The 56,254-nt window shown below is 68.1% G+C and carries 56 protein-coding genes and 2 pseudogenes (1 of these 58 cut by a window edge); 32 read left to right on the top strand and 26 right to left on the bottom strand.

Annotated features, from left to right (window positions below):
* Window positions 1–232 carry the end of a 4'-phosphopantetheinyl transferase gene (locus tag MSZK_RS21610; RefSeq protein WP_099250648.1) on the top strand. It extends 437 nt beyond the left edge of the window, so 232 of the gene's 669 nt are visible here — the last part of the coding sequence; its start codon lies off the left edge, out of view; the stop codon is at window positions 230–232.
* A complete protein-coding gene (truB, locus tag MSZK_RS21605) occupies window positions 229–1,122 on the top strand; it encodes a tRNA pseudouridine(55) synthase TruB (RefSeq protein WP_255414243.1) in 894 nt (297 codons plus the stop codon). Before MSZK_RS21610 ends, truB begins: the two co-directional genes overlap by 4 nt.
* Here truB and MSZK_RS21600 read toward each other — a convergent pair.
* Window positions 1,078–2,130, bottom strand: a complete 1,053-nt coding sequence (locus tag MSZK_RS21600; RefSeq protein ID WP_158230615.1) for an AraC family transcriptional regulator — start codon at window positions 2,128–2,130, stop codon at window positions 1,078–1,080. The genes truB and MSZK_RS21600 overlap by 45 nt on opposite strands.
* A 73-nt stretch (window positions 2,131–2,203) precedes the next feature.
* On the opposite strand from MSZK_RS21600, the gene MSZK_RS21595 reads away from it, so the two are divergent.
* Window positions 2,204–3,520, top strand: a complete 1,317-nt coding sequence (locus tag MSZK_RS21595) for a cytochrome P450 (RefSeq protein WP_099250646.1) — start codon at window positions 2,204–2,206, stop codon at window positions 3,518–3,520.
* Here the strand turns inward: MSZK_RS21595 and MSZK_RS21590 are convergent, their stop codons facing one another.
* From MSZK_RS21590 to mntR, 3 genes are all read right to left on the bottom strand, one after another.
* Entirely contained in the window at window positions 3,521–9,235 is a 5,715-nt protein-coding gene (locus MSZK_RS21590; RefSeq protein ID WP_099250645.1) for an AAA family ATPase, read from the bottom strand. It abuts the gene before it with no gap.
* Window positions 9,236–10,300 (bottom strand): phosphotransferase, encoded by a 1,065-nt coding sequence (locus tag MSZK_RS21585; protein ID WP_099250644.1) that lies wholly within the window; start codon window positions 10,298–10,300, stop codon window positions 9,236–9,238. It abuts the gene before it with no gap.
* Window positions 10,301–10,400: 100 nt separating this feature from the next.
* Complete coding sequence (gene mntR, locus MSZK_RS21580; protein ID WP_099250643.1) at window positions 10,401–11,123, bottom strand: manganese-binding transcriptional regulator MntR; 723 nt, start codon at window positions 11,121–11,123, stop codon at window positions 10,401–10,403.
* A gap of 62 nt (window positions 11,124–11,185) precedes the next feature.
* Here mntR and MSZK_RS21575 point away from each other — a divergent pair, with 62 nt between their 5' ends.
* Complete coding sequence (locus MSZK_RS21575; RefSeq protein ID WP_099250642.1) at window positions 11,186–12,163, top strand: bifunctional riboflavin kinase/FAD synthetase; 978 nt, start codon at window positions 11,186–11,188, stop codon at window positions 12,161–12,163.
* 3 nt (window positions 12,164–12,166) lie between these two features.
* On the opposite strand, the gene MSZK_RS21570 is transcribed toward MSZK_RS21575, so the two are convergent.
* Both MSZK_RS21570 and MSZK_RS21565 read right to left on the bottom strand, forming a co-directional pair.
* A complete protein-coding gene (locus tag MSZK_RS21570) occupies window positions 12,167–12,652 on the bottom strand; it encodes an SRPBCC domain-containing protein (protein WP_099250641.1) in 486 nt (161 codons plus the stop codon).
* A gap of 3 nt (window positions 12,653–12,655) precedes the next feature.
* Window positions 12,656–13,006, bottom strand: a complete 351-nt coding sequence (locus tag MSZK_RS21565) for a helix-turn-helix transcriptional regulator (RefSeq protein ID WP_099250640.1) — start codon at window positions 13,004–13,006, stop codon at window positions 12,656–12,658.
* Window positions 13,007–13,168: 162 nt separating this feature from the next.
* On the opposite strand from MSZK_RS21565, the gene rpsO reads away from it, so the two are divergent.
* From rpsO to MSZK_RS21535, 6 genes are all read left to right on the top strand, one after another.
* Window positions 13,169–13,438 (top strand): 30S ribosomal protein S15, encoded by a 270-nt coding sequence (rpsO, locus tag MSZK_RS21560; RefSeq protein WP_099250639.1) that lies wholly within the window; start codon window positions 13,169–13,171, stop codon window positions 13,436–13,438.
* A 297-nt stretch (window positions 13,439–13,735) separates the two neighbouring features.
* Window positions 13,736–16,003 (top strand): polyribonucleotide nucleotidyltransferase, encoded by a 2,268-nt coding sequence (locus MSZK_RS21555; RefSeq protein ID WP_099250638.1) that lies wholly within the window; start codon window positions 13,736–13,738, stop codon window positions 16,001–16,003.
* Entirely contained in the window at window positions 15,981–17,330 is a 1,350-nt protein-coding gene (locus MSZK_RS21550) for a pitrilysin family protein (RefSeq protein WP_099250637.1), read from the top strand. Before MSZK_RS21555 ends, MSZK_RS21550 begins: the two co-directional genes overlap by 23 nt.
* 3 nt (window positions 17,331–17,333) lie before the next feature.
* The gene (locus MSZK_RS21545; protein ID WP_099250636.1) at window positions 17,334–18,359 is read left to right on the top strand and encodes a nitronate monooxygenase; all 1,026 of its coding nucleotides are present in this window, start codon (window positions 17,334–17,336) and stop codon (window positions 18,357–18,359) included.
* Window positions 18,356–19,270 carry a class A beta-lactamase gene (gene bla / locus MSZK_RS21540; RefSeq protein ID WP_099250635.1) on the top strand — a complete coding sequence of 305 codons (915 nt, stop codon included), beginning with the start codon at window positions 18,356–18,358 and terminating at the stop codon, window positions 19,268–19,270. The genes MSZK_RS21545 and bla overlap by 4 nt, the downstream gene beginning before the upstream one ends.
* A gap of 60 nt (window positions 19,271–19,330) precedes the next feature.
* Window positions 19,331–20,134, top strand: a complete 804-nt coding sequence (locus tag MSZK_RS21535) for a VOC family protein (protein WP_099250634.1) — start codon at window positions 19,331–19,333, stop codon at window positions 20,132–20,134.
* An 81-nt stretch (window positions 20,135–20,215) separates the two neighbouring features.
* Here the strand turns inward: MSZK_RS21535 and ald are convergent, their stop codons facing one another.
* Window positions 20,216–21,331, bottom strand: coding sequence for an alanine dehydrogenase (gene ald, locus MSZK_RS21530; RefSeq protein ID WP_099250633.1), 1,116 nt, complete (start codon window positions 21,329–21,331; stop codon window positions 20,216–20,218).
* A gap of 94 nt (window positions 21,332–21,425) precedes the next feature.
* Here ald and MSZK_RS21525 point away from each other — a divergent pair, with 94 nt between their 5' ends.
* Window positions 21,426–21,941 carry an Lrp/AsnC family transcriptional regulator gene (locus tag MSZK_RS21525; protein ID WP_099250632.1) on the top strand — a complete coding sequence of 172 codons (516 nt, stop codon included), beginning with the start codon at window positions 21,426–21,428 and terminating at the stop codon, window positions 21,939–21,941.
* Window positions 21,942–21,996: 55 nt separating this feature from the next.
* Here the strand turns inward: MSZK_RS21525 and MSZK_RS21520 are convergent, their stop codons facing one another.
* Window positions 21,997–22,941, bottom strand: coding sequence for a PE-PPE domain-containing protein (locus MSZK_RS21520; RefSeq protein ID WP_099250631.1), 945 nt, complete (start codon window positions 22,939–22,941; stop codon window positions 21,997–21,999).
* 103 nt (window positions 22,942–23,044) lie between these two features.
* Between MSZK_RS21520 and dapB the strand changes: the two genes are divergently transcribed.
* From dapB to MSZK_RS21500, 4 genes and pseudogenes are all read left to right on the top strand, one after another.
* Window positions 23,045–23,779 carry a 4-hydroxy-tetrahydrodipicolinate reductase gene (gene dapB, locus MSZK_RS21515; protein WP_099250630.1) on the top strand — a complete coding sequence of 245 codons (735 nt, stop codon included), beginning with the start codon at window positions 23,045–23,047 and terminating at the stop codon, window positions 23,777–23,779.
* A gap of 35 nt (window positions 23,780–23,814) precedes the next feature.
* The gene (locus MSZK_RS21510) at window positions 23,815–24,237 is read left to right on the top strand and encodes a hypothetical protein (protein ID WP_099250667.1); all 423 of its coding nucleotides are present in this window, start codon (window positions 23,815–23,817) and stop codon (window positions 24,235–24,237) included.
* Window positions 24,234–24,722: a nitroreductase family deazaflavin-dependent oxidoreductase gene (locus MSZK_RS21505; RefSeq protein ID WP_099250629.1), complete on the top strand. Its 489-nt coding sequence runs from the start codon at window positions 24,234–24,236 to the stop codon at window positions 24,720–24,722. The genes MSZK_RS21510 and MSZK_RS21505 overlap by 4 nt, the downstream gene beginning before the upstream one ends.
* Window positions 24,719–24,835 (top strand): annotated as a pseudogene (locus MSZK_RS21500) (flavodoxin family protein); the annotation flags it as partial. The gene MSZK_RS21505 and the pseudogene MSZK_RS21500, both read left to right, overlap by 4 nt.
* A gap of 76 nt (window positions 24,836–24,911) precedes the next feature.
* Here MSZK_RS21500 and MSZK_RS21495 read toward each other — a convergent pair.
* Window positions 24,912–25,631, bottom strand: a complete 720-nt coding sequence (locus MSZK_RS21495; protein ID WP_142389977.1) for a hypothetical protein — start codon at window positions 25,629–25,631, stop codon at window positions 24,912–24,914.
* A 130-nt stretch (window positions 25,632–25,761) separates the two neighbouring features.
* On the opposite strand from MSZK_RS21495, the gene MSZK_RS21490 reads away from it, so the two are divergent.
* Both MSZK_RS21490 and MSZK_RS21485 read left to right on the top strand, forming a co-directional pair.
* Entirely contained in the window at window positions 25,762–26,682 is a 921-nt protein-coding gene (locus tag MSZK_RS21490) for a restriction endonuclease (RefSeq protein WP_099250627.1), read from the top strand.
* Between the two features lie 9 nt (window positions 26,683–26,691).
* Window positions 26,692–27,144: a flavodoxin family protein gene (locus MSZK_RS21485; RefSeq protein WP_099250626.1), complete on the top strand. Its 453-nt coding sequence runs from the start codon at window positions 26,692–26,694 to the stop codon at window positions 27,142–27,144.
* A gap of 12 nt (window positions 27,145–27,156) precedes the next feature.
* Here MSZK_RS21485 and MSZK_RS21480 read toward each other — a convergent pair whose 3' ends face one another.
* Complete coding sequence (locus MSZK_RS21480; protein ID WP_099250666.1) at window positions 27,157–28,536, bottom strand: hypothetical protein; 1,380 nt, start codon at window positions 28,534–28,536, stop codon at window positions 27,157–27,159.
* Window positions 28,537–28,733: 197 nt separating this feature from the next.
* Window positions 28,734–29,480: a hypothetical protein gene (locus MSZK_RS21475; RefSeq protein ID WP_199203430.1), complete on the bottom strand. Its 747-nt coding sequence runs from the start codon at window positions 29,478–29,480 to the stop codon at window positions 28,734–28,736.
* A gap of 43 nt (window positions 29,481–29,523) precedes the next feature.
* Between MSZK_RS21475 and MSZK_RS21470 the strand changes: the two are divergent.
* Window positions 29,524–29,766: pseudogene (locus MSZK_RS21470) on the top strand (flavodoxin family protein); the annotation flags it as partial.
* A gap of 58 nt (window positions 29,767–29,824) precedes the next feature.
* A complete protein-coding gene (locus MSZK_RS21465; protein ID WP_099250625.1) occupies window positions 29,825–30,292 on the top strand; it encodes a hypothetical protein in 468 nt (155 codons plus the stop codon).
* Here MSZK_RS21465 and MSZK_RS21460 read toward each other — a convergent pair.
* Complete coding sequence (locus tag MSZK_RS21460) at window positions 30,281–31,021, bottom strand: dienelactone hydrolase family protein (protein WP_099250624.1); 741 nt, start codon at window positions 31,019–31,021, stop codon at window positions 30,281–30,283. The two genes, MSZK_RS21465 and MSZK_RS21460, sit on opposite strands and share 12 nt — an antisense overlap.
* A gap of 43 nt (window positions 31,022–31,064) precedes the next feature.
* On the opposite strand from MSZK_RS21460, the gene MSZK_RS21455 reads away from it, so the two are divergent.
* From MSZK_RS21455 to MSZK_RS21445, 3 genes are read left to right on the top strand one after another with little or no spacing between them, the layout of a single operon-like run.
* Window positions 31,065–31,865, top strand: coding sequence for a thymidylate synthase (locus MSZK_RS21455; protein WP_099250623.1), 801 nt, complete (start codon window positions 31,065–31,067; stop codon window positions 31,863–31,865).
* Window positions 31,862–32,341, top strand: coding sequence for a dihydrofolate reductase (locus tag MSZK_RS21450; RefSeq protein WP_099250622.1), 480 nt, complete (start codon window positions 31,862–31,864; stop codon window positions 32,339–32,341). The genes MSZK_RS21455 and MSZK_RS21450 overlap by 4 nt, the downstream gene beginning before the upstream one ends.
* The gene (locus tag MSZK_RS21445) at window positions 32,338–33,549 is read left to right on the top strand and encodes a winged helix-turn-helix domain-containing protein (protein WP_099250621.1); all 1,212 of its coding nucleotides are present in this window, start codon (window positions 32,338–32,340) and stop codon (window positions 33,547–33,549) included. The genes MSZK_RS21450 and MSZK_RS21445 overlap by 4 nt, the downstream gene beginning before the upstream one ends.
* Here the strand turns inward: MSZK_RS21445 and MSZK_RS21440 are convergent.
* Together MSZK_RS21440 and MSZK_RS21435 are read right to left on the bottom strand one after the other, a co-directional pair.
* Window positions 33,494–34,903, bottom strand: a complete 1,410-nt coding sequence (locus MSZK_RS21440; protein ID WP_099250620.1) for an APC family permease — start codon at window positions 34,901–34,903, stop codon at window positions 33,494–33,496. The genes MSZK_RS21445 and MSZK_RS21440 overlap by 56 nt on opposite strands.
* Window positions 34,904–34,926: 23 nt before the next feature.
* Window positions 34,927–35,826, bottom strand: coding sequence for a proline iminopeptidase-family hydrolase (locus tag MSZK_RS21435; RefSeq protein WP_199203429.1), 900 nt, complete (start codon window positions 35,824–35,826; stop codon window positions 34,927–34,929).
* Between the two features lie 84 nt (window positions 35,827–35,910).
* Between MSZK_RS21435 and MSZK_RS21430 the strand changes: the two genes are divergently transcribed.
* Window positions 35,911–36,678 carry a FadR/GntR family transcriptional regulator gene (locus tag MSZK_RS21430; protein ID WP_099250618.1) on the top strand — a complete coding sequence of 256 codons (768 nt, stop codon included), beginning with the start codon at window positions 35,911–35,913 and terminating at the stop codon, window positions 36,676–36,678.
* A 38-nt stretch (window positions 36,679–36,716) separates the two neighbouring features.
* Here MSZK_RS21430 and MSZK_RS21425 read toward each other — a convergent pair whose 3' ends face one another.
* From MSZK_RS21425 to MSZK_RS21405, 5 genes are read right to left on the bottom strand one after another with little or no spacing between them, the layout of a single operon-like run.
* The gene (locus MSZK_RS21425) at window positions 36,717–37,952 is read right to left on the bottom strand and encodes an acyl-CoA reductase (protein WP_142389976.1); all 1,236 of its coding nucleotides are present in this window, start codon (window positions 37,950–37,952) and stop codon (window positions 36,717–36,719) included.
* Window positions 37,925–39,001 (bottom strand): hypothetical protein, encoded by a 1,077-nt coding sequence (locus MSZK_RS21420; RefSeq protein WP_233211438.1) that lies wholly within the window; start codon window positions 38,999–39,001, stop codon window positions 37,925–37,927. The genes MSZK_RS21425 and MSZK_RS21420 overlap by 28 nt, the downstream gene beginning before the upstream one ends.
* A complete protein-coding gene (locus MSZK_RS21415) occupies window positions 38,998–40,362 on the bottom strand; it encodes an AMP-binding protein (protein ID WP_099250616.1) in 1,365 nt (454 codons plus the stop codon). The genes MSZK_RS21420 and MSZK_RS21415 overlap by 4 nt, the downstream gene beginning before the upstream one ends.
* 1 nt (window position 40,363) lies before the next feature.
* Window positions 40,364–41,122 (bottom strand): SDR family NAD(P)-dependent oxidoreductase, encoded by a 759-nt coding sequence (locus MSZK_RS21410; protein WP_099250615.1) that lies wholly within the window; start codon window positions 41,120–41,122, stop codon window positions 40,364–40,366.
* Window positions 41,115–41,339 (bottom strand): acyl carrier protein, encoded by a 225-nt coding sequence (locus tag MSZK_RS21405; RefSeq protein ID WP_199203428.1) that lies wholly within the window; start codon window positions 41,337–41,339, stop codon window positions 41,115–41,117. The genes MSZK_RS21410 and MSZK_RS21405 overlap by 8 nt, the downstream gene beginning before the upstream one ends.
* Before the next feature lie 190 nt (window positions 41,340–41,529).
* On the opposite strand from MSZK_RS21405, the gene thyX reads away from it, so the two are divergent.
* The 3 genes from thyX to MSZK_RS21390 all read left to right on the top strand — a co-directional run bounded on the left by thyX (window position 41,530) and on the right by MSZK_RS21390 (window position 44,966).
* Window positions 41,530–42,279, top strand: a complete 750-nt coding sequence (gene thyX, locus MSZK_RS21400; RefSeq protein WP_099250614.1) for an FAD-dependent thymidylate synthase — start codon at window positions 41,530–41,532, stop codon at window positions 42,277–42,279.
* Between the two features lie 82 nt (window positions 42,280–42,361).
* The gene (gene dapA / locus MSZK_RS21395) at window positions 42,362–43,264 is read left to right on the top strand and encodes a 4-hydroxy-tetrahydrodipicolinate synthase (protein WP_099250663.1); all 903 of its coding nucleotides are present in this window, start codon (window positions 42,362–42,364) and stop codon (window positions 43,262–43,264) included.
* A 22-nt stretch (window positions 43,265–43,286) separates the two neighbouring features.
* Window positions 43,287–44,966 (top strand): ribonuclease J, encoded by a 1,680-nt coding sequence (locus MSZK_RS21390; RefSeq protein ID WP_099250661.1) that lies wholly within the window; start codon window positions 43,287–43,289, stop codon window positions 44,964–44,966.
* Here MSZK_RS21390 and MSZK_RS21385 read toward each other — a convergent pair.
* The 5 genes from MSZK_RS21385 to MSZK_RS21365 are packed head-to-tail and all read right to left on the bottom strand — an operon-like array spanning window position 44,963 to window position 48,585.
* The gene (locus MSZK_RS21385) at window positions 44,963–45,946 is read right to left on the bottom strand and encodes a DUF3445 domain-containing protein (protein ID WP_099250662.1); all 984 of its coding nucleotides are present in this window, start codon (window positions 45,944–45,946) and stop codon (window positions 44,963–44,965) included. The two genes, MSZK_RS21390 and MSZK_RS21385, sit on opposite strands and share 4 nt — an antisense overlap.
* A 5-nt stretch (window positions 45,947–45,951) precedes the next feature.
* Window positions 45,952–46,875, bottom strand: coding sequence for a PDR/VanB family oxidoreductase (locus tag MSZK_RS21380; RefSeq protein ID WP_099250613.1), 924 nt, complete (start codon window positions 46,873–46,875; stop codon window positions 45,952–45,954).
* Entirely contained in the window at window positions 46,872–47,402 is a 531-nt protein-coding gene (locus MSZK_RS21375; protein WP_099250660.1) for a dimethylamine monooxygenase subunit DmmA family protein, read from the bottom strand. Before MSZK_RS21375 ends, MSZK_RS21380 begins: the two co-directional genes overlap by 4 nt.
* 19 nt (window positions 47,403–47,421) lie before the next feature.
* On the bottom strand, window positions 47,422–48,237 hold the full coding sequence (locus tag MSZK_RS21370; RefSeq protein ID WP_099250612.1) for a mycofactocin-coupled SDR family oxidoreductase: 816 nt from the start codon (window positions 48,235–48,237) through the stop codon (window positions 47,422–47,424).
* A gap of 33 nt (window positions 48,238–48,270) precedes the next feature.
* Window positions 48,271–48,585 carry a putative quinol monooxygenase gene (locus MSZK_RS21365; protein WP_099250611.1) on the bottom strand — a complete coding sequence of 105 codons (315 nt, stop codon included), beginning with the start codon at window positions 48,583–48,585 and terminating at the stop codon, window positions 48,271–48,273.
* 193 nt (window positions 48,586–48,778) lie between these two features.
* On the opposite strand from MSZK_RS21365, the gene MSZK_RS21360 reads away from it, so the two are divergent.
* Window positions 48,779–51,292, top strand: a complete 2,514-nt coding sequence (locus MSZK_RS21360; RefSeq protein WP_099250610.1) for a DNA translocase FtsK — start codon at window positions 48,779–48,781, stop codon at window positions 51,290–51,292.
* Between the two features lie 47 nt (window positions 51,293–51,339).
* Here the strand turns inward: MSZK_RS21360 and MSZK_RS21355 are convergent, their stop codons facing one another.
* Window positions 51,340–52,191, bottom strand: coding sequence for an endonuclease domain-containing protein (locus MSZK_RS21355; protein ID WP_099250659.1), 852 nt, complete (start codon window positions 52,189–52,191; stop codon window positions 51,340–51,342).
* Between the two features lie 119 nt (window positions 52,192–52,310).
* The gene (locus MSZK_RS21350; RefSeq protein ID WP_099250609.1) at window positions 52,311–52,811 is read right to left on the bottom strand and encodes an amino-acid N-acetyltransferase; all 501 of its coding nucleotides are present in this window, start codon (window positions 52,809–52,811) and stop codon (window positions 52,311–52,313) included.
* A gap of 54 nt (window positions 52,812–52,865) precedes the next feature.
* On the opposite strand from MSZK_RS21350, the gene pgsA reads away from it, so the two are divergent.
* The 5 genes from pgsA (at window position 52,866) to MSZK_RS21325 (ending at window position 56,131) form a co-directional block, all read left to right on the top strand.
* On the top strand, window positions 52,866–53,471 hold the full coding sequence (gene pgsA / locus MSZK_RS21345) for a CDP-diacylglycerol--glycerol-3-phosphate 3-phosphatidyltransferase (protein ID WP_099250608.1): 606 nt from the start codon (window positions 52,866–52,868) through the stop codon (window positions 53,469–53,471).
* The gene (locus tag MSZK_RS21340; RefSeq protein ID WP_099250607.1) at window positions 53,449–53,937 is read left to right on the top strand and encodes a CinA family protein; all 489 of its coding nucleotides are present in this window, start codon (window positions 53,449–53,451) and stop codon (window positions 53,935–53,937) included. Before pgsA ends, MSZK_RS21340 begins: the two co-directional genes overlap by 23 nt.
* A gap of 73 nt (window positions 53,938–54,010) precedes the next feature.
* Complete coding sequence (gene clgR, locus MSZK_RS21335; protein WP_099250606.1) at window positions 54,011–54,346, top strand: transcriptional regulator ClgR; 336 nt, start codon at window positions 54,011–54,013, stop codon at window positions 54,344–54,346.
* Between the two features lie 118 nt (window positions 54,347–54,464).
* A complete protein-coding gene (gene pspA / locus MSZK_RS21330; RefSeq protein ID WP_099250605.1) occupies window positions 54,465–55,286 on the top strand; it encodes a phage shock protein PspA in 822 nt (273 codons plus the stop codon).
* A gap of 14 nt (window positions 55,287–55,300) precedes the next feature.
* Window positions 55,301–56,131, top strand: a complete 831-nt coding sequence (locus MSZK_RS21325; RefSeq protein ID WP_099250604.1) for a hypothetical protein — start codon at window positions 55,301–55,303, stop codon at window positions 56,129–56,131.
* The last annotated feature ends 123 nt before the right edge of the window (window positions 56,132–56,254 follow it).

The raw sequence follows: 56,254 nt of genomic DNA, 5'->3' as shown, positions 1-56,254 counted from the left end.
CCTGTTCTGCGCCAAGGAGGCAACGTACAAGGCGTGGTTCCCGCTCACCGAGCGCTGGCTGGGTTTCGAGGACGCCCACATCACCTTCGACGTCGACGCGACCGGTGTCGCGGGCGGCTTCGTGTCGCGGATCCTGATCGATCCGGCCGCCCGCTCGGGTCCGCCGCTGACTGAGCTCGAGGGTCGCTGGTCGGTAGGCGGCGGGCTGGCGTTGACGGCGATCGTGTTGTGAGCAAGCCGAGTCCCGCGCCCGGCATCGTCATTGTGGACAAACCGGCGGGTATGACCAGCCATGACGTGGTGGGCCGCTGTCGTCGGCTGTTCGGCACCCGCAAGGTCGGGCATGCGGGCACCTTGGACCCGATGGCCACCGGTGTGCTGGTGATCGGGATCGAGCGGGCCACCAAGATCCTGGGTCTGCTGACGGCCACCTCCAAGACCTACACCGCCACCATCCGGCTGGGCCGGTCCACCACCACCGACGACGCCGAAGGTGAGGTGGTGCAGGACGTGTGCGCCGACCACGTCACCGACGAGCAGATCGAGGCGGGTATCGCGGCGTTGCGCGGCGACATCTTGCAGCGGCCGTCGTCGGTGAGCGCGATCAAGATCGGCGGCAAGCGTGCGTATCAATTGGCCCGCGAGGGTCAGGCGGTGGAACTGGCGGCACGGCCCGTGCGCATCGACCGGTTCGCGATCCTGGACACCCGCCGCGACGGCCCGTTCGTCGATCTCGACGTCGAGGTGGATTGCTCCTCGGGCACGTACATCCGGGCCCTGGCACGCGATCTCGGTACCGGGCTCGGCGTCGGGGGACACCTGACCGCACTACGGCGCACCCGGGTCGGGGGATACGGACTCGATCACGCGCGCACCTTGGATGCCCTGGCCGACGATCCACAACTGAGTTACTCCCTGGACGAGGCGTGCCTGCTGGCGTTCGTGCGTCGCGACATCACCGAGGCCGAGGCGGCCGACGCCGGCCACGGCAGGCCGCTCGCGGCGGCGGGCATCGACGGGGTCTATGCCGCAACCGATCCCGACGGACGGGTGATCGCGTTGCTCGAGGACAAGGGTTCACGGACGAGGTCCGTCGTGGTGATCCGGCCCGCGACCCTGTGACCGCCGGCTCGGCGGGTGTCCGGTCCACCGCACGTGGGCGCGGGTGAACGCGGCCGCCTCGGCATAGCCCAGCCGCCGGGCCGTCTCCTCGACGGTCAAACCGGAGTCCAACAGTTCGGCGGCCAGGGTGGCGCGGACCTCGTCGAGGAGCGCGCGGAAGCTGGTGCCTTCCGCGGTGAGCCTGCGATGCAAGGTGCGTTCGGTGATCGACATCTCCCTGGCCACGTCGGCCATCGACGGCATCTGCGCCGAATTCGAAATGATGCGGGTCCGCACGGTGGCGGCCACGCCACGACGCGCCCTGCGCCGGTCGAGCAGTTGCTCGCATTCCCGTATGCAGATCGCCGCGGTCTGCGGGTCGGCCGCCGGCATCGGCTGGTCGATCAGGTCCGCGGGGAACACCAGGGCGTTACGGGGGCCGTTGCGCACGGTGATCGTCACGTTGTCGAGCTCGACGGTCTCGACGGGCAGGGTCAGCTGGGCCAGTTCGATGCGAAACGACATCGGGGGATGATCGGAGCCGACCAGCATCGGTAGCAAGCGCAGCACCATGCCGAAGTCTCGCTCGATCAGGAATTGTCTGAGATCGGAGGGGATTTGGGTGTCGTCAATGGCGACAACGGCTTCCGTTCCGGTAACTACGGGTGCTGACAGACTCAGGTAGGAGGCGGACAACGCGATGTAGCGCCACGCCACGTCGATGGCATCCCCGAACGTCGGACTCGACATCAGCGCGTAGCCGAGGATGCCGGTATCGGCGAAGCTGTACCGCGATCCCGCCTCCATCCCCAACCCGGTCCGGTGTCCCAGATGGGCGATCACGTTGCGGACGATGGCCATCTCCTGGGCGGAAGTGATCTCCGCGCCGGGCGCCAGGAGGTCGGCGGGTGTCAGCCCGGTGCCGTAAAGGCATGTCGCGGAGTCCAGTCCGTGCTGGGCAGCGGCTTCGACGACATGACGACCCGTCGCCGACGGCCGGGCCACGTCGAGTCCGGAGATGGCGGGCATATGTCCGAAAATATCAAGTCGATGTCCGAAACGGACATTCATTCCGGCGTCGCGCGTCCTTAATGTCGTCCCCATGCCCGCTGATCTGCGTAAGCCTGCTCCGCGGGCGGTGGCCTCGGTCGCCCGCGCGTCCGTCACCGACCTGTGGCGTCCCGTCGCCACGGGGGCTTACCGGGATCTGCGTCGCCCGCGACCCGGGACGCTGCGGTGTGACCTGCCCCGATCCACGTTCGATCCGACGTTGCCTGCCAACATCGTCGATCCCTATCCCGCGTTGGAGCGGCTCCGTGAACATCCGGTGGTGGTCAACGAGCGTCTCGGCGTCTGGATGTTGGCGCGCTACGAAGATGTCCACGCCGCCGCCCGCAACGGCGAGGTGCTCTCGTCGCGCGACGGCATCATGTTGCGCAGCGTCGCGGCGAGTGCGGTTCTCACCGTCGATCCGCCCGATCACACGCGGTTGCGCCACATCGCCGCGCCGGTCTTCACCAAACGTGCGGTGAAAGAGTGGACGTCGGACATCGAACGACTGGCCGACGAGTCGATCTCGGCGCTGCGCGACGGTAAGACCGTCGACCTGGTGTCCACCCTGACGGTGCCGATGCCGATCAACGTGATCGCCACGATCCTGGGCGTCCCGCGCGCGCAGTGGCCGGCGTTCCGGGCCGTGTCGGAGCGGATCGCGCAGGCTTTCGCGCCCAGGACACTACCCGAAGTGATGCGGATGGTCGCGAGCCTTCTGCAGTCCTATGTGCAGCTGCGCAGTTTCGTCACCGTCGAAATGGCCCGGCGCGCAACCGCACCCGCCGACGATCTGCTGACCCGGCTGCACACCGCCCGTAGCGCCGGTGAGCTCACCGACACCGAGGCGTTCTTCTATTCGACGATCCTGCTGGTGGCCGGCAACGAGACCACGACGAATCTGCTGGGCATGCTGTTGATGCGGCTGGCTCAAGACCCAGAACTGTTCGACGCGCTCAAGGCGGACCGCGCCCTGGTGCCCAACGCGGTGGAGGAGACCGCGCGGTGGGGCTCACCGGTGCAGTGGGTCACCCGGGTGGCCACCGCGCCCTACGAGGTCGGCGGCACGGTGATCCCGGCGGGCGGCAAGGTGGTGCTGTTCTACGCCTCGGCCAACCGAGACCCGGCCAAGTTCGCCGAACCCGACCGCCTGGACATCACCCGCGACACCACCGGGCACCTGTCCTTCGGCCACGGCCTGCATTTCTGTCTCGGTGCGCACCTGGCCAGGCTGGAGACGATCACCGCCGTCAACCACCTGCTCGACCAGATCGACGGCCTGGAACTGGCCGGACCGGTGCGGTGGGGGACGACGCCGTCACTGCAGGGCCCGGCGTCGTTGCCGGTGCGGATCAGAAGCCGGGGTTGATCAGGCCGAGCCGGACTCTGCGGCGACGGAGTGCGCGTAAGCGAATGCGGCGTCCTCGTCGTCGGCGTCGAAGTCGCACAGCCTGGCCAGTCGGCCGTCGCGGTACACCCCGACCAGGATCCGTGCCCATACGTACCGCTCGCCGTCGCCGCCCACCCCTTCTCGGTCCATCCGCCCGACGACCAACTTCGGCGTCAGCCAGCGGATGGCCGAGAACCACGACCGGGCCGATGCCAGCATGCCGTGCAGTTCCGTGAGGCTGGCCCGTAGCTCTGCGGCCGAGCGATCGGGAAATCCTGAGCGCGAGCGGTTTTCGACGCGAAGATCGGGCCAGCTGAGATCGGAGAACATCGCGTCGAAGTCACCCCGGTTCATGGCGGCGACGTAATCGGCGTTGTTGCCCCCCGAAGTGGCCGCCGCCGACCCTTCGGCGGCGTAAAAGCGCTGTTCGAGTTCGCGATAGGCGCTGTCGAAATCGTCGCCGTCGAAGCGGATGTCGTGGGTGATCGCCCCGTCGTCGCCGACATCGAAGACATGCAAGTGGTTGCTCTCGTTGCCAGTGTCGTCACGCCACCGGCTGGCGACGAGCACCAGGGCTTGGCCCCGCACCGCCAGCACCCGGGCTTCGAACGTGCTGAACTGCTCCAGGAGCCGCTCGGTGGCGACGCGCAGAGCCTCCTTGCCCCGAATTGGATCGCCACTGTAGTGCCGCCTGTCCTCCCGAGCGAAGTGGTCGCTGTAGCAGGCGAGAGTTGTTGCCACATCGGCGGTCTGGATGGCATGCGCGAGCCGGCCGGCTGTCACGCTGGCACGGTTGGTGAGCGCGAGCCCGGATCCGCCGATCTGGGCGATCTCCTCGGCGTAGGCGAACGCGGCGTCCTCGTCGTCGGCGTCGAACTCGCACAGCGCGGTGAACAGGCCGTCCTGGGCTCTCGTCACATACAGCCGCGACCACGCGTATCGGGCACCGTTGCGGCCGATGGCCTCGCGTTCGTGACGACTCACGGTGACCGTGTCGGACACCCAGAAGATGGCTGCCACCCAGACGCGATAGGAATCGACCATGGCGCCGAGTTCCTCGAGGCTGCGGCGTAACTCGTCGGCGCTGCGGCGGGGGAATACCGAACGGGACCGGCTCTCGATCGCCAGCCCCGGTGTGGCGAACATGTCGAACGCCCGGTCGAGGTCGCCGCGGTTCTCGGCGACCATCAGTTCGATGAACGGTGCACCGGCGGCCGCATACGGCGCACCGGCACCGGCGTAGTACCGCTCTTCGAGTTCTCGGTAGGCGCCGGCCAGGTCGTCGTCGTCAAAGGTGCCCTGATACACGACACGGCCGTCGTCGTCGATCTCGCCGACCATCAGCGAGCTGGACTGATTGCCCGCCACATCCGACCAGCTGGCCTGCGCCAGGCTGAGGTTGTCGCCGCGAACGGCCAACGTCCGCAACGAGAATTGGCTGTACTGCGCGCGCAGCCGCTCGCAGGCGGCCCGGACCCCCGCCGAACCGACGATCGGGTCGCCGCGCAGGCGCCGGCGGTCGTCGTAGTGGATTTCTTCGGAGTACAGCGCGACCAGGGTGTCGATGTCGCCGGCCTGCACCGCCGCGGTCACCCGCTGACCGACCTCGCTCGCCGTGTTGGTGGTCGGCAGCCTCGTCGTCCGCGCCGTGACGATCTGCTGGGCGTAGGCGAAGGCGGCGTCTTCGTCGTCAACCCCGAACTCGTGCGCAGTCTTGAGCACGCCGTCCCCGCATTCGGTGACGAACAGGAAGTTCCACCGATAGTTCTCGCCGTCGGCGCCGGACGCTTCGATCTCGCCGAGGCCCACGCTGCAGGTGGGTGACAACCACTGCAGGGCCGGAACCCAGTGGCGCTGAGAGGACACCTGTCGTCCGCGTTCCTGCATCCAGTCGAACATGTCGTCGACCGAACGCTCTCGTTCCTTCAACGCCGATGGCGGAGCGAACCAACGGAATTCGGGGTCGGAGACGCGACGGACGGTGTCTAGGTCACCCTGGCTGATGCCGATCACCCATTGGGCCGACGGCAGGCCGTTGACGGCGAATCGGGCACCCTCTCCGGCGTAGTAGCGGGCTTCCATCACCTGGTAGGCGGACCAGAAGTCGGTCTCGTCGAACCGGCCGTGGTAGACGATCAGCCCGGCCTCGTCGATCTCGAAGACACCGAGGTAGCCGACCTCGTTTCCGGCATCGTCAGACCACCGGCTCCACCCCAGGTACACCCGCTCTCCGCGAACGGCCAGATTTCGCGCCTGGACGTGGTTGTACTGCTGGAATATTCGGGCGACCGCCGGGCGCAGATCGCCTGCGTTGTCGATCCGGTCGCCGGACAGGCGACGTCGATCCTCGTAGACGAATCGATCCGACCAGTGGCTCATCACCCCGTCCACGTCATGTGCAGCCATCGCGGCGATCAAGCGGTCGCCCAGCGCGCTGACGCGGTTGGCAAGCCTCAGTCGGCTCTCCCGCCGGCTGAGCACCCCATCGGCCTCGCGTTCGTTCGCGGCCGCCGGTGCGGGTGTGGACCCACCGACCAGGAAGACCGCGTCTTTCGCGGTGTACAGCGTCTCGGCGGCCTGGCGGGCGGCGGCCGAGCCGGGCCCGTCGCCGGCGGCAGCCAGCACCCGGCTCAACGCCAGGCACGCCTCGGCATGGTCGAGCACCAGATCGGTTCCCGCGGCGACGGCCACCCCGTCGCGGGCCATGGCCGCGGCGGCAGCGTGCTCGCCGCGTGCCGAGAGAATCTCGGCCCGAACCGACCGCCAGGCGATGGCGGTCTTCAGGTTGTGTCCCGCGATGCGCTCGCTCTCCCCGGCGTAGCGCTCGGCCTCCTCGATGCGGCCCTGCGCCAGAACCGATCTGGCCAGCAGTGCCGCGGCCTGGCCGGCGTCCGCGCCGACTCCCATGGCGTCGAGTCCGACGAGGGCGACCCGGAAATGCGGTTCGGCGGCCGCCGGGTCGCCCACCATCAGCTCGATGATCCCGGCGAACAACTCCGTCTCCATCAGGCCGTGCCGAAGTCCCAGATCGGCGACCACGGCCCGGGCGTCGGCCAGCATCGCGCGCGCCTTGTCCGGACGTCCGCGCAGCAGTTCGAGCACGGCCATGCAGCGCAGCGAGGTGGCCTCCAACGACGGCGCCGCGGTGGTCATGCGTTGCATCCGAACCACATCCAGGCACCGGCCGCCCGCCTTGGGGGCCGGACTCGGCCCCCACAGCGCGGCGTTGGGGGCTGCACCCAGAGCTGCGGTGATCTGCCGGTGGTCCCCGCTCTGGCGCGCGGCGATCAGCGCATCGAAGAGGTCGGCTTCACAGTCGCCGATCCGGCCAAGGCGGGCCCTCGCGCCGGCCCGGACCCGGTGGGCCTTGGCCAGGCCCGCGGGATCATGCCGCCGACCGAACTCGTCGATGGCCTCCCGCAGGCGGGCGTCGACCTCCAGCAACCGCGTCGGGTCGGTGTACGCGACGAGCTGACATCGATAACAGGCCGCCCACGGTGCCAACTCCGGCCCGGCAAGATCGTCCAGATCGTCGACCAGGGGTGCCGCGCCGGCCACGTCACCGGCGGACAGGAACGCTTCGGACCCGACCAGCAGCAGCTCGGCGCGCAGCGCGGTGTCGGCCGCCGCCAGCGCCGCGCCCCGGGCGGCCTGACTGCCCGCCGAGCCGAGCTCGTCGCGGTCGAGCGCGCGCCGGGCCGAGGCCAGATAGTTACGCGCCGAGCGCAGAGCCAATTCATTGGTGTAGCCGTCGCGCAACCCGAGGTCGCACCGGTAACCGTGCGCGGCTTCGAGATTGCGCGCGATGACTTCGTCGGATTCGAATGCCACGCTGGCTCCGCCGGCGTGCACCCAGTTCGCCAGGCGCTCGTGGAGTTCGGCGCGTTGGGACTTCAACAGCCTGCGGTAGGCGACATCGCGGATCAGGACGTGATGAAACCGCCAGACCGGTTCGTCGCCGGCGTAGGCCCCACTCGGCTGGGCGAGGTCGAGGCGGCGCAGCCGGTTCAGGGCGGACATGATCTCAGCGACCCCGGCGCCGGCCAGTGCGCCGACCGCGCTGGGGGAGAAGTCCGTGCCGATCACCGAAGCGACCTCCAGGACCCGCCGGTCGACCGCACTCAACCGCTCGAGGCGGGATGCCAGCAGGGCCTGGATCGTCGGCGGCACCGAGATCGCATCGGCGTCGACGGTCAGACGCCAGCCATCGGGCGCGGCGATCAACACTCCGTCGTGCACCATCATGCCGATCAATTCCCGTACGAACAGCGGGTTCCCGCCGGTCGAGGCGGGCAGGCGGTCGAGCAACTCGGCGGGAAGCCGGCCGCTGCCGAGCACGCGGGCGGCAAGCTCGGTGGTGGCGTGCGCTTCCAGGCCTCGCAGCTGCAGCGCGTCGGTGACCCATCCGCCCACCGCGACCAGATCGGGCCGCGCCTGCCGCAATTCGGGTCGAGCCAGGGCAAGCAGCAGCACCGGGACGGTGCGCACCCACTCGACCAGGTGCTCGACGAAGTCGACCAGCAGGGTGTCCGCCCAGTGGATGTCGTCGACAACGACGACCAGGGGACGGTCTGCGGCGAGCACTTCGAGATAGCGGCGAAGTGCCCAGAACGCCTCTTCGACAGAACCCGCCACGCCGGTCGTCATGCCGGTGAGGGCGCGCAGGACCCGATCCCGCTCGCCGGTTCCGGTGGGAATGTCAGCCTCCAGATCGCGGGCGCGCAGCACGTCGACCAGCGGTGCCATCGCCGGGCTGCCCTCGATTGCGCAGTGCGCCCGAAGCACGCTGACGTCGTCGCCGAGTGTGGTGATGAACTCGGCCGCCAGGCGGGTCTTGCCCACACCAGGATCGCCGACGACAGTGACCAGGCGGACGGACGCGGTGGCCACCGCGTCGTCGAAAACCGCGCGCAGACGCCCCAATTCGGCCGGTCTGCCGACGAACGGCACCGAATCGGCGGTGTCGGCACGGCCGATCCATTGATAGACGGGGACGGCCGCGCTGCGGCCCTTGACCGGCACGGCGCCGCGGGCGGCATAACGATGCTGGCCCCGGGTCGAACGCCAGGTTTCCGCGCCGACGACCACCTGCCCGTGCGGGCATTCGGATTCCAGCCGGGCACCGACGTTCAGCGCGTCACCGACGAGGTCGGCGTCGTCGCTGCCGACCACCACCTCGCCGGTGTTCACCGCGACACGCAGCGCCAGTGCAATGCCGTGCGCCTCTGCAAGTCGGCCCGCCAACTCGACGAATCGTTCCTGGAGTTCGATGGCCGCGTCGACGCCGTGCCCGGCGTCGCCCGCCCCCACTTCGGGCACACCCCACACCGCCATGAACCCGTCACCGATGTACTTGGTCACCCCGGCGCGATGGCGCGCCGCGGTGGACCGCAACAGCTCGTGGTACTCGCCGATGACCTCGCGGGCCGTCTCGGGATCCACCGCCTCCTCGAACGCCGTCGACCCGGCGAGGTCGGCGAACAGCACCGTCACCGTCTTGCGGGCCGGGCCGACGACCGGTCGGCGGCCTTGGTCGTCGAGCGGGGTGCCGCAGGCGCGACAGAACCGCGCCGTCGCACTGGCCGCGATCCCGCACGCGCCACACGATCGCTGCAGTGCAGCCCCGCAGCTCTCACAGAAGCGGGCGTCGGCTTCATTGACTGTGCCGCAGGATGCGCAGGTGTGGGCACTCATCTAGTCCGGCCCCAGGGCCAAGGCATCGTTGTCGTCGATGGCGGTCGCGGCGCGGTGCAGCATCGTGGACAGCAGTTGTCGCTGGCGGTCGTTGATGATGTCGACCTGACCCGCGCCGATCACCGGATAGCCGAAACACCACGCGGTCGTCAGCCGGTAGTCGCGGCGCAGTTCGGCTGCAGGGTAATTGATTCCGTGTTCGGCGAGTCGGTGGGCGTATCGCTCGACCAGTCCTGATTCGCAGGTGCGCCGGGTCTCGGTGTCCAGGCTCTGGCTCAAGAAGTAGGCGATGTCGTAGGCCCCGCGGCCCGCGCCGGTGACCTGCCAGTCCAGTGCGGTCACCGGCGGGTCACCGGCGTCGACGGCGAAGAACAACTGGTCCAGCCGCAGGTCGCCATGCAGAAAAGTGCGTGGCGGGCGCGAGATCTGGTCCAGGTACCACGGCACGAGCGTCGGGAACCGCTCGCCGAAGGAGCGCAACTCGGCGGACATGCCGACACCCACCCCGGCCAGGAAGCGGGGCCACGCGTCGGCGAAATTGCGGGCCACCGTGGCCGGCATCGGTTCCGCGGTGTAGGACCTCAGCCACCGCAGTTGGGCGAGCCGGTCGCTGTCCCACCAGTGCGCCTGATGACGCGCGATGGCGTCCACCACGGTCTCGGCGTCCGCAACGCTGCAGCCGAGGATCTGGTCGGACACGCGCAGCCGCCCCAGATCCTCCAGCACAAGCACGAAATCATGGGTCCGGTCGTCGAACGCGACGAAGTACGGCCGCGCCGGGCGCAGCGGGTTGTCCAGCCCGATCTCGCGATAGAAGCGGGTCTCCCGCAGGTAGAACTCCATGTCCTCGCACACGCTGGAACGGGCCCGCGAGTCCAGGATCGGGAACTTCATCACCACCGATGCCGGAGCGTCCGGGCCTTCGAGGTGGGCACGGTACAGCCGGCCCAGCAGGCCGACCCCGATGCCGATCTGCTCGAGTCGACACTGGCGGACGTCGGCGTCCAAGATTTCGCTGAGCCAGCCCGCCGTCACCGCTTGCGGGTCGACAGGAAACCATCCCATCCGCCCCGTCCCTCCCCTGGATGACGGAGATTTTACGGAATTACGGCGCTGACCACTGCGTTTCCGCGGGCGTGCGGAGATGTTTGCCGGGGCGGCGCACTCAGCCGACGACCCAGATCGCTTGGGCCGCAGGGTTCCCGAGATCGACGGTGGTGGCCGCGCCGTCGGAGGTCTCTACCGACACCGAGATCATGCCGGCGAAGTCGCGCCGGGCGAGCACCCGTAGGCGGGAGTCCAGGCTGATGCCGACGGTGTCGAAGTAGCGCAGCATCTCCGGGTCGGCGTCGGAAATCCTTGCCACCGTTGTGAGTTCGCCGTCGACACAGGCCGACAGCTGGCGGGCCGGCGGGGTGGGGACCTCGCCGTCGGCGGACGGGATGGGGTCGCCGTGCGGGTCGCGGGTGGGATGGCCCAGCTTGGCGTCGATGCGGTCGAGCATCATGTCGCTGATCGCGTGCTCGAGGATCTCGGCCTCGTCGTGCACCTCGTCCCAGCCGTAGCCCAGTTCGCGCATCAGGAACGTCTCGAGCAGGCGGTGACGGCGGACCACCGCCAGGGCGGCGCGCCGGCCCCGCTCGGTCAGGGTTACTGCGCCGTATTTCGCATGGTCCACCAGCCCCTGGTCGGCGAGCCTGCGGATGGACTCCGAAGCGGTGCTGGCCGACACCCCGATGCGTTCGGCGAGCAGCTTGGTGCTGACCTTCTCGTGCGACCACTCCTGGGCGGTCCAGATGGTTTTCAGATAGTCCTGGGCGACCGTCGTCAGGTCGTGGACCCCCGAGTTGGGGCTACCGTCAGGACTCACACCCGAAAGTTTAGGCATTCATCACCTGATCTGGGGATCTAGCGTGTTCAGCCGTCGCAGCGCGCCGTAGGCTTGCCCACGTGGAGCGGTGGCGCGGACAGGACGAGATCCCCTCGGACTGGGGCCGGTGTGTGGTGACCATCGGCGTGTTCGACGGCGTACACCGCGGGCACGCCGAGCTGATCGCCCGCGCGGTGAAGGCCGGCCGCTCGCGGGGGGTGCCGTCGGTGCTGATGACGTTCGACCCGCATCCGATGGAAGTGGTGTTCCCCGGCAGCCACCCGGCCCAGCTCACGACGCTGGCCCGCCGCGCCGAACTGGCCGAGGAACTGGGCATCGACGTGTTCCTGGTGGTGCCGTTCACCACCGATTTCATGAAGCTCACCCCGGACCGCTACATCCACGAGCTGCTGGTGGAGCGGCTGCACGTGGTCGAGGTGATCGTCGGGGAGAACTTCACCTTCGGCAAGAAGGCGGCCGGCAACGTCGGCACGCTACGCAAGGCCGGCGAGCGGTTCGGGTTCGCCGTCGAGAGCCTGTCGCTGGTCGCCGAGCACCATCAGAGCGAGACCGTGACGTTCTCGTCGACCTACATCCGGTCCTGTGTCGACGCCGGCGATGTGGTGACCGCCGCCGAGGCGCTGGGCCGGCCGCACCGCGTCGAGGGCGTGGTGGTGCGCGGTGACGGCCGGGGCCGGGTGCTGGGCTTCCCGACCGCCAACGTCGCGCCGCCGATGTACTCGGCGATCCCGGCCGACGGCGTCTACGCCGCCTGGTTCACCGTGCTGGGCCATGGGCCGGTCACCGGATCGGTGGTACCGGGGGAGCGGTATCAGGCCGCGGTCTCGGTGGGCACCAACCCGACGTTCTCCGGGCGCACCCGCACGGTGGAGGCCTTCGTGCTGGACACCGCCGCCGACCTGTACGGCCAGCACGTCGCGGTGGATTTCGTCGCCAGGCTGCGCGGTCAGCTCAAGTTCGACTCGGTGCACGATCTGGTCGAGGCGATGGGCAAGGACACCGAGAAGGCCCGCGCGATCCTGTCGGCACAGGACTGACGGTCAGGACGCGATCAGGGCGTCGATCTGGTTGATCGCCGACGAGGCGCCCTCGACCACACCCATCTCCAGTACCTGCGCCAGTCCTTCGGCGGACGCGTAGGTACTGACGTACACCGCGCGGGTGCCGCCGTCGTGCTCGGTGAAGGTGTAGGTGTTCTGCGAGACCGGCAGGTCGGGGTTCGGGTTGAAGTCCGCGTGGGCGAACCCGTCACGGAACGAGAAGCTGCGCGGCTCGTCGACGGCGGTGATCTCCCAGTAGCCGGCGTACTTCTCGCCTTCGGGCCCGGTCATGTAGTACGTCACGCGGCTTCCGGGGGTCAGGCTGTGGTCGACGAAGGTCGCCGGATGCGACGGCGGGCCCCAGATCTTCTCCAGCTGGCGGGGATCGGCGTAGATCTGCCAGATCCGCTGCACCGGCGCGGCGAAGTCGGCGGTGATGGTCAGGGTCAGGTTCTCGAGATCATGCGCGACGTCGGTCACGGGCATGGCTCAGTCCTCCTTGGTTTCCGGTTGGGTTTCCGATGCGATGAGGTCGTCGATGCGGGCGACGCGACCGCGCCAGACCTGCTCGAGTTCGCCGAGCATGGCGGCCACCGAGCGCACGGCGGTCACGTCACCACTGGCCAACTGCTCTCGACCGCTTCGCCGCTTGGTCACCAGACCGGCTTTCTCCAGCACGGCGACGTGTTTTTGCACGGCGGCGAAGCTCATCTCGTACTTGCACGCGAGCGCGGACACCGAGTGCTCGCCGGCCAGCGCGCGGCGCAGGATGTCCCGCCGCGTTCGGTCGGCCAGCGCGTGGAACAGGGCATCGGCCCGGTCCTCGATGTCTACGGTCACCGGTCCAACATACAACCAAATGGTTGTATGTTGTCAAGGGGTGGCCGGTGACGATTTCAGTCCGCGGCGCCGCCGCTGATAAAGTGGCCCTCCGTGTGCTGCAGTCCGCGGCGGCTCACGTGTCACCTTTCCCGCGCGGCACCGATTGATGGAGATGTATTCGTGGCGCTGACCGCCGAGCAGAAGAAGGAAATCCTGGGCCAGTACGGTCTGCACGAGACCGACACCGGTTCGCCGGAGGCGCAGGTGGCCCTGCTGACCAAGCGCATCTCGGACCTCACCGAGCACCTCAAGCAGCACAAGCACGACCACCACTCGCGTCGTGGCCTGCTGTTGCTGGTCGGCCGTCGTCGCCGGCTGCTCAAGTACGTCGCCGAACTGGACATCGCGCGCTACCGCTCGCTGATCGAGCGGCTGGGTCTGCGCCGCTGAGCGGTGCGACCCGCCGTGTAACATAGGGGCGTTGCGAGCCGCTTTCCGGCTCGAACATCGGGTGCGGTGCATGCATATCCGCGTGTCCCGTTCCTGCGCGTCATGGCGAAGCTTCCCTGAGCGGGCGGTCTTCGGTAGTGGCTGCCGGGCCCCAATCAACCGGGGAGCGCCCGGCCGCTTCGATCGACGGCCGTAGCCGCATCCAGGCCCAAGCCTCGTTGTGCCCAGGTTTCCTGGGTTCATCTGTGACGCGTGAAACAGCTGAACAGTGAACTCAGAAAGGCTGAACGGACATCCATGTCTGTAGCTGAAATCGACGAAGGCGTGTTCGAGTCGACCGCCGTCATTGACAACGGGAGCTTCGGCACCCGCACCATTCGTTTCGAGGCCGGCCGGCTGGCCCAGCAGGCCGCCGGCGCCGTCGTCGCCTACCTCGACGACGAGACCATGCTCCTGTCGGCGACCACCGCCAGCAAGGCCCCCAAGGAGCACTTCGACTTCTTCCCGCTGACCATCGACGTCGAGGAGCGGATGTACGCCGCCGGGCGCATCCCCGGCTCGTTCTTCCGTCGCGAGGGCCGCCCCTCCACCGACGCGATCCTGACCTGTCGTCTGATCGACCGGCCGCTGCGCCCGTCGTTCGTCTCGGGTCTGCGCAACGAGATCCAGGTCGTCGTCACCGTCTTGAGCCTTGATCCCAAGGATCTCTACGACGTGCTGGCGATCAACGCCGCCTCGGCGTCCACCCAGATCGCTGGCCTGCCGTTCTCCGGCCCGGTCGGCGGTGTGCGTGTCGCGCTCATCGACGGCCAGTGGGTCGCCTTCCCGACCGTCGAGCAGCTCGAGCGCGCGGTCTTCGACATGGTCGTCGCCGGCCGGGTGGTCGCCGACGGGGACGTCGCGATCATGATGGTCGAGGCCGAGGCCACCGAGAACGTCATCGACCTGGTCGCCGGCGGAGCGCAGGCGCCCACCGAGAGCGTGGTCGCCGAGGGCCTGGAGGCCGCCAAGCCGTTCATCGCCACGCTGTGCGCGGCGCAGAGCGAGCTGGCCGGCCGTGCCGCCAAGGAGACCGCCGACTACCCGGTGTTCCCGGACTACGCCGAGGACGTCTACAACGCCGTCGCGCACGTGGCCAAAGAGCCGCTGTCGCAGGCGCTGACGATCGCCGGCAAGCAGGAGCGCGACGAGCGCACCGACGAGATCAAGAACGAGGTGCTCGGCGAGCTCGGCGAGACCTTCGCCGGCCGTGAGAAGGAGATCGGCGCAGCCTACCGGTCGCTGACCAAAAAGCTTGTGCGCCAGCGCATCCTGACCGATCACTTCCGTATCGACGGCCGCGGTGTCACCGATATCCGCGCCCTGTCGGCCGAGGTCGCGATCATCCCGCGGGCACACGGCAGCGCGCTGTTCGAGCGCGGCGAGACCCAGATCATGGGTGTCACCACGCTGGACATGGTCAAGATGGCCCAGCAGATCGACTCGCTGGGACCCGACACCTCCAAGCGCTACATGCACCACTACAACTTCCCGCCGTATTCGACCGGTGAGACCGGCCGCGTCGGTTCGCCCAAGCGTCGCGAGATCGGCCACGGCGCACTCGCCGAGCGCGCCCTGATGCCGGTGCTGCCGAGCGTCGAGGAGTTCCCGTACGCGATCCGTCAGGTGTCGGAAGCGTTGGGCTCCAACGGTTCTACCTCGATGGGCTCGGTGTGCGCGTCCACCCTGTCGCTGCTGAACGCCGGTGTGCCGCTGCGCGCCCCGGTCGCCGGTATCGCGATGGGTCTGGTGTCCGACGACGTGGAAAACGAAGCCGGTGAGACCGAACGTCGTTTTGTGGCGCTGACCGACATCCTCGGTGCCGAGGATGCGTTCGGCGACATGGACTTCAAGGTCGCGGGCACCAAGGACTTCGTCACCGCGCTGCAGTTGGACACCAAGCTCGACGGCATTCCCTCCCAGGTGCTCGCCGGCGCGCTGTCGCAGGCCAAGGACGCCCGGCTGACGATCCTGGACGTGATGGCCGAGGCCATCGACGAGCCGGACGAGATGAGCCCGTACGCGCCTCGGGTCACGGCGATCAAGGTGCCGATCGACAAGATCGGCGAGATCATCGGCCCCAAGGGCAAGATGATCAACTCGATCACCGAGGAGACCGGCGCCCAGATCTCGATCGAGGACGACGGCACGGTGTTCGTCGGTGCCACCGACGGCCCGTCGGCCCAGGCGGCCATCGACCGGATCAACGCGATCGCCAACCCGCAGCTGCCCAAGGTCGGCGAGCGGTTCCTCGGAACGGTGGTCAAGACCACTGACTTCGGAGCCTTCGTGTCGCTGCTGCCCGGCCGCGACGGCTTGGTGCACATCTCCAAGCTGGGCCGGGGCAAGCGGATCAACAAGGTCGAGGACGTCGTCAAGGTCGGTGACAAGCTCCGGGTGGAGATCGCCGACATCGACAACCGCGGCAAGATCTCGCTGATCCTGGTGGCAGAAGACTCCAACGAGGCTGCCGGAGACGCCGCACCGGCTCCTGTCGATGCCGATGCCGCGACCGCCAGCAGCTAGTCAGCAGGTGTCGCTACGCCGCGGCCGGCGCCTCGATGAGGTGCCGGCCGCGGTGCGGCGGACGGTTCTTCCCGGCGGCTTGAGGGTCGTCACCGAGTACGTGCCGTCGGTGCGGTCGGCCTCGGTGGGAGTGTGGGTCAACGTCGGCTCCCGCGACGAAGGCCCGACCGTCGCCGGTGCCGCGCACTTCCTGGAGCACCTGCTGTTCAAGGCGACGCCCACCCGCACCGCGGTGGACATCGCCCAGTCCGTCGACGCCGTCGGCGGTGAGCTCAACGCGTTCACCGCCAAGGAACACACCTGCTATTACGCCCACGTCCTGGACGAAGACCTGGAGATGGCGGTCGATCTGGTTGCCGACGTGGTGCTCAACGGGGTGTGCGCATCCCACGATGTCGAACTGGAGCGCGACGTCGTCCTCGAGGAGATCGCGATGCGCGACGACGATCCCGAGGACGCGCTCGGTGACGTCTTCCTCACCGCGATGTTCGGCGACCACCCGGTCGGGCGGCCGGTGATCGGCAGCGTCGACTCGGTGTCCGGGATGACCCGCTCGCAGCTGCACTCCTTCCACGTCCGCCGCTACACGCCCGAGCGGATGGTCGTGGCGGTGGCCGGGAACATCGACCACGACCAGGTGGTGAAGCTGGTGCGCACCCATTTCGGGGGGCGCCTGGTCAAGGGCCGCGCACCGCAGCCGCCGCGCAAGGGCACCGGTCGGCTGCCCGGAGCGCCGTGCCTGACGCTGATCAACCGCGATGCCGAGCAGACTCATCTGTCGCTGGGCGTGCGGATCCCCGGGCGGCACTGGCCGCATCGCTGGGCACTGTCGGTGCTCAACACCGCGTTGGGGGGCGGCCTGAGTTCACGGCTTTTCCAACAGATTCGGGAAAGCCGAGGTCTGGCCTATTCGGTGTTCTCCTCGGTTGACACCTTCTCCGACACCGGGGCATTGTCGGTGTATGCGGCTTGCCTTCCCGAGCGCTTCGACGAGGTGGTGCGGTTGACCACCGAGGTTCTCGACGATGTCGCGACCAACGGCATCACCGAGGCCGAATGCCGGATCGCCAAGGGCTCGATCCGCGGCGGCATGGTGCTGGGCCTGGAGGATTCGGCGTCGCGGATGCACCGCCTGGGCCGTAGCGAACTCAACTACGGCGAGTACCGCAGCATCTCCACCACGCTGCAGCACATCGACGCGGTGACTCTCGACGAGGTCAACGCGATCGCCCGCCAGGTGCTGACCAAGCCGTTCGGCGCCGCCGTACTGGGCCCGCACAAGTCCAAACGCTCACTGCCACAGCCACTTCGGACGATCAGGAGCTAGCTCGTGACCTTCAGCCTGCAGGAATTGGCGGTACCCCTACTCGGTGCTCCAATGGCAGGCGGTCCGAGTACGCCCGCCCTGGCCGCAGCGGTGTCGAACGCCGGCGGTCTGGGATTCCTGGCCGCCGGTTATCTGAGCGCGGACGCGTTCGCCGAGGCCATCGCCGGCGCCCGGTCGCTGACCTCGTCGCCGCTCGGGGTGAACCTCTTTGTGCCCCAGCCGTCCGCGGCGACACCGGAAGAGCTGGCGCGCTATCGCGAGCTGCTGATGCCGGTGGCGCAACACTACGGCGCCGAGATACCCCAGCCCCGGCCCGATGACGACGGCTGGCAGGCCAAGCTCGACGTGGTCGCCGACACCGCGCCGGAGGTGGCGTCGTTCACGTTCGGTTGCCCCACCGCGGACGTGCTCGGGCGGCTGCGTGAGCGCGGGGTGCTGACTGCGGTCACCGTGACCACGCTGGACGAGGCGGGTATGGCGGTGGCCGCCGGGGCGGACGCGCTGGTGGTGCAGGGACCGGAGGCGGGTGGGCACCGCGGCACCTTCGATCCGGTCGCCGTGCCGGGCACCGAACCGCTGGACGCGCTGCTGGCCGCGATCGTCGCGCATCGCGACGTGCCGGTGATCGCGGCGGGCGGCCTGGCCGGCGCCGCCGATGTCCGGCGGGTGCTGGCCGGCGGTGCGAGCGCGGCGCAGGCCGGCACCGCGTTCCTGTTGTGCGACGAGGCCGGAACCAACGCCGCGCACCGCGCCGCGCTGACCGGTGAGCAGTTCACCGAAACCGTGGTGACGCGCGCCTTTTCGGGCCGCTACGCCCGCGGGTTGGCCAACGAGTTCACCGCCCGCTTCGACCCGCTCGCCCCGTTCGGCTACCCGGAGGTCAATCAGATGACCGGACCGCTGCGCCGGGCCGCGGTCGCTGCCGGTGACCCGCACGGCACCAACCTATGGGCCGGCACCTCGTGGTCCCGCAGCACCGGGGGCGCCGCCGCGGACGTTGTCGCGGCCCTGGCCGCGGAACTGTCGTGAGCCTGTCGCGGCGCCGGCTGCTCGTGGTCGCAGCGGCGTTCACCACCGTCGCGGCATGCGGTGACAACACCGGCCGGGCACAGCCGACGGGCAGCGATCCGGCCGAGCCCCTGCCGCCGATCGATCAGCGCATCGCGGCGCTGGAGAGGCGCCACAACGCTTTCGCCGGCGTGTACGGCCAGAACCTGGATTCGGGGCAGACGGTCACGAATCGCGCGGACGACATGTTCGCGATGTGCTCGACGTTCAAGGCCTATCTCGCCGCGCGGGTCCTGCAGAAGGCCCAGGCGGGGGAGTTGCGCCTCACGGACACCGCGCTGGTCGATCCGGAACTGCTGCGGGCCAATTCGCCGCGCACCGAGCCCCATGTCGGCACGCCGATGGCGCTGTCGGAGCTGTGTGCGGCCGCCCTGCAGGTGAGCGACAACACCGCGGCCAACGTGCTGCTGCGGGTGATCGGCGGGCCGCCGGAGATCACGGCGTTCGCCCGGTCCATCGGCGACGAGCGCAGTCGGCTGGACCGGTGGGAGACCGAACTGAACTCGGCGCTTCCGGGCGACCCTCGTGACACCAGCACCCCGAGTGCGTTGGGCGGCGGCGTGCGGGCCCTGCTCACCGGCACCGTCCTGGACGAGCCGCACCGCAGGCAGCTCGAGGACTGGATGCGGGCCAACACCACCTCCAGCATGCGGGCCGGGCTGCAACCGGGCTGGACCACCGCAGACAAGACCGGCTCCGGGGACTTCGCCAGCACCAACGATGTCGGCCTGCTGTTCGGGCCTGCCGGCGAGCGGATCCTGTTGGCGATCATGACCCGCACGCAATCCGACGACGCGAACGCGCCGGGGCTGCGGCCGCTCATCGGCGAGCTGACCGCGCTGGTCGTGCCGGAGTTGACCCGGCCACGATGAGTTCTGTGCGGCGTCGAAGTCAGTCTCAGGGATCGAGACCATCAGCCGAGAGGACACATTGTGAGTGAGTACGCCGCCCCGGTCGGGGCGCCGATCTGGTTCGACCTGGTGAGCAGCGATCCGGAGCGCGCAGCGGATTTCTATAGCGAGATCTTCGGCTGGCGGCTCGAGGAGCCGGCTCATCCCGAGTTCGGCGGCTATCGGAACTTCACCCGCAACGGAAAGCGGGTCGCCGGGCTGCTTCCGCCGATGGGTGACGGCCCCGTCGACATCTGGTCGGTGTACCTGAACACCGCCGACGGCGACGCAACGATCGCGGCGGCGCAGGCCGCGGGCGCGACGGTGATGGTGCCGCCGATGCCGGTGGGCGACCTGGGCTCGATGATGGTGGTGGTCGACCCGGCCGGGGCCGTCATCGGGTTTTGGCAACCCGGCACGCATGTGGGGTTCACCGAGTGGGGTGAGCACGGCACCCCGTATTGGTTCGAGTGTCAGAGCAAGGATTACGACGCGTCGCTGGCGTTCTACCGCTCGGTGCTCGGTGCCCGCATCGACGAGATCGGCACCGGCGGCGACCCGGATGCCGTCGGCCCCGACCGCTACGGGCAGGTCTTCATCGGCGAGAGTTCGTATTCGGGAATCATGGACGCGGCCTCGCTGATGCCTGCCGAGGTGCCCTCGTTCTGGCAGGTCTACATCACCGTCGACGATGTTGCCGCGACGGTCAAGCAGAGCGAGGCGCTGGGCGCACAGCTGCTGATGCCCGTCGAGGACACCCCCTACGGCACCCTGGCGGCGATCAAGGATCCACTGGGCGCGCTGATCTGCCTGGGCCATCCGCCGGCCGGCATGACCCGCAGCTGAACCTCGAAAACCAACGAACCGGGACGCTGCGAGAGCTGTCCCGGTCCGCTGTGCAGGTGAGCCGTTGGCTCACAAAGGTTTTCAGGCCAGCAAGCTGGCCGGATCGGTGTAGGGCAGATCGAGGTCGTGGGCGACCTCGGCGTTGAGCAGTTCACCCTGGTGGGTGGACAGACCCTTGGCCAGCGCCGGATCGGAGAAGCAGGCGCCCTGCCAGCCCTTGTCGGCGAGCTTGAGCACGTAGGGCATGGTCGCGTTGGTCAGGGCGTAGGTCGACGTCCGCGGCACCGCGCCGGGCATGTTGGCGACGCAGTAGAACACCGCCTCGTGCACCTTGAACGTCGGGTCGTCGTGCGTGGTGGGCCTGGAGTCCTCGAAGCAGCCGCCCTGGTCGATGGCGATGTCCACCAGGACCGCGCCCGGCTTCATCTGTGCGACAGTCTCATTGGTGACCAGCTTGGGGGCCTTGGCGCCCGGGACCAGCACGGCGCCGATCACCAGGTCGGCCTGCTTGACGGCGTCCTCCAGGTCCAGCCGCGAGGAGTAGCGGGTCTCGATGGCGCCGCCGTACTCGGCGTCGATCTTGCGCAAGATGTTGACGTTGAGGTCGAACACGGTGACGTGCGCGCCCATGCCCCAGGCGACGGCGGCGGCGTTGTCACCGGCCATCCCGCCACCGATCACGACGACCTTGGCCGGGGCGACGCCGGGGACGCCGCCCATCAGCACGCCGCGGCCGCCCTGGGTGCGCATCAGGTGGTAGGCGCCGACCTGAGCCGACAGCCGGCCGGCGACCTCGCTCATCGGGGCGAGCAGCGGCAGCGCGCCGTCAGCGGTCTGGACGGTCTCGTAGGCGATCGAGGTGGTGCCGGACTTCAGCAGGGCGTCGGTGCACGGCCGGGAGGCGGCCAGGTGCAGGTAGGTGAACAGGGTCTGGCCCTTGCGCATCCGCGAGTATTCGGGCTCGATGGGTTCCTTCACCTTGAGCAGCAGCTCGGCCTCGGCCCACACCTGGTCGGCGCCGTTGACGATCTGCGCGCCGGCGGCCTTGAAGTCGGCGTCGTGGATGGCCGATCCCTCACCGGCGCCGGCCTGGACGACGACGTCGTGGCCGCGGCGGACCAGCTCGGACACGCCCGCCGGGGTGATGGCGACGCGATACTCGTTGTTCTTGATCTCGGTCGGGATTCCGACACGCATGATCGCTCCTAAATCGGGGATTGGCTTACAGAAAGTGTGAAGAACTCTCGACACGAAGGCAATCGAGACGACAAAGATTCGATAAAATACTCCAATGTCCGAACGATCAACGAAATCAGACGTCCGATCGGCGGCGCCGCCGAAGGATGTTCGGGCCACCGAGCTCGACGACGTGGACCGGCGGATTCTGGCGGCGCTGCACGCCGATGCGCGGATCTCGAACAGCGCGCTCGCCGACGCCGTCGGCATCGCCCCGTCCACCTGTCACGGGCGGGTGCGCCGGCTGCAGGACCTCGGCGTGATCCGCGGTTTCTACACCGACATCAATCCGGGCGCGATCGGGCTGTCGTTGCAGGCGATGATCTCGGTGAGCCTCAATGCCAATGCGCGCGGCAAGATCCGCAACTTCATCCAGCAGATCCGGCGCAAGCCGCAAGTGATGGATGTCTACTTCCTGGCCGGTGCCGAGGACTTCATCATCCACGTGGCCGCCCGCGACACCGACGACCTGCGATCGTTCGTCGTCGAGAACCTCAACGCCGACCCCGACGTGGCGGGCACCCAGACCTCGCTGATCTTCGAACACCTGCGCGGTGCCGCGCCGCTGTGAGCGGCCGCCGACAGTAACGCCACGGCGACCCACCGGCCGAAAATCCGCCGCGGCGTTACTGTCGCCGCGCCGAGCGCGCGCTCGAGGAGGTGGCTTTCCGCTGATCCGCCGGCTTGGCGGACACGCGTCCCGGCACTCGCTTGGACGTACCCGTCGACCGCGTTGGTGCCGCCTTCCGGGCCGGCGCGGCGGCGGCAGGCGGGCTGGGATCGGGAATGGTCACCGGCCGGTGGTAACCCTTCTCGATGATCGGCCGCAGCGCGTTGTCCAGCGCCGGGGCCAGTGGCCCGGCCCAGGCGACCAGCGGCAGCGTCTTGGTCGGGACCCACACATAGGTGACCTTGCCCGGCTGCCCGTCGACCTCGGGGGTGAACCGGACATTGGTGGGGTCGTCCAGATCGACCTGGCGGTAGTTGGTGTGGGTGGCGAACATCCCGGCCACGGCATTGGCCACCGCCAGCAGGTTGCGCGGATCGTCCGGCCAGTCAGCCCAGCCGTCGTACTGCCGGATCACCTCGGTGCCCACATACGCGGTATCGGGCGGAAGCCACTGTGTGGTGGCCGAGCCGGTCTTGGGACGCCTGCCGCCGTACGGGTTCTCCGGATTGCCGATCGAGACCCACGAGACCCGGGCCGGATCCGGGGCATTGGCCGGGTCGGCCGCCCAGCGGCGCAGATCGGTGTAGATGACCTGGCCGCCCTGGCTGTGGCCGAACAGCACGATGTCCTCGTCGGCGGGCAGGGCATCGATGGCGTGCTGCACATCGGTCGCGCCGCGGGCGTTGAAGGCGTCGCCGGGCAACGCGAAATAGTCGACCGGGGTGCAGTGGTTCGGCGACCTGCAGAGATCGCCGCGCAGCTGTGTCGGGGTGAAATGCAGGATGTGCTGCATCCCGACGAAGCCACCTTCGAGCGTGAGAACGGTTGCGGCATTTCCCGTCGGCGCCGTCGCGATGAGCGCCGCACTCACCACTGCGGCCAATCCGGCTTGTCTGATCATCCCCCGACCTCCCCGAGCCGAGCCTAACCCCGGGGCGACGTTCGCGGCCGAGAATCACACTGGCCGTGACGGCGGTCGCGCTGCTGCTCGTTAAGCTACGGGGATGCGAGTTGCGGTGCTGGGGGCCAGGGGCAAAGTCGGTACCACCATGTGCGACGCGGTGCGCGCGGCCGACGACTTGACGCTGAGCGCCGAGGTGGACGCCGGTGACCCGCTGTCCATGCTGACCGACAGCGACACCGAGGTGGTCATCGACTTCACCCACCCCGATGTGGTGATGGACAACCTGAAGTTCCTCATCGACAACGGAATTCACGCCGTGGTCGGCACCACCGGATTCACCGACGAACGCCTGGCCGACGTGCGCTCCTGGCTCGCCGACAAGCCCGGCTCCGCCGTGCTGATCGCCCCCAACTTCGCGATCGGCGCGGTGTTGTCGATGCATTTCGCCCAGAAGGCAGCGCCCTACTTCGAGTCGGTGGAAGTGATCGAACTGCATCACCCGCACAAGGCCGACGCCCCGTCGGGCACCGCGACCCGCACCGCCCGGCTGATCGCCGAGGCGCGAAAAGACCTGCCGCCCAACCCCGATGCCACCAGCACCGGGCTGCCGGGCGCGCGTGGTGCCGACGTCGACGGAATCCCGGTGCACTCCGTGCGGCTGACCGGGCTGGTCGCCCACCAGGAGGTGCTGTTCGGCACGCTCGGTGAGACGCTGACCATCCGGCACGACAGCCTGGACCGGACCTCCTTCGTTCCCGGTGTGCTGCTCGCCGTCCGCCAGGTCGCCGCCCGGCCCGGGCTGACCATCGGAATCGAACCGCTGCTGGACCTGTGAACGCCGCGCTGCGCATCCAGCTGCTGATCGGGTTCATGTGTGCGGCCCTGGTGGTCTATTTCGTGCTGCTGGGCCGCACCGGGATCACGCTGATCACCAGCGGGACGCCCGTCGCGGTTGCGCTGGGCATCGGCGTGCTGATCCTGCCGGTCGTCGGGGCGTGGACGATGGTCGCCACCCTGCGCGCCGGATTCGCCCATCAACGCCTGGCCCGACTGGCCGGCGAGGACGGGATGGAACTCGACGTGAGCGCCCTGCCGCGTACCCCGGGAGGCCGCATCGACCGCGATGCCGCCGATGCGCTGTTCCAGACCGTGCGCACCGAACTGGAAGCCGACCCGGACAACTGGCAGCGGTGGTACCGGCTGGCCCGGGCTTACGACTATGCCGGCGACCGGTCGCGGGCCCGCGAGACCATGCGCAAAGCTGTTGCCCTGCAAGCGGAGTCGACGAGATGACCGAGCGTAGCGCGGCCGCACGGCTGTTCAACGCCGCCAGCGATGTGTTGCGACGGCCCGCCATGCGACCCGTCACCAGAGCGTTCAGCGCACTGCACGCGTTGGCCTATCGAGCCAGCGGCGGCAAGGCCCAGAACCCGAAATACCCGACCCTGTTGTTGACCGTCACCGGGCGAAAGACCGGCAAGCCGCGCACCGTGCCGCTGATCTACCTGCGCGACGGTGACGACTTCGTCATCGCGGCGGCCTATTCGGGCAGCGACACCGACCCGGTGTGGTGGCTGAATCTGAAGGCGAATCCCGTCGCAGAGGTACAGGTCATGGGCGACACCGTCCGGGTGCAGGCCAGGCAGGTGAGCGCCGCGCAGCGAGCGGAGCTCTGGGGCCGCCTGGTGGCGATGTATCCCTACTTCACCGACTACGAGAAGAGGACGACGCGTCAGATCCCGGTCGTCGTCCTGACCCCGATCGCCGAGTCGCGATGAAGCGTCTGCTGATCGTCCACCACACTCCGTCGCCGCACTGCCAGGAGATGTTCGAGGCGGTGCTGGCCGGGGCGAGCGATCCGGACATCGCGGGCGTCGAGGCTAGCCCGAGACGGTGGACTTGGCGCGGTGTGGCGCTGAGGGCGACGGTTGCCGTGCAAATCACTCGCTAATAGCGAGATTCCCAACTCAGTCCCAGCCCCATTTCTCCACGAGCGATGGATCTATATCCGTTTCCAGTAGGGTCGCGTGCTGTTCTAGGTCGTGCGCGATGTTGCATTCATGCGCCTCAGCGTCAAACGGCACCCCGAGGTGCGAATGGCAGTCATCAACCAGGCTGCACAGTTGGTTCAGAATCATCTCACTGGCGGTCAAGACATCGTGTTCGGTACTCAACTTAGGCTCGCGATATACACGCCGAACGCCAAGCTGTTCTCCGATAACTGGCCGGTCGGCAGGAACGAACATCGAAATGGAACCGCTGTTCGCGACGCGATCGATGAGGATATGACTGGGCTCGTCAGTTTTGAGTTCGGTGCTGAGCGCCAGCTTTAGACGACGGTATGCGAAGACTCCAACTTCAACCCGGCTGGAGCGAATTAAGCTTCCCTGATGGATGACGAAGTTGCGGGCAACATTGAACTGGGAGAACAAATCATCGGCCAACACGTGACCCACACGCTCGCGACGCCACGCGTTCTCGCCCTCCTTTTCCATGTCCAGCCGTACCATCTCCAGTGCAGATTTCGAACTGGCAAGGAACGCGTTGGCGGAGTATCTGAACGGAGCAGGGTGATGATAGCCGGCGATCATCTGATGGAGCTGGAAGTGACATTCGAATAGACGGTCATGCGTCAGCACAAGCGGGCATGACCGAAGGTTGGTCTCTGAATCGTCGTCTGCTGTCACCAGGCCACGTTAGCGTTGGTCAGACTTCGAGATACAGAGAGTGAACCTGGCGCGCCCTTAAGCACTTTTGTGCAGCAAGGTGTCTTACTAAATAGCTACTTATGGACTTGGCAGGCTGGAAGGTTGCAAAGTGACGATCCCTGACTATCAAACGCTCATGCGGCCTGTGTTGGCATCACTGGCAAACGGCGAAGTTCGCCGGTCACGAGACGTGATCGACTCGATGGCCGACGAGTTCAACCTCACTCCCGAAGAGCGGACAGCAAAAGTGCCAAGCGGGCAGAAGCGCATTGATAATCGTGCGGGATGGGCACTTTCGTATCTCAGCCAGGCGGGGCTCATCGAGCGACCAGGGCGCGGACTCGTCAGAATCTCGGACGAAGGCCGCGCCGCGCTCGACCAGTACCCGCAGCGGATCGACACCAAAGCGCTTGAGGCTTACCCCGCGTTCTTGGAGTTCCGAGACCGGAAGCGTGGCCGCTCTGCGACCGACGATGACGGGGACCAGAAGTCGGCGAGCAATGACGAAGAGTTCAGCACGCCAAACGATCTGGCGGAACGCGCAGAGCGGATCAACCGGGCCGCAGTCGAGAGGGAAGTGCTCGCTGCGGCGCTCAAGCTGACGCCCACTGGGTTTGAGGAATTGGTCATTCGGTTGCTCGACCGCATGGGATATGGGCGAAAGGGCTCGGCACACCGGACGGCTCCCACTGCAGACGGCGGAATCGACGGCATCATCAGTCAAGACCCGCTCGGCTTGGACCGCATTTACGTTCAGGCCAAACGGTATACCGACGCACCGGTCGATCGACCCGCGATTCACGGCTTCGCCGGGGCACTTCTCTCCCAGCAGGGTGACCGTGGCGTTTTCATCACGACGTCGCGTTTCACCAGGGGTGCGATTGACGAGGCGGAACGCATCAATGCCCGTATAGAGCTGATCGATGGTGCACGGCTCGCTGAGCTACTAGTGGAGCACGGCGTCGGGGTTCAACCGGAGCAATCGGTGACCCTCTATCGGCTCGATGAAGACTTCTTCGATTCGATCTGAGGCTCGTTCATGCCACGTCTGTTGATCGTTCACCACACTCCGTCTCCGCACTGCCATGAGATGTTCGAGGCGGTGCTAGCTGGTGCGAACGATCCCGAGATCGAGGGTGTCGATGTCGTGCGCCGGCCGGCGTTGACCTGCTCGCCCACCGAGGCGCTAGAGGCTGACGGCTACCTGCTGGGCTCGCCCGTGAACCTTGGCTACGTCTCGGGCGCTCTCAAGCACGCGCTCGACCAGCTGTACTACCCGTGCCTGGATTCGACGCGGGGGAGGCCGTTCGGCGTCTGGCTGCACGGCAACGAGGGCACCGAGGGTGCTGTCCGCGCGCTCGACGGCATCATCACTGGGCTCGGGTGGGAACAGGCTGCCCAGACGGTGATCGTGTCGGGCAAGCCGACCAGTACCGACCTTGAGGCGTGCTGGAACCTCGGCGCGACGGTCGCGGCCAGCCTGATGAGGTGACGGTTAGCACTGTCAGTCGTCCGGCTCAGCAATGTAGAAGTCGTCTGGAGTCCATTCGTCCGAAGAGATTGAGAGGGTGGTCTTCTCGGTCACGCGGCGGCGGCGATTCATCGCGCCCGCCGTCATCGTGATCTCAACTTCTTCGGGCGCGTCGGGGCCGGGCACGACGGTGATCTCCAGGCGCCGAGACCATGCGCCCGGCCGAAGGTCTCCAACGTCCCAGGTCACCTCGAACCCGCCGCTGGTCTCGCTGACCGAACCTCGGAGTGGCGTGAAGTCGTAGTCCTGCGGTAGAGCCGACGGCGCAGCGTTGCCCGCCATCCGATCGCGGAACTCGTCGGGCCACCGGGGTAGTGGCGGCAGCTGGTCGACGCTCGGCGCCGAGGTGAACACCAGCAACTTGCTTCGGGGGACGATCACGGTGAACTGCACACCGACCACGGGATCGTCCGTCAGGTTGCCAACGGTGAAGTACACCTTGTTCTTCTCGTCGGATCGGACGATGTTCTTGATGATGTTGCCGAGCATGACGCGCCGCACCTTCGAGAGATAACCCTTCACCCGCCGGTCGAACTCTTCCTGGTCTTTCGGGTCTGCGTACATCATCCTGGTCACGAACGTGCCGCCTATACCGCTGGAAAGATCCGACAAGCCCGCAAGACGTTCGTACGGCGTCTGCGCTTCCCGTGGCGGCGGAGGAGGAGGCGGCGCTCCGCTATTGGCGCGGACATATCGTTCGTGTTGCGTTAACCAGCCATCGACCTGCTTTGGGCCGGCGTTGAGCCGAATGAGTGGTTCGGCGGAGGGACTGAGCGCCAGGTCCAAGTCTGGCTCGCGTTGACCCTCAATCAGACGCTCCTGCAACATCGCGATCTCTTTGGGGCCAGCGGGCTCAGTATGCGCCGCACCCCGATGAAATATGGTGCCCGCTTGATGGCGGGTCTTGTCGTTGCTGAACTCCTTCTGCAGCGTGTGGATCGGGTCACCGGGCCGGGGAGGCTCGATCACGATCACCAACACCGTCACGCCCGCGAAGTCGACGTAGTGGGGCGTCCAGCGCGGCCCGTCGGCGTAGGTCTTGATCCTCTGTCCGAGGGTGGCATGGTCGAAAGCCGGTACGCCGGGAGCTGCGCCTGGCCCAACACCGACGACCATGTATACGACGCCCTCAAGGGCAAGCTGGGCCTGGGTGACCGATCGGTTAGCAAACCCTAGGATGGCCTTCCCAACAGCAAACCGGCCCTCCGCTGCGCCCAGGGCTAGTCCGCTCTTCCACTCAAGCCAATTCGTCTCTTGAGTGCTCGGGGGTGAATCGTGAATGGCCTCGACCAACCCGTGAAGCTCATCCTCGGTGCGCAACTGTCGGGTCTTGTCGATGTTGCTCAAGCTCATAGTGACCCGCAGCCTACGCCCGATCAATGACAATCTGACCGTGGTCGATGGCGGGTGAAAGGCTACCCGCCGCTCAATCGTCGGCGCATCCATGCAGGGGTGTGCTCTGCTGGCACTGTCGTGCACGGCGTTCGATGTAGAGCGGGATACGACGGTCCACTTCTGACCGGCTGACTTCACCAGCCGGTCATGGGCGATCACAGCTGCGGCCAGCGAGTAGGGCTGGTGTTGGCCGCTTTGCCAGGTGACCGCCGACGCCTCGAAGTCGGGGAGGTGCCCGCGACCCGGCAGGTGCCGACTTCGAGGGCCTGACGGATCGCAGCGGATCGGGCTTCGGCGTCACCCTTGCCTCGCCACGGTGTGACTGTGATGTGCCGGTCGATCTTTGCGCGGTGCAGCGCATCTCGCACAACTCGCCTGTAGGTCTCCCCGGCGGTGTAGGTCTCGACGGCGATCTCGGAGGCACCGACGTCGGCGGCGAGTTGTACGGCCCGCTGTGCCCATTGCTCGCTCGTGGGCGGTTCGGAGGCGTCGGCGATCAGGGCGACGACACCGTCGTCGGTCATCGACGCGGCGACGAGCCCGCAGGCGTCGCCGCGACCGGAGTCCGATGGGTCGACACCGACGACGGTCTTGACCGGACGTGGCGGCGCAACGGCCATCCGCCAGTCATCGAACCACTTTCGTAGGATCAGCCCACCTTCCGGTGTCGTCGGGCTGCCCATGTAGAGGCTGTACCAGGCTCGCTCACCAGAGGTCCGTCGCGCCGCTGAGTAGTGCTCGGCGGTGAACCCCAGGGCCGAGGTCATGGCGGTGCCAGGTTCTCGGTCGAGCACGTCGGGGACGCCAACCTCGCTGACGGCGGGGAAGTTTGTGTGGGTCCAGACGTCGGCTTCGTTGTCGAGGAGGTATCCGGCGAGATCTTGTTCATCCCAGCGGGTCATCACCAGCAGCGCTGAGCCGCCGGGGTGGACACGGGTGACTAAGAATCACGCCTTCGACCAGTCCTACTACCAACTGCTGGATGCCACCCGGGGCCGGCCGTTCGGGGTCTACCTGCACGGCAACGAAGGCACCGAGGGAGCGCAGCGGGCCCTCGACGGGATCACCGCCGGGCTGGGCTGGGAGCGGGCCGCGCAGACCGTGATCGTGTCGGGTAAGCCGGCCAAGGCCGACCTCGAAGCGTGCTGGAATCTCGGTGCCACCCTCGCCGCGACATTGATGGCCTAGACCGGCACCGCGCCGGGCCGTGAGCATTACCCTCCCTGTGACGACCTAAGGAGGCGCCATGCCGGGAATCGCTGATATCGCACTGGGGGCCGCCCCGATCGCGGGTGGTGCGCTGCTGGGCATCGCCGCGGGCAATCTGCGGGGCCCCGATTTCCGCGGCATGATCAAGGACGACATCGACCTGCTCGAGAAGATCCCCGAGGAGAACGTCGAGTTGCGCACGGCGCTGCGCAACAGCATCGACGCCCGCATCCTCGACCTGATCGCCACCACCGAGAAGTCCCGCGAACTACGGGAGATCGCCTCGTCCTACAAGGGAAACTGGCGCGACATCGTGGTCTTCATCTGTGCCGTGCTGTTCACCATCGTCTGGTGGAATGTGCCGCACAGCCGCAGCAACTGGCTGGTGATGTTCGTCTTCTTGATCATCCTGTCGGCCGTTGTCGCGGTCTACGCCTCCCGCGGCGTGATCCGCGGGCTGGCCAGCATCCGCCGCAGCCGCCACCCCGAGGACTCAGCGAGGTAGGTGAGCGGCGAAGAAGTCCCTCGTCGCGTCCCAGTGCCGCTGCGCGGCAGCCTCGTCGTAGGTGCTGTTGTCGGGAACCGCGAAGCCGTGCGCCGCGGCATACCACTCGATGGTGTGCTCGACGCCGGCGTCGGTCAGTGCCTTGTCCAGGGTCTCGGCCTGGTCGGTGGTGAACGAGGCGTCGTCCTGGGCTCCGCCGACGTAGACCGCCGCCCGGATCCGGTCGGCGAGCAGGTGCGGGCTGCCCGGATCGTCGGATGCCAGTCCGCCGCCGTGGAACGACATCGCCGCCGCGACCCGCTCCGGCACCCGGCCGGCGACGGTCACCGACGTGCGCCCGCCCATGCAGTAGCCGGTGGTGCCGAAGGTCTGGCCGCTGACCTCGGGGCGTGCCGCCAGGTAGTCGAAGAACGCGCGGGCATCGCTCTCCATCGTGTCGGGGGTGATGCTGGAGATCATCGAGAACAACCGCTGCCGCTCGGCCTGGTCGGTAAACACGGTCTCCATGTCGAACGGCTTCCAGTCGCCGCTGCGGTAGTAGACATCAGGCACCAGCACCAGGTAGCCCAGCCCGGCCAGCGCGATCGCCATGTTCACCGCGGCCGGCCGGGTGCCCCCGGCATCGGGATACATGATCACCGCCGGCCAGGGGCCGGGCCCGTCGGGGACGGCCAGGGCGACTGGGCAGGTGCCATCGGCGGTGGTGACGGTGTCAGAGATGGTCGGCATGGCTTCGTTTGTACTCCCTGTGCCCGGACGTAAGCTGGGCGGCGTGCCCATCGCCACGCCGTACGAGGATCTGCTTCGACTTGTGCTCGCCGACGGCACACCGAAATCGGATCGCACCGGTACCGGCACCCGCAGCCTGTTCGGCCACCAGCTGCGCTACGACCTGTCGGCCGGCTTCCCGCTGATCACCACCAAGAAGGTGCATCTGAAGTCGGTGGTGTACGAGCTGCTGTGGTTCCTGCGCGGCGACTCCAACGTCGCCTGGCTGCACGAACACGGAGTCACCATCTGGGACGAATGGGCTTCTCCCACGGGCGATCTCGGGCCGGTCTACGGTGTTCAGTGGCGGTCGTGGCCCACGCCGTCGGGTGAGCACGTCGACCAGATCAGCGCCGCGCTGCACCTTCTGCGCACCGATCCGGATTCCCGGCGGATCATCGTCTCGGCGTGGAACGTCGGCGAGATTCCGCAGATGGCGCTGGCGCCGTGCCACGCGCTGTTCCAGTTCTACGTGGCCGACGGGCGGCTGAGCTGCCAGCTCTATCAGCGCAGCGCCGACCTGTTCCTGGGGGTGCCGTTCAACATCGCCAGCTATGCGCTGCTGACCCACATGATGGCCGCCCAGGCCGGGCTGGACGTGGGGGAGTTCGTCTGGACCGGCGGTGACTGCCACATCTATGACAACCACGTCGAGCAGGTCACCGAACAGTTGAGCCGCGACCCGCGTCCGTATCCGGAACTCGTTCTCGGCCAGCGTGATTCGATCTTCGACTACACCTACGACGATGTCGAGATCCGCAACTACGATCCGCACCCGGCGATCAAGGCGCCGGTCGCTGTATGACACTCGGTCTGATCTGGGCACAGTCGACCTCAGGTGTCATCGGCCGCGACGGCGGTATCCCGTGGCAGCTGCCCGAGGACCTGGCCCGGTTCAAGGACCTGACGATGGGCCACACCGTGGTGATGGGCCGGCGCACCTGGGAGTCGCTGCCCGCGGCGGTGCGCCCACTGCCGGGTCGCAGAAATGTCGTACTCACCCGGCAAGCTGACTACATGGCACACGGAGCGACGGTCGCGACCGACCTCGAAGACGCCCTCACCGAGGACTGCTGGGTGATCGGCGGGTCGGAGATCTATCACCTGGCCCTGCCGCTGGCCACCCGCGCCGAGGTGACCGAGGTCGAGATCGACCTGCGCCTCGAGGACGACGACGCCCTGGCCCCGGCCCTCGACGAATCCTGGATCGGCAGGTCGGGACCCTGGCAGGACAGCCGCAGCGGGCTGCGCTACCGATTCCACAGCTACCAGCGGGCATGACCCGGCTGTCCGCCGACCAGGCTCGCCGCGTTGCCATTTCGGCGCAGGGCCTGGCCGAACCCAAGCCGCGAGGACCGGTCACCCGCGCGCACCTGCGCCGGCTGATCGGTCGCATTCAGGTGCTACAACTCGACTCGGTGTCGGTGTCGGTGCGCGCGCACTATGCCCCGGTGTTCAGCAGGCTCGGCCCCTACGACCGGACCGTCCTCGATGCCGCCGCATGGAGTCACAGCGCGCGGGCGCCGCGGCTGCTGGTCGAGTACTGGGCGCACGAGGCGGCGTTGATGGCCGTCGAGGACTGGCCGCTGATGCGCTGGCGGATGCGCGAATACACCCACGGCCGGTGGGGCACCGAGATCGTCAAGAAGAATCCCCGGCTGGCCGAGAACATTCTGGCTGCCGTCGCCGAACTCGGGCCGAGTACCGCGGGTCAGATCGAAGCACACCTGGAATCGGAGCCGCGCGGCCGCAAGGGGCCGTGGTGGGACCGCAGCGAGACCAAGTGGGTGGCCGAGGCGCTGTGGTCGTCGGGGGCGCTGACCACGGCGACGCGGGTCGGGTTCGCCCGGCATTACGACCTCAGCGAGCGGGTGCTGCCGGCCGAGGTGTTCACCCGCGAGGTGGACGATCGTGAGGCGGTCCGCGAGTTGGTGCTGCGCGCCGCCGGGGCGCTGGGCGTGGCCACCGAACCCGATCTGCGGGACTATTTTCGGCTCAGTCCCAAGCAGAGCAAGCCCGCGGTGGCCGCGCTGGTCGCCGAGGGCGAACTCGAGGAAGTCGAGGTGGCCGGCTGGTCGGCGCCGGCCTACCTTTCCCGCGGGGTCACGGTGCCACGGGTGGATCGCGGCACCGCGCTGCTCTGTCCGTTCGACCCGCTGATCTTCTTCCGCCCACGGGTGGAGCGGCTGTTCGGATTCCACTACCGCATCGAGATCTACACTCCGGAACCCAAGCGGCAGTTCGGGTATTACGTGTGGCCGTTCCTGCTCGACGGCCGGCTGGTCGGCCGGGTCGACCTCAAGGCCGAGCGGGCCAACGATGCGCTCAACGTGGTCGGCGCGTTCACCGAGCCCGGCCACGACCCGGCCGCCGTCGCCCCGCCGCTGGCCGCCGAGTTGCAGACCATGGCGGCGTGGCTGGGGCTGAGCGGGGTCACGGTCGGGAAGCGGGGGGAGCTGGCTCCGGCTCTGGCGCGGGCCCTGCGCTGACTCCGCGCGCCTTGTTGACGAGGAACACCACCACGCCGATCCCCAGCCACACCAGGCCGCCGATCTTGGCCAGTGCGTCGGCGTTGACCAACACGTAGGCGATGATCACGAATCCGAGCGCGGGCACCACCAGGTGCAGCAGGTAGTTCTTGGACTTCTTGCGCCCGAGGTAGTACCAGACCACCGAGGCGTGCAGCAGACAGAAGCTGAACAGCGCGCCGAAGTTCACCAGGGACGAGATCAGCCCGATCTGGCCGACGAAGAACAGCACAAGGACCACGCTGATCGCGCTGACCGTGAGGATCGCCGCCATCGGCACCTGCCGGGAACTGACCTTGGACAGATAGCTCGGCAGCTGCCGGTCGCGGCTCATCGAGTACAGCAGCCGGCTGGTGGCGGCCTGGGCGGCCATTGCGTTGGCGAAGCCGACCGCCAGCACGTTGACGGCGAAGAACGCGTTCATCCACCCGGTGTTCGACGCGGCCTGCACGAGGTTGAAGAACGCGTTGCCCACCTCGTCGTCGCTGAAGGATTCCCGGCCGCCGGCCAGCAGGCTGGCCAGCCAGGTCTGCACGACGAACAGGAAGGCCACGATGAACAGCGCGCCGACCATCGCCTTGCCCGCCGGGTTCTTCTTGCCGGTGGATTCCTCGGCCAGCGTGGAGATTCCGTCGAAGCCCAGGAAGCTGAGCACCGCGATGGACAGCGCGGAGGCGAGCAGGGGTGCGCTGACGGTCTCGGGGTTCCAGATCGGGGCGGTGCTCCACCCGACGTCGGGCAGTGAGCCGCCGCTGATGGCGCGGATCGCGATGTAGACGAAGATCACCACGAACACCAGCTCGATGGCCAGGAACACCCGGTTGGCCATCTTCAGTGAGTCCACGCCCAGCAGGTTGATCACGGTGTTGACGATCACGAACAGGATGGCCCACAGCCAGCGCGGGGTGCCGGGGAACAGGCCGATCATCGACTCGGCGGCGAACACGTAGAGCAGCGTGGGCACCAGAACGTAGTCGAGCATGATTGCCCAGCCGGCGAAAAAGCCTGCTCCGGGATGGATTCCGCGGCCCACGTAGGAGAACACCGATCCCGCCAGCGGGAACGACTTGGCCATCTGTGCGTAGGCCAGCGCGGTGAAGACCATGGCGATCAGGCCGATGACGTAGACCAGCGGGACCATCCCCGCGGAGCTGTTGTACACCGTGCCGAAGATCGCCCACGGCGCGATCGGCACCATGAAGACCAGCCCGTAGACCAGCAGGTCGACGGTGGCCACCGAGCGGTGCAGTTCTTGTTTGTAGCCGAACGATTCCAGCGTGCGCTGGGCCTCGGGCTCGGCTTGCCGTGTGTCCATGACAGTTCCTGTCGGTCGGGTGATCAGTTGTCGTGCGCGGCGAGGAACGCGGCGACGACGGCGCGGAACTCTGCGGGCTTTTCCAAGTGGGTGCAGTGGCTGGTGTCGTCGAAGACGTGGCTGACGACATCGGGGATCTGTTCGACGTAGGGCCGCCAGGTTGCCGGGGTGGCTTCGTCGAACTCCCCGGCGATCACCAGGGTCGGGACGGTGATCTGGGGAAGCCGGTCGATGATGCTCCAGTCGCGCAGAGTGCCGACGACGTGAAACTCGTTGGGGCCGTTCATGGTGTGGTAGACCGTCGGCTCGGCTTCCATCTGTGCGACGGTGTCGAGAAAGTCCTGCGGGACCGGTTCGACCCGGCACACGTGGCGAAGGTAGAACTCCTCGGTGGCCGCGAGGTACTCCGGATCGGTGACGGTGCCGTCGGCTTCGTGGCGATCCAGGGCGGCCTGGACCTCCTGCGGCAGCTGGGCTCGCAGTTCGGCGGCGCCCTGCATCCACAGTTCCATCGATGCGGGGGAATTGCAGATCGACAGTGACACCAGCCCGGCGGGTTGGCGCACGGTGATCTCGGCGCCCAGCATGCCGCCCCAGGACTGCCCCAGCACGTGGTAGCGCTCGATGCCCAATGCGGCGCGCACCGTGTGAAACTCGTCGACGAACAAGGCCGGCGTCCAGAACTCGGCGGGCGCATCGGGCAGGTGGGTGCTTGCCCCGCAGCCGATTTGGTCGTAGTGAATGACCACCCGGCCGGTTTCCTGCGCCAGTGCGGCGATGTTGGCGACGTAATTGTGGGCCATGCCGGGGCCGCCGTGCAGCACGAACAGTGGCACGGTGTGCTCTCGCACGGCATCGGGGGAGGTGATCTGCACCCAGGTCTGGTGGTCGCCGAACGGCACCATCGTGGTTTCGGTTGCCATGGTCCTCAGCATGGACCGGTAAAGGTCTCCTGACAAGACCATTGAAGGGAATTAACATACCGGTGACGAAGGAGGGCGCGGCCCATGGCCCACGACGGCACACCGGACGGCCCCGGCCTGCTCGGACAGCAGCTGGATTCGCCCTCGCGGGTCGACGAGATCACCGACCGGCTGATCACCGCGATCGCGATCGGCGAATACCTGCCCGGAGCGCGGCTACCCGTGGAACGCGAACTGGCCGCCTCGCTGGGCGCGGGCCGGATGACCGTGCGGGCCGCCCTGGCCCGGCTGGTGGAACGGGGACTGCTCGAGACCAAACGCGGTCGCGGTGGCGGTTCCTACGTGTTGGACCAGTGGCCCGAATCGTCCACCGACGCGGTGGGCCGCACGCTGAGCATCCGGCTGGCCGAGCTGCGGGACCGGTGCGACGCGGTCTGCCGGCTGCAGGGTGTGGTCGCCCGCGCGGCGGCGGAGTCGCGCACCGAGGCCGACCTCGCGCTGATGCGCACCCGGCTGGAGGCCTACCGCGCCGCGCGCACCGGGCTGGCCGCCCAGCAGGCCGACAGCAGGTTCCACCTGGCGATCATGGATGCCGCGCACAACGACGTCATCAAACAACTTCTGCTGGAACTGAAGTCGACGGTGAGCATCGGCTCGCCCGCGCACCTGTGGGGTGAACCGTCGACGATGCGCTCGATGGAAGTCCGCGCGCTACACGACCATGTCGAGATGCTGGACGCGATCGCCGAGCGCCGCGGCGACGACGCCGACGCGCTGGCGCGCGAACACGGCAGCATCGATTTCGAGCTGATCACCACCGCGATGCGCCGCGCCGGTGTGACGGTCGACTGAGCGGATCTCGGCGCTTGCCGCGCTGATGCTGCCGGGTGTCATCGCACGACGATCTGCCGAGTCATGTGCGCGATCAGGTCGACCCCGTCCCAGGTCGAGTCGAACTCGAGCGCCTGGCCCACCGGGACGATCCGGTAGCCACCCCGCCCGCTGATCCCTTCGGCCAGACGAACCACGTCGTCCGTGGTCAAGCCGAAGTGGGTGATCGTCTGCACCGTGCGGTCGACGACGCGCGCCAGCTGGTCGAGTGAGTCTGCCACCCAGTCGCAGACGAATCCGCCGCCGTGCGGATGGGCGATCGCCGCGGCCGGGTCGGCGGTCCGGCTGACGTCGAGGCTGGCCGAGAACCGCTGGAAGTGTGTCGTGATGCCCTGGGCGAGAAGGCTGTTGGCGAGAGTGAGCTTACTCATCGCGACCGCGGGATCCACACTGTAGCCGCGCCGGCGGACCACGTCATGCAGACGGTGGTAGAAGTCTTCGGCGAGCTCGCCGGGATCCCCGAGCCAGACCACGATCCGCGGTGAGCTGCAGCCCATCTGGTCGAACCAGAACATGTCGTTGAAGAGCGCGGCGGCGAGCTTGTCGCGATCCGGCGATGCCGCCCGCCGGTAGCTGGCGGAGTCCAGGACCGCCATCGAGCGGCGGTCGGGGAATCCGATCGACACCCCATCGGGCCGGATCGGGACGGCGGAGACCGCCTCGACCTTGGCGTCCCCGCCCCACACCAGCCGGAGGTCGACAAGGCGCGAGATGGATCGTTCGAGATCGCCGCCATAGGGAAAGCGGCAGAACAGGTTCCGGTCGGATTGCCCGAACTCGTCGACGACGGCGCAGATGGTAGCCGCCAACCTCGCGGTCTCCGGCGTGAGGTGTTCGGTCAGCCGAACCACATTGGTGTTGCCGGCCAGCGCGGACAGCGCCCAGGAGTAAACGAACACGGTGTCCACGTTGGCCGGTGGGAGGTGAAGGGCGAGCCCTCGCGGCGCGCGGATCCGACCGCTGTTGTTGGCTACCGCCAGCTCGGCGATCATGCCGCTCAGCGCCGCGGGGCGCAGCCAGTACGCCAACGCCACGTGCCGCGGGGTGGCCAGGGCGGTGTCGTCCAGAATGCGGTGCGACAGCGTTGAGAGCATCTCGACGAGCACTGGGCTGCACGGCGGTTGTCCGGCGTAGACCATTGCCGCAATACGTTCCAGGAGCGCGGCCTCGGTGACGGCGGTGGGCTCGGGGGACCAGATGCGGACCATCACGCCGCCGCCATCGTGTCGCTGCAACCACGCAACTCGGCGCGCGGCAACCGTCCCAGAACCCGTATCCCCTTGCCGTTCCAGCCTTCTTCGCCAGGGTCGACAGTCTCGATCACGCCAAGGTCTTCGGTCAGCAGGCTGTGACCGGGGTAGGAATGCGGGAGCAGTGACAGCACCTGGATGATCCCGGGTCGGCCCACCGGCAACACCTCCCACGTCAGCGGATCCCGCACGATCACGTCGGCGAAGTTCGGTGGGTAGAGCAGCCCGCCCGGGCCTTCGAGGAAGACAGAGCCGATCTGTTCCACCATGCCGTAGAAATTGTGGACGCGAGTCAGGCCGAATGCCTGCCGCAGGGCGGCCCGGAACACGGTGTTGTCCACCGCGCGGTCGGCCAGAGTCTTCCACCCACCTGAGTGGATCAAGACCGCGTGGGAAAGATCCAGGCCGGCGTCGCGGAAGTGCTCATACAAGGCGCTCCACACCAGGAACGTGAACCCGAACATCAACACCGGCTGATCCGCATGGGCGCAGAGGAATGCTCGCACGGCGTCGAGGTCGGGTTCTCCGCTGCGATCCAGCGCGAACGTGTGGTGGCGCCCGTAGCGCATCATCCCGAGCACCCCCGCGCCACGCGCGCTCATCATCGCCGGATCGTCGAGCACGGCCGGCGTGTCGATCACCAACATCGGTAACCGTTGCCGGCCGATCACATGCGTCAGCGAGCTGCTGAGCGCGCGCTGCTGGATCATCGAGGTCTCGGCGTCGAGCAGTATCCGGCTCACCGCCTGCCCGGTGGTGCCGCTGGAGGTCAATTCGACCCGCAGTTGCTCGTCGGGCACCGACTGCAGCCGTTGCAATTTGAACAGCGAGACGGGCAGAAAGGGAACGTCGCCGAGTTGGCCCGCGGGCCCGGGCCCGCTCCACGCGCCGTCGATGATCCGGGCGTACGGCGGGCAGGACCGGTGGTGCAGCTCGGTGAGTGCGTTGAGACCGGGCAACAGCAACGCCTCCCGGGTGGCTTGCGGAAGGCTGTGGGGCGCGGCGGCGAGCGCCGTTGCGAGCGCGTCGATCACGAGAGGGCCTCCAGCGCCTGGTAGTCGATCTTTCCGCGTCGGGTCCGGGGTAGCTCATCGATGAATCGGAGAGCGTAGCGGTTGGCCGGAATCGCGAACTGCCGCTCGAGGCCGGCCAGAACGGCTCGCCCGAACTGCTCGTCGTCTGCTTGACGGCCGGTGCGGACGGCGTGGATGGTCAGTCGGTCGCCGGTGAGCGTCACCGCGCCGGGGCCGAAGGAGGTCACGGCGGCCTCGACCTCGTCGACATTGACGCGCACTCCGAAGAGCTTGCGAACCCGGCTGACTCGGCCGCTGAGGGTCAGCCGACCCGCGTCGTCGAGCATGCCGACGTCACCGGTGTGCAGGCGCCCTCCCAGATCGTCGGCGCGGGCGAGGTCGGCTGCCGAATGGGCGTACCCGAGCATCACGTTGGGCCCGGAGAAGACCACTTCGCCGTGGCCGGTGGAATCGGGGTCTCGGATCTCGATGCGGCATCCGGGCAGGGCAGTGCCGACCGAATCCGGCGCGGCGGGGAAGTCGGCGTGCTGCAGGGTGGTCATCCGCGGGGACGCCTCGGTCTGACCGTACATCACGTAGAAACGCCCACCTGTGTCGTGCATGAATTGATGTGCCCGCCTGCGCAATTCGGGCTCAAGCCGACCGCCTGCCTGGGTGAGGGTGCGCAGGTGGTCAAGTCGCAGCCGGTCGAGTCCCAGTCTGATCATCAACTGGTGGTGGAACGGCACGCCCGGCATATGGGTGACATCGGCTTCGCGCACCGCCGGCCAGAAGCGCTTGTCGGTGAGGCCCATCGCGGTCAGGCGGACCCGAGCGCCGCGAACGAGGTGGCTGGTCAGCACCGAGAGTCCGTAGGAGTAGTGCAGGGGCAGGTGCCCCACCGCCACATCGGTGTCACCGATGTCCAAGACATCACCGATTGCGCTGGCATTGGCCAGGATCGACGTCGCCGCCAGGCGAACCAGTTTTGCGCTACCCGTCGATCCGGAGGTCGACATCAGGACGGCAAGGTCGGGGTTGAGATCCATTCGATCGCCGCAGACCCGTACCGAATCGAATCGGGGTTCGACGGTCCATCGAGGGTGGTACAGCTCTTGCAGGTCGGCGCGCGTGGCCGGCGGAAGACTGGGGTCGAACAGGGCGACAGCATGTCCGGCCGAGAACGCGCCGATCAGCGCGGCCACCGAGGCCACGTCGTTGGTGGGGTGGAGGAAGACAAGGCCGCGCGGTCCGCTCATGCGGGTGGCCCACCGCCGGGCGAGGTCGGCCAGTTGGCCGTAGGTGACCCAGTCGCCACCGGCATCGTCGAGCAGTGCCGGCCGATCCGCGCGCACGCCGTGGATCAGGTCGATTCCGGCCATCTCAGATCACCATCGCACCGTCGACGCCGATCACCTGACCCGTCACGTACCGCGACAGGTCCGATGCCAGAAAAAGTACGCAGTCGGCGACGTCCCGCGGCGTCCCGATCCGGTTCATGCCGATCGATGCCATGCGTTCGGCGAAGCCCGCGGCGGGCAGCTGCGCCGCCATGTCGGTCTCGATCAGCCCGGGGGCCACGGCGTTGACCCGGATGTTGTTCGGGGCCAATTCCTTTGCAGCCGAGAGCGTGGCGCCGATCACACCGGCCTTCGCTGCGCCGTAGACGAGCTGTCCCTTGTTGCCGAAACGCCCGGTGATGGACGAGACGTTGACGATCGACCCCCCGCCGCCGCGGGTCATCAGCCGGGCCGCCTGCTGAGTGCCGTGCAGGACCCCGAGCAGGTTGACCCCGACCACCCGGTCGATGTCCGCGGGGGGAATCATCCCGATCAAGCCGTCGAGCAGGACACCGGCGTTGTTCACCCACACGTCGAGACGTCGGTGGGAGGTGAAGGCGCGCTTGGACAACTCCGCCGACGTCGCCGGTTCGGCGATGTCACCCTGGTGCGTCTGCACCGCGACGCCGAAGGCCGTACGGATTTCCTGGGCGCACAGATCCAGCCGGTCGGGGTCGCCGTGATCGTTGAGGATGAGGTCCATGCCCTCCGCGGCCAGTGTTGCCGCGACCGCGGCACCGATTCCGCGCGCGGCGCCGGTGACCACACCGACCCGGCCGGTCAGCCCGAACCGCTCAGACATGGCCGGCCATGATCGAGGTGATCCTGGCGTAGCTGTTCATCTCGAGGATCTCGTCGGTGTCGAGCATGCAGTCGAACTCGAGCTCCAGCGCGGCCACCAGGGCCATGTGGCCCACCGAATCCCAGCCGGGGCTTTCGTGATACTCCAGCGTCGTCAGGTCCACGGAGGAGTCCAACCGCAACGCTGACCTGATGGCGGCGTTCATCTTCTCGTCCACGGTGCCCACCTCTCGGGTTTTCCGGATCTGCCGCCAGTACTGTCGCGCAGTTCGGTGATCGAGGCTGTCGGTCGAGCGGCTGTTTCGGCGGATGAACCTCGGGTCCGCCGATCGGGGGAAGCCTGCCGCCGTTGCGGACCGCGGTGGGAGGCCGAGCGCACCGGTGCGGCGTGCGCACTAAGGTGAGCCCGTGGCCGAGACCGCGCCGCTGCGCGTGCAGCTGATCGCCAAGACCGAGTTCACCGCCCCCGAGGACGTGCCCTGGAGCACCGACGCCGACGGCGGCCAGGCACTGCTGGAGTTCGCCGGCCGCGCCTGCTATCAGAGCTGGTCCAAGCCGAATCCACGGACCGCCACCAACGCGGCCTACCTCAAGCACATCATCGACGTGGGGCACTTTTCGGTGCTCGAGCATGCGTCGGTGTCGTTCTACATCACCGGCATCTCGCGGTCGTGCACCCACGAACTGATCCGGCACCGGCATTTCTCCTACTCGCAGCTGTCCCAGCGCTACGTGCCCGAGGACGATGCCCAGGTGGTGGTGCCGCCCGGGCTGGAGGACGACCCGGAGCTGCGGCAGATCCTGCTGGACGCGGCCGACGCCAGCCGGGCCGCCTACCTGGAGCTACTGACACGGCTGGAAGCCAAGTTCGCCGACCAGCCCGGGACGCTGCGCCGCAAACAAGCGCGGCAGGCCGCGCGGGCGGTGCTGCCCAACGACACCGAGACCCGCATCGTCGTCAGCGGGAACTACCGGGCCTGGCGGCATTTCATCGCGATGCGGGCCAGCGAACACGCCGATGTGGAGATTCGCCGGCTGGCGATCGCCTGCCTGCGCCAGCTGGCCGACGTCGCGCCCGCGGTATTCGCCGACTTCGAGATCTCCGAACTGGCCGACGGGACCGAGGTGGCGACCTCCCCGCTGGCCACGGAGGTCTGAGGCCGACCGGGTAATCACCGAGGCCTGAGGCGGACCGGGTAATCGCGGAGGCGCCGATGCCGACCGGGTAATCTAGGTGGCCGTGAGTACCAGCGGATTCGACGTCAGCGCCCGTCTGGGCACCGTTCTGACCGCGATGGTGACGCCGTTCAAGCCCGACGGCACGCTGGACACCGCCACCGCGGCGCGGGTGGCCACCCACCTGGTCGACTCCGGGTGCGACGGGTTGGTGCTGTCCGGCACCACTGGCGAGTCGCCGACCACCACCGATGCGGAGAAGCTGGCCCTGCTGCGCGCGGTCCTCGACGCGGTCGGCGACCGCGCCCGCATCATCGCCGGGGCCGGCACCTACGACACCGCGCACAGTGTGCACCTGGCCAAGGCTGCCGCCGCCGAAGGCGCGCACGGCCTGCTGGTCGTCACGCCCTACTATTCGCGGCCCCCACAGGCGGGGCTGGTCGCCCACTTCACCACCGTGGCCGACGCCACCGACCTGCCGGTGATCCTCTACGACATCCCGCCACGTTCGGTCATCGGGATCGAGTGGGACACCATGCGCACTCTGTCGAGGCACCCGAACATCGTCGCGGTCAAAGACGCCAAGGCCGATCTGCATGGCGGCTTGGCGATCATGGCCGAGACGGGGCTGGCCTACTACTCCGGCGACGATGCGCTGAACCTGCCCTGGCTCACCATGGGCGCGGTCGGCTTCATCAGCGTGTGGGGCCACCTGGCCGCCAGCCAATTGCGGGACATGTTGTCCGCCTTCAACTCCGGGGACATCGCCACCGCTCGCAAGATCGGTGTGACGCTGGCTCCGCTGAACGCCGCGCAGGCCCGCCTCGGCGGAGTCACCTTGGCGAAGGCCGGGCTGCGGTTGCAGGGCATCGACGTCGGCGAGCCGCGGCTGCCGCAGATGCCGGCCACCCCCGAGCAGCTCGACGAGCTGGCCGGTGACCTCCGCGCTGCGGGAGTCCTGCGGTGACGGCGCCGGCCGGGCTGCGGCGATGAACTCCGAGCTGTCACCTCCCGGGCCGCTGGCCCCGGGAGGCCTGCGTGTGACGGCGCTGGGCGGTATCAACGAAATCGGCCGCAACATGACCGTTTTCGAGCATCTCGGCCGGTTGCTGATCATCGACTGCGGGGTGTTGTTCCCCAACCACGACGAGCCCGGCGTCGACTTGATCCTGCCGGATCTGCGCCTCATCGAAGACCGGCTCGACGACGTCGAAGCCCTGGTCCTGACCCACGCCCACGAGGACCACATCGGTGCCATCCCGTTCCTGCTGAAGATGCGGGGCGACATCCCGGTGGTGGGTTCGAAGTTCACCCTGGCGCTGGTGGCCGCCAAATGCCGCGAGCATCGGATCACTCCGGTGTTCGTCGAAGTCGCCGAGGGTCAGCGCAGTACGCACGGGGTGTTCGAGTGCCAGTACTTCGCGGTCAACCATTCGATCCCGGACGCGCTGGCGATCGCGGTGCACACCGGGGCGGGCACCGTGCTGCACACCGGCGACATCAAACTCGACCAATTGCCCCTCGATGGCCGCCCGACCGACCTGCCGGGGATGTCCCGGCTCGGCGACGCCGGGGTGGACCTGCTGCTGTGCGACTCGACCAACTCCGAGATCCCGGGTGTGGGACCGTCGGAGAGCGAGATCGGCCCAACCCTGCACCGGCTGATGCGCGGTGCCGACGGGCAGCGGGTGATCGTCGCGTGCTTCGCCTCCAACGTCGACCGGGTTCAGCAGATCGTCGATGCCGCCATCGCGTTGGGCCGGCGGGTGTCGTTCGTCGGCCGGTCCATGCTGCGCAACATGGCGATCGCCCGCGAACTGGGTTTCCTGCACGTAGAGGACCGCGACGTCGTGGACATCGCGATGGCCGAGGAGATGGCGCCCGGGCAGGTGGTCCTGATCACCACCGGCACGCAGGGCGAACCGATGGCGGCGCTGTCGCGGATGTCGCGCGGCGAGCATCGCAGCATCACGGTGACCTCCAACGACCTCATCATCCTGTCGTCATCGCTGATCCCCGGCAACGAGGAAGCGGTCTACGGCGTGATCGACGACCTGGCCAAGATCGGTGCCAGGGTCGTGACGAATCAGCAAGTCCGCGTGCACGTTTCGGGTCACGCCTATTCCGGTGAGCTGCTGTTCCTCTACAACGGGGTGCGGCCGCGCAACGTGATGCCGGTGCACGGCACCTGGCGGATGCTGCGCGCCAACGCCAAGCTCGCCGCCCGCAGCGGCGTGCCCGAGGAGAACATCGTGGTCGCCGAGAGCGGCGTCAGCGTCGACCTGGTCGGCGGCCGGGTCGCCATCGCGGGCGCGGTTCCGGTGGGCAAGATGTTCGTCGACGGGCTCATCACCGGCGATGTGGGCGACGCGACGCTGGGTGAGCGGCTGATCCTGAGCTCTGGATTCATCGCGGCGACGATTGTGCTGCACCGCGGGACGGGCAAGCCGGCGGCGCCGCCGCATCTCTACGCGCGCGGCTTCTCCGAAGATCCCAAGGCGCTGGAGCCGATCACCCGCCGGGTCCAGGCGGAGCTGGAATCGCTTGCCGCCGACCATGTCACCGATCCGGTGCGGATCGCTCAGGTGGTGCGGCGCACGGTCGGCAAGTGGGTGGGGGAGACCTACCGTCGGCAGCCGATGATCGTGCCGACCGTCATCGAGGTCTAGTCTCCGCTGCGCGACCTCAGCCAGCTCACCGCGCGGTCCCGGTACGCGCTCAGACCTTTGTATTCGGCCATGTCACCCGGCAATTCGGCCAGTACGGCCGCCATCCGGGCCCGCCAGTCCTCGACGGTGGCGACATCCGCCAGCGGCAGCATGTAGCTGCGGATCAGAAAACAGATCGCGCCGGACTCCGGCAGCCGGATCAGGTGCTGGACCTCCACCCGCAGATGGATGAGCCGCCCGAACTCGTCGTCGTCGAGTGCGTCGAGGTCCCGGGGTTCGGGCAGCCACTCGGGAAAGGTCTCGGTGGACACGTCCAGGCGGCGTCCGACCGTCATCGACCAATTGGTGCGCCGGTATGCCTCGCCTGCCTGCAGGCGCATCAGGAACTCGCGGGCCCGGGTGATCACCCCGGTTTCGCGCAGCCGGGGGACCGGCCCGTGGATCTCCAGAAACGTCATCCCGACGTCGAACCCGAACGACCAGCCCGCGGCGAACGTCACCACCCCGGCGTCGGCGAACAGGTCACCGTCGCGCTGGTCGAGCAGGACGATGTCCTCCTGCACCTGCCCGGCGATGTAGGCCAGCGGATCGCACGGCAGGCTGGAATCGTCGCCGATTACGAAATCCTGTGCAATGCCGAGCAATTCGTTGCGCCAATGCCAGGTGTCACCGTCGCGGGTCAGGGACATGGTCGCCGGGTAGCCGGTGGCCAACTCGGTCATCAACGCCAGCATGGTGTCCCAGCAGGCGACGCGCATGTGCGGCAACACCGCGTGCCGGGACGGGTCGGCGGCCAGGATGCGCCTGCGCTCGGCGAGTTCGTGGGCGTACTCGCTGTCGATGTCGACCACCCGCCGGCCCCACTGCCCGGTCGCGGTGGTCACGACCGCAGCGGCCGGGCCGATGTTGGTGCTGTACCGGTAGGAGTCGGCGGTGTACGGGAAGGGGAAGGAGGCCACCAGGTCGGGCGCGGATACCAGCTCGGTCACAGTCCCAGCTCCAGCCGGCCGGATCCCCTTGACACACAGGCCATCATCTCGCCGCGGCGCTCCTCGTCGGTCAGGTACAGGTCGCGGTGCACCACCACGCCGGATCGCACCGGCACGCGGCATTCGCCGCACACCCCCTGGCGGCACAGGCTGGGGACGGTGTGCCCGTGAATCGCCAGCGCCTCCAGCAGCGAGATACCCGATTCGACGGTGAAAACCTCGCCGTTCGACGCCAATTCGACCTCGAACGGATCACCCGGTGCCAGGTCACCGCCGAAGTGCTCGACGTGGATGCGGCTCGGCGGCCAGCCCAGCGCGGTGGCGGTGGCCACCACATCGTCGATGAATTGGCTTGGGCCGCAGAGGTAGGCATGCGTGCCGAACGGTTGGCCGGCCAGTGCCGGTGGCAGCTCGGCCAGGAAGGCGGCGCGGTCGCTGAACACCGACGCGTGGTCGGTGAGCGCGGCGACTTCATCGAGATAGGCGCCCCGCCCCGGCCGGTGAACGTAGAGCAGCTGCGTGTCGCGGCCCCACCGCCGGGCGCTGCGCAGGTGCGACACCATCGGGGTGATACCGATTCCGGCCGCGATCAACAGATGTCGCCTGGCGCGCAGCACGGGCGCGAACGCGCTGCGCGGCGAATGGGCTTCGACAGTGGCGCCGACGCACAGATCCCGGTGTATCCAGCGCGATCCGCCGCGGCCGTTCGGGCACGCCAGCACCGACACCACGTACTCGCGCGGGGCCGCGGTCTCGCCGGTCAGCGAGTACGCGTTGGCCCCGCCGGGCCACTGGATCACCAGATGGCTGCCCGGGGTGAACGACGGCAGCACGGTGCGGTCGGGACGGGCCAGGGTCAGGGTTCTGATCTCGGGCACCCGGTCGTCGATCCCGACGACCTCCAGGGTGAGCGTGCTCATCGGGCCGGGTCGGCCGTGGTGGCGAAGCCGAGGTGCGCGCCGAGCCGCCGGGAGACGTGGTGGTAGACCAGCAGGTGACGTCCGCAGCCCGGGCAGCTGACCTCCTCGGTCAGGTCCACCGGAGCGGTGGTGATGGCTCGGCAGTGCGCGCAGTAGATGTCGCGGGTCGCCACGTCGGTACTGGCCACGGTGATCTCGTCGTCGGCGGCACCGAGGTCGAGCGCCCGGGCGCGTACCCGCAGGCACGCGTGCGCCGGGCCGGCCAGCAGCAGCCGCCAGCCGACCACCGCATCGGCCAGATCGGTCTCCAGCGCGGTGCACGCCGCGGTGGCGTCGGCCACCCGGTGGACCCGCACATCCGCATCGGGACGTGCGGCTTTCATCTCGTCGGCCCACCGCGCGGCGATCTCGGCGGCGTCGGCCCCGATGGCCAGCACCGTCGCATGGCGACCGGTCAGATCGGCCGGCGGGCAGCAGCGTTGCACCGCCCAGGTCGGGACGCTGGTGAGGGCCAGATCGGGTGTCATCGTCACCCGATCGTAGTGCTCAGCGCTTGTTCACGAAGCCTGCGTCGACGGGCAGCGTCACCCCGGTGACATAGCGGCCGGCGTCGGAAACCAGGTAGTAGACCGCGTTGGCGATGTCCTCGGGTTCCAGCGTCTGTACCGGCAGGGCGTTGGTCATGTCCGGGCCGCCGAAGTTCTGCTGGGCCAGACCGTCGAGCCAGGACCGGGTGAACTCGTTGTCGATCATCGGGGTGTTCACCCCGGCGGGATGGACCGAGTTGACCCGGATATTGAACGCGGCAAGGAAATTCGCATAAGCCCGCATCAGGCCGACGACACCGTGCTTGGCCACGGTGTAACCCAGCGATCCGGCGATCGGGGCGCCGATGCCGACCAAGCCGGCCACCGAGCTGGTCAGCACGATCGCACCGCCGTCGCCCTGCTTGATCATCGGCTTCATCGCCACGTCGACGGTGTGATAGACCCCGGTCAGGTTGACGTCGATGACGTCCTGCCAGGCGTTCTCGTCGGTCATCGGGGCGATGCCGGCGTTCGCGATCGCGATGTCGAGCCGACCCAGTTCCTCGATGCCCTGATAGACCGCGGCCTTGAGTGCCGAGCGGTCGCGGACATCGGCCTCCCGGGCGACGATCCGGGCCCCGGTGTCCTCGACGAGCTTGACCGTGGCGGCCATGTCCTCCGGAGTGGCCAGCGGGTAGGGGACGCTGGCGATCTGCTGACACAGGTCGACCGCGATGATGCTGGCGCCCTCGGAGGCCAGCTTGACTGCGTGCGCACGGCCCTGGCCGCGGGCCGCGCCGGTGATCAGGGCGACTTTGCCGTCGAGTTCACCCATGGCTGTGTCCTCGTTTCCTCGCGCGAGCGCTCGTCAGGGACGCACCTGGCCCTTGGTGGGGTCCCCGGCCGGGATGGGGGTGAGCATCTTGATGTCCGGAGCGCCGTCTAGATGCTCGCCGATCTCGGCGAACAGCGTGGTCACGCCGGGCGCGGTGCTGTGCGCCGCAAGCGCGTCGGCGTCGGCCCACTGCTCGACGAACACGAACGTCTTGTCGGCCTCGTGCACGGCGTACAGGTCGCAACCGGGCTCTTCGTGGACCGCCGCGACCGCCTTCTTGCAGGCCTCGCGTACGGCGTCGACGGATTCGGGCTTGACGGTGAAGCTGGCAACGACGACGACGGGCATGGGCGAGCTCCTCAGCTCTTCGGGACCGGGTGTGACGGCGCTTACGTTAGCCCTGCTTCATATCGCCGCACGATGGGGTCCCGGTCAGCGGCGGGAGCCGATTTTCTGGCTTGGTCGCAGTCTGGCAACGACGCGCCGTGTAACGGGTGTTGTGGGTGGTGCAGTTGGGGCGATTGGGACTAGGCTGACCCGCATGGCGAACAAGACGGCCGCTCGCTCAAGCGCGCGAACGACCAGGTCAAAGGGTGCGTCGCGGTCGGCCAAGCCGGCGCCGCGGCGCAAGCCTGCCAAGAAACGCAACGCGTCGCCGGTCGCCACCGCAGCAGCAGCCAGTGGGCGCGCCGCGCGGGCGACCTGGCTGATGCTGGCCAAGGGTGCGGGCTCGACCGCCCGTTCGGTCGGCCGGGCCGGCGATATCGAGCCGGGACATCGCCGGGACGGCCTCGCGCTGGGCCTGCTGGCGGTCGCGGTGGTGATCGCGGCCAGTTCCTGGTTCGACGCCGCGCGCCCGGTGGGCGCGTGGATCGACTCGGTGCTGCGCACGCTGGTCGGCGGGGCCGTCGTGCTGCTGCCGATCGCCATCGCCGTCATCGCCGTGCTGCTGATGCGCACCGAACCCAACCCGGACGCCCGCCCGCGCCTGATCCTCGGCTGCGCGATGGTCGCGCTGCCGGTGCTCGGGCTGTGGCACCTGTGGTCGGGCGCCCCCCAGGATCCAGCCGCCCGCCAACGCGCCGCCGGCTTCATCGGATTCGCGATCGGGGGACCGCTGTCCGACGGCCTGTCCCCGTGGATCGCCACCCCGTTGCTGATCATCGCCGCCCTGTTCGGGCTGCTGCTGCTGACCGGCACCACCATCCGCGAGGTGCCCGAGACGCTCTACTCGATGTTCAGCACCCGCCGCTACGACGACGAGTACGACGACGATTACGACGAGGACGAGCCGCAGGACGTCGTCGAACAGGCTGCGCCAGAAGACTTCTCCGACGGTTACTACGACGATCCGCGGTCCTACACCGACGAGGCGCCGGCCTGGCCGGGGGCCAACGGCCCGGTGGGCACGCCGCTGGACAACTATCCGCTCGACGAGGACGCCCCGACTGCTCCGGAGCCGGTCAAGGCGCGACGCAAGAAGCCGCCCGCCCCCAAGCCGGAGACCCCGGAGACCCAGGTCATGGACCGCGTGGTCGAAGGCCCCTACCACCTGCCGTCACTGGACCTGCTGGTCGCCGGTGACCCGCCGAAGCGGCGCAGTGCAGCCAATGACCAGATAACGGACGCGATTTCGAACGTCCTGCAGCAGTTCAAGGTCGACGCCTCCGTCACCGGCTGCACCCGAGGCCCGACCGTCACCCGCTACGAGGTGGAGCTGGGGCCCGGCGTCAAGGTCGAGAAAATCACTGCGCTGCAGCGCAATATCGCCTACGCGGTGGCCACCGAGAGTGTCCGGATCCTCGCGCCGATCCCCGGCAAGTCCGCCGTCGGCATCGAGGTGCCCAACACCGACCGCGAAATGGTGCGCCTGGCCGACGTTCTCACCGCGCCGTCCACCCGCGGTGACCACCGCCCGCTGGTGATCGGCCTGGGCAAGGACATCGAAGGCCACTTCGTCTCGGCCAACCTGGCCGACATGCCGCACCTGCTGGTGGCCGGCTCCACCGGCTCGGGCAAGTCCAGCTTCGTGAACTCGATGCTGGTGTCCCTGCTCGCCCGGGCCACCCCCGATGAGGTGCGGATGATCCTCATCGACCCGAAGATGGTGGAACTCACGCCCTACGAAGGCATCCCGCACCTGATCACGCCGATCATCACCCAGCCCAAGAAGGCGGCCGCGGCGCTGGCCTGGCTGGTCGAGGAGATGGAACAGCGCTACCAGGACATGCAGGCCTCCCGGGTGCGCCACATCAAGGACTTCAACGCCAAGGTGCGCTCCGGGGAGATCACCGCGCCGCTGGGCAGCCAGCGGGTGTACAAGCCCTACCCGCTGATCCTGGCCGTGGTCGACGAGCTCGCCGACCTGATGATGACCGCACCGCGTGACGTGGAAGACGCCATCGTGCGGATCACCCAGAAGGCCCGCGCGGCCGGCATCCACCTGGTGCTGGCCACCCAGCGGCCGTCCGTCGACGTCGTCACCGGCCTGATCAAGACCAACGTGCCCTCGCGGCTGTCCTTCGCGACGTCCTCGCTCACCGACAGCCGGGTCATCCTCGACCAGCCGGGCGCGGAGAAGCTGATCGGCATGGGCGACGGCCTGTTCCTGCCGATGGGTGCCTCCAAGCCGGAGCGGTTGCAGGGCGCCTACGTCAGCGACGAGGAGATTCACGCCGTCGTGCAGGCCTGCAAGGACCAGGCCGAACCGGAGTACACCGAGGGCGTCACCTCCGCCAAGCCCTCCGGCGACAAGTCCGACGTCGACCCCGACATCGGCGACGACATGGACGTGTTCCTGCAGGCCGTCGAGCTCGTGGTGTCCTCGCAGTTCGGGTCCACCTCGATGCTGCAGCGCAAGCTGCGGGTCGGCTTCGCCAAAGCGGGCCGCCTGATGGACCTGATGGAGACCCGCAGCATCGTCGGGCCCTCGGAGGGCTCCAAGGCCCGCGAGGTGCTGGTCAAGCCCGACGAACTCGCCGCGACCCTGATGGCGATCCGCGGCGGGGGCGGCGACGACGACAGCGACGAGTACTACGACGACGACGCCGAGTGAGCGCTCACGTCTGACATGTCGCCCCGGAATGCGACGTGAGCGCTCAATCAACTTGCGGCGCGCTGTGATCGGGCGTCCCACGCCCGCTGCACGCGGCTGATCACGTCGGCCCGGCGGTGGTCGGCCAGTACGCGCACCACGATCCAACCGAGCGACATCAGGTAGTCGTGGCGCTCGAGATCGGTGGCATAGGCCGACCGGCTGGTGCGGTGATGCTCACCGTCGTACTCGACGGCCACCAGGATGTCGGGCCACCCCATGTCGAGGTAGTACCGGCGACCGTTGGGTCGCGCGACCGGGATCTGCGTCTGCGGCCGGGGAAAGCCGGCGGCGATCAGGTCGAGCCGCAGGTAGGTCTCCTGGGGTGACTGTGCGCCGGCGTCGACGGCGGTCACGATGGAGCGCAGTCGCCGGACGCCGCGCACATGTGGATGCGCCTGCGCGATCTCGAGCACCTCGGCGGTGAGAAAGTGGGTCGCGTTGGCCAGCGCATCAAGGTGGGCGATCCGGCGGCGGATGGAGGCACCGCGGCGGGCCAGGTCGAACGCGGTGCGGGCGACCGTCGTGACGGGCAGGCCACCGTGGTGCGTGAGTTCGGAAGCCAGCAGGGTTTCACGGCGGGTGACGATCCCGTGCGGGCTGCGATTGTTGGCGAAGTTGAGCTCGATCGGGGTGTCCGGATCGACCCATCGGGCGCCGTGCAGCGCCGCGGCCGCGCAGCCGGTGACGATTGCCTGCCTGCCCGACCATAACCAGGCGGCCACGGTGCGCTCGCGCAGTGTCAGCTCGCCGCACGGGACGTAGACGTCCGGGAAAACCCGTTGATGGAAGTTCGCGAGCTGGTAGCGGTTGACCCGTCCCTGCGCCAACGCCTCGCTGCCCACGAACACCCGTGTCATGCCGGTGAACGCTGCCAGCCGACCCGCGTTCGTGCTGTCGGCTATGCACACCGTCATCGAGTGAGCGCTCAGGCCGCGAAAGCGTGGCCGATCGCGGCGTCAGCGCTCACTCAACGCAATCAGAGGAACAGCAGCATCCGGGTGTTGCCGAGGATGTTGGGCTTCACATAGGACAGGTCGAGGAACTCCGCGACACCGATGTCGTAGGAACGGCACATCTCCTCGTACACCTCCGAGGTCACCGGGGTGCCCTCGATCTCGGCGAAGCCGTGCCTGGCGAAGAAGTCAGTCTCGAAGGTCAGCACGAACAACCGCTCGAGCTCCAGCTCGCGGGCGACCTTCAGCAGCTGGTCGACGATCGCGTGACCGATGCCCCGCCCCTTGATCTTGGGGTCGACGGCGACCGTGCGCACCTCGCCGAGATCGGCCCACAGCACGTGCAGCGCGCCGCAGCCCACCACCTCGCCGGCCAGCTCGGCCACCCAGAACTCCTGGACCGCCTCGTACAGCGTGACCAGGTTTTTCTCCAGCAAGATTCGGCCGGCGTAGGTGTCGACCAGACGCTTGATGTCGGGGACATCCGAGGTGCGGGCGCGGCGGATGGCGACATCATGGTTCACGGGAGCAGAGTATCGGGCGTCAGGCCCCGACCTGCCAACCGATATTCTGATGCCGTGTCGGGACAACCCCAAACCGGTCCGGCGGTCCCGCGCGTGCGGGTGGCCAACGTCGCCAACCTGCTGACCGGCATCCGGCTGGTCCTGGTCCCGATCTTCCTGCTGTTCCTGTTTTCCGGTGATGGCCACGAAACCCCCGCGCGGATAACCGCTTTCGTGATCTTCACGGTCGCGGTCATCACCGACCGATTCGACGGGTCGCTGGCCCGGACCTACGGGATGGTCACTGAGTTCGGCAAGCTCGCCGACCCGATCGCCGACAAGATGCTCATCGGTGCGGCGCTGATCGGGCTGTCGATGCTGGGCGACCTGCCCTGGTGGGTGACGGTGGTGATCCTGACCCGCGAGCTGGCCATCACCGTGCTGCGCTTCGCGGTGCTGCGCCACGGGGTGATCCCCGCCGGCCGCGGCGGCAAGCTCAAGACACTGGTCCAGGCGGTCGCGATCGGCCTGTTCGTGCTGCCGCTGCACAGCTGGCCGGCGCCCTGGCTGACCGTGGCCTGGGTGATCATGTGGGCCGCGGTCGTGCTGACGGTGCTCACCGGCCTCGACTACGTGGTGTCGGCGATCCGGGATTCCCGTGAACGATCCGCTGGTCGATGATGCCGCCCGCGGCCTGATCGCGCTGCTGACCGCCCGCGGCCAGACCGTGGCCACCGCGGAATCGCTGACCGCCGGGCTGCTGGCCGCCACCCTGGCCGGGGTTCCCGGCGCCAGCGCGGTGCTGCGCGGCGGGCTGGTCACCTACACCGTCGAGACCAAGATCGCGCTGGCCGGCGTCCCGCGGGCGCTGCTCGACGAGTTCGGGCCGGTGGCGGCGCCGACGGCGGCGGCGCTGGCCGAAGGAGCCAAGGCGCGCTGCGCGGCCACCTGGGGCGTCGGCCTGACCGGGGTGGCGGGTCCGGAACCGCACGGCGGGCACCCGGTCGGCACGGTCTACCTCGGATTGGCCGGTCCGGGCCCCACCGAGGTCGCCGAGCTGTACCTCGACGGCGCGCGCTGGGACATCCGGTTCGCCGCGGTCCGCGCGGCGATCACCCGGCTGTCGGGCCTGGTCGAGCGAACTTGAGGTTTCCTGGGAACCAAAACGGATCCTCTCGGCGTTGCAGTAGTTGTTGCAACTCGTGGAGGAGGACACCCCAATGGCGGTACTGCTGCGTGAGGTGATCGGCGACGTGCTTCGCGACGCCCGCACCTCGCAGGGACGCACCCTTCGTGAGGTGTCCGATTCGGCTCGTGTCAGCCTCGGCTACCTCTCCGAGGTCGAGCGCGGCCGCAAAGAGGCCTCCAGCGAGCTGCTCAGCGCGATCTGCACCGCTCTGGATGTCCCGCTGTCGCGGGTGCTGTCCGATGCCGGGATGAAAATGGCCGACCGTGAGCGCCTCGCCCGGCTGACCTCGGTGCCGGCGCAGGACCGGGTGATCGACGTCGCCACCAAGGTCGTCATCCCGCAGCCCGTTGCGATGGCGGTCGCCTGACCCACCGATCGGGGCGGGCCTCGGCCCACACGCGGACAAGGGTGTGGCTGGGCATCGGGAACCGATAAATTGGGCGAGACGACCTAACTGCGGCACTCGATACGAAGGCAGGCAACTGATGGCCAATCCGTTCACCAAGGCGTGGAAGTACCTGATGGCGCTTTTCAGCTCCAAGGTCGACGAATATGCCGATCCGAAGGTGCAGATCCAGCAGGCGATCGAAGAGGCCCAGCGTCAGCACCAGGCGCTGACCCAGCAGGCCGCCCAGGTGATCGGAAACCAGCGTCAGCTTGAGATGCGGCTGAACCGTCAGCTCGCCGACATCGAGAAACTACAGGTCAACGTCCGCCAGGCGCTCACGCTCGCCGATCAGGCCGTCGCCAGTGGTGATGCCGCCAAGGCCACCGAATACAACAACGCCGCCGAGGCGTTCGCCGCGCAGCTGGTCACCGCCGAGCAGAGCGTGGAGGACCTCAAGGGCCTGCACGACCAGGCGCTGCAGGCCGCCGGTCAGGCCAAGAAGGCCGTCGAGCAGAACGCGATGGTGCTGCAGCAGAAGATCGCCGAGCGCACCAAGCTGCTGTCGCAGCTCGAGCAGGCCAAGATGCAGGAGCAGGTCAGCGCCTCGCTGCGGTCGATGAGCGAGATCGCCGCCCCCGGCAACACCCCGAGCCTCGACGAGGTCCGCGACAAGATCGAGCGCCGCTACGCCAACGCGATGGGTGCGGCCGAGCTGGCCCAGAACTCGGTGCAGGGCCGCATGATGGAGGTCCAGCAGGCCAGCGTCCAGATGGCCGGTCATTCCCGGCTCGAGCAGATCCGCGCCTCCATGCGTGGTGAGGCGCTGCCGTCCGGCTCCGCGCCTGCGGCCACTCCCGCGCCGGCCACCCCGGCCGCCCAGCCCAGCACACCCGAGCCTGAGAAGCCACTAGGCCAGTAGGAGGCGAGTATTCGATGGCGGTGACACCGGACAAGCCGGGATTCGCATCGCGCCAATGGCGTTCGGCCATGCAGCGCGGTATCGACACCGTCAGCGAGTACGCCGACGTCGCCGCCCAGAAGCTCAATGCGGCGGCCGATCCGCGTGCCCGGCTGCTGCGTAAGCGGCGCTGGTCGTTGCGGCTGGGCCTGTTCTTCGGTTTCGCGACGGTGTTCTGGGTGGCCGTCACCGGGCTGCTCGCGACGTGGAGCACGCCGGTGTGGGGACTGATCATCACGGGTGTGATCGCCGCCGGGGCGGCAGCGCCCGCGACGCTGTTGCTGTTGCGGTATCGCTGGCTGCGATCCGAGCCGCTGCCCCCGGCGCGTCAGGTCAGCGGCCGCAGGCTGCCCCCGCACGGGTCGGCGGCCCGGCCGGCGATGTCGGCGCTGGGCGCCTCCGAGCGCGGGCTGCATTCCCTGCTCGGCGTGATGACCCGGGGGAACATGTTGCCGCCGGAGGAGATTCGCGAACTCACCGACGCGGCCAGCCGTACCGCGGCAACCATGGCTGCCACCGCCGACGAGGTGGTCTCGATGGAGCGGGCAGCCATGGAGACGCCCAACTCGCGGTCGTATCTGGCGCCGACCATCAATGCGTTCACCGCCCAGCTCAGCCACGGCGTCCGGCAGTACAACGAAATGGTCACCGCCGCAGCGCAACTGGTGTCAGCGGCCAACACCGGCTCGCTGTCCAGCTCGCCGATGTCGGCCCAGCGCTATCGCAACGAGCTGGCCGACGCCACCGACCGGCTCAGCGGCTGGGCGCAGGCCTTCGACGAGCTCGGCCGGCTCCGCCGGGCCTAGTCTCCGGTGACTTCGGCGCGATTTCCGTCGCTGGGCGAACTGTGGTGTCTCGGGACATCGCTGACACTTATGTCTTGGGACATCGCTGACACTCATGATGGCGGTTTGGGTTCGCGGGTGCGG

Source organism: Mycobacterium sp. shizuoka-1 (genome assembly GCF_002723835.1).
Classification (GTDB): Bacteria; Actinomycetota; Actinomycetes; order Mycobacteriales; family Mycobacteriaceae; genus Mycobacterium.
This window is presented reverse-complemented; position numbering and strand designations above follow the sequence as displayed.

Coding starts and splice junctions, on each gene's coding strand:
- MSZK_RS21600 (WP_158230615.1), bottom strand. CDS start 2,130: ATGCCCGCCATCTCCGGACTCGACGTGGCCCGGCCGTCGGCGACGGGT.
- MSZK_RS21595 (WP_099250646.1), top strand. CDS start 2,204: ATGCCCGCTGATCTGCGTAAGCCTGCTCCGCGGGCGGTGGCCTCGGTC.
- MSZK_RS21590 (WP_099250645.1), bottom strand. CDS start 9,235: ATGAGTGCCCACACCTGCGCATCCTGCGGCACAGTCAATGAAGCCGAC.
- MSZK_RS21585 (WP_099250644.1), bottom strand. CDS start 10,300: ATGGGATGGTTTCCTGTCGACCCGCAAGCGGTGACGGCGGGCTGGCTC.
- mntR (WP_099250643.1), bottom strand. CDS start 11,123: ATGCCTAAACTTTCGGGTGTGAGTCCTGACGGTAGCCCCAACTCGGGG.
- MSZK_RS21570 (WP_099250641.1), bottom strand. CDS start 12,652: ATGCCCGTGACCGACGTCGCGCATGATCTCGAGAACCTGACCCTGACC.
- MSZK_RS21555 (WP_099250638.1), top strand. CDS start 13,736: ATGTCTGTAGCTGAAATCGACGAAGGCGTGTTCGAGTCGACCGCCGTC.
- MSZK_RS21550 (WP_099250637.1), top strand. CDS start 15,981: ATGCCGCGACCGCCAGCAGCTAGTCAGCAGGTGTCGCTACGCCGCGGC.
- ald (WP_099250633.1), bottom strand. CDS start 21,331: ATGCGTGTCGGAATCCCGACCGAGATCAAGAACAACGAGTATCGCGTC.
- MSZK_RS21525 (WP_099250632.1), top strand. CDS start 21,426: ATGTCCGAACGATCAACGAAATCAGACGTCCGATCGGCGGCGCCGCCG.
- MSZK_RS21520 (WP_099250631.1), bottom strand. CDS start 22,941: ATGATCAGACAAGCCGGATTGGCCGCAGTGGTGAGTGCGGCGCTCATC.
- dapB (WP_099250630.1), top strand. CDS start 23,045: ATGCGAGTTGCGGTGCTGGGGGCCAGGGGCAAAGTCGGTACCACCATG.
- MSZK_RS21510 (WP_099250667.1), top strand. CDS start 23,815: ATGTGTGCGGCCCTGGTGGTCTATTTCGTGCTGCTGGGCCGCACCGGG.
- MSZK_RS21505 (WP_099250629.1), top strand. CDS start 24,234: ATGACCGAGCGTAGCGCGGCCGCACGGCTGTTCAACGCCGCCAGCGAT.
- MSZK_RS21485 (WP_099250626.1), top strand. CDS start 26,692: ATGCCACGTCTGTTGATCGTTCACCACACTCCGTCTCCGCACTGCCAT.
- MSZK_RS21480 (WP_099250666.1), bottom strand. CDS start 28,536: ATGAGCTTGAGCAACATCGACAAGACCCGACAGTTGCGCACCGAGGAT.
- MSZK_RS21475 (WP_199203430.1), bottom strand. CDS start 29,480: ATGACCCGCTGGGATGAACAAGATCTCGCCGGATACCTCCTCGACAAC.
- MSZK_RS21465 (WP_099250625.1), top strand. CDS start 29,825: ATGCCGGGAATCGCTGATATCGCACTGGGGGCCGCCCCGATCGCGGGT.
- MSZK_RS21460 (WP_099250624.1), bottom strand. CDS start 31,021: ATGCCGACCATCTCTGACACCGTCACCACCGCCGATGGCACCTGCCCA.
- MSZK_RS21450 (WP_099250622.1), top strand. CDS start 31,862: ATGACACTCGGTCTGATCTGGGCACAGTCGACCTCAGGTGTCATCGGC.
- MSZK_RS21445 (WP_099250621.1), top strand. CDS start 32,338: ATGACCCGGCTGTCCGCCGACCAGGCTCGCCGCGTTGCCATTTCGGCG.
- MSZK_RS21440 (WP_099250620.1), bottom strand. CDS start 34,903: ATGGACACACGGCAAGCCGAGCCCGAGGCCCAGCGCACGCTGGAATCG.
- MSZK_RS21435 (WP_199203429.1), bottom strand. CDS start 35,826: ATGGCAACCGAAACCACGATGGTGCCGTTCGGCGACCACCAGACCTGG.
- MSZK_RS21430 (WP_099250618.1), top strand. CDS start 35,911: ATGGCCCACGACGGCACACCGGACGGCCCCGGCCTGCTCGGACAGCAG.
- MSZK_RS21415 (WP_099250616.1), bottom strand. CDS start 40,362: ATGGCCGGAATCGACCTGATCCACGGCGTGCGCGCGGATCGGCCGGCA.
- MSZK_RS21410 (WP_099250615.1), bottom strand. CDS start 41,122: ATGTCTGAGCGGTTCGGGCTGACCGGCCGGGTCGGTGTGGTCACCGGC.
- MSZK_RS21390 (WP_099250661.1), top strand. CDS start 43,287: ATGAACTCCGAGCTGTCACCTCCCGGGCCGCTGGCCCCGGGAGGCCTG.
- MSZK_RS21380 (WP_099250613.1), bottom strand. CDS start 46,875: ATGAGCACGCTCACCCTGGAGGTCGTCGGGATCGACGACCGGGTGCCC.
- MSZK_RS21375 (WP_099250660.1), bottom strand. CDS start 47,402: ATGACACCCGATCTGGCCCTCACCAGCGTCCCGACCTGGGCGGTGCAA.
- MSZK_RS21370 (WP_099250612.1), bottom strand. CDS start 48,237: ATGGGTGAACTCGACGGCAAAGTCGCCCTGATCACCGGCGCGGCCCGC.
- MSZK_RS21365 (WP_099250611.1), bottom strand. CDS start 48,585: ATGCCCGTCGTCGTCGTTGCCAGCTTCACCGTCAAGCCCGAATCCGTC.
- MSZK_RS21360 (WP_099250610.1), top strand. CDS start 48,779: ATGGCGAACAAGACGGCCGCTCGCTCAAGCGCGCGAACGACCAGGTCA.
- MSZK_RS21355 (WP_099250659.1), bottom strand. CDS start 52,191: ATGACACGGGTGTTCGTGGGCAGCGAGGCGTTGGCGCAGGGACGGGTC.
- clgR (WP_099250606.1), top strand. CDS start 54,011: ATGGCGGTACTGCTGCGTGAGGTGATCGGCGACGTGCTTCGCGACGCC.
- pspA (WP_099250605.1), top strand. CDS start 54,465: ATGGCCAATCCGTTCACCAAGGCGTGGAAGTACCTGATGGCGCTTTTC.
- MSZK_RS21325 (WP_099250604.1), top strand. CDS start 55,301: ATGGCGGTGACACCGGACAAGCCGGGATTCGCATCGCGCCAATGGCGT.